At 45.1% G+C, this 57,671-nt stretch carries 59 protein-coding genes and 1 riboswitch (2 of these 60 cut by a window edge); of the genes, 45 read left to right on the forward strand and 14 right to left on the reverse strand.

What is annotated here, in order from left to right:
- The 9 genes from A28LD_RS03340 to msrB form a co-directional block, all read left to right on the forward strand.
- Positions 1-160, forward strand: the final stretch of a protein-coding gene (locus A28LD_RS03340) for an SDR family oxidoreductase (RefSeq protein ID WP_007419653.1). 605 nt of this gene lie to the left of the window's left edge; only the last 160 of its 765 coding nucleotides appear in the window; the start codon falls outside the window, past its left edge; its stop codon occupies positions 158-160.
- A complete protein-coding gene (locus A28LD_RS03345; RefSeq protein ID WP_007419654.1) occupies positions 161-1,057 on the forward strand; it encodes a mechanosensitive ion channel domain-containing protein in 897 nt (298 codons plus the stop codon).
- A gap of 10 nt (positions 1,058-1,067) precedes the next feature.
- Entirely contained in the window at positions 1,068-1,607 is a 540-nt protein-coding gene (locus A28LD_RS03350; protein WP_007419655.1) for a DUF1415 domain-containing protein, read from the forward strand.
- Between the two features lie 28 nt (positions 1,608-1,635).
- Positions 1,636-2,310, forward strand: a complete 675-nt coding sequence (locus A28LD_RS03355) for a GOLPH3/VPS74 family protein (RefSeq protein ID WP_007419656.1) — start codon at positions 1,636-1,638, stop codon at positions 2,308-2,310.
- 239 nt (positions 2,311-2,549) lie between these two features.
- A complete protein-coding gene (locus tag A28LD_RS03360; protein WP_007419657.1) occupies positions 2,550-3,455 on the forward strand; it encodes a transcriptional regulator GcvA in 906 nt (301 codons plus the stop codon).
- Entirely contained in the window at positions 3,455-4,051 is a 597-nt protein-coding gene (locus A28LD_RS03365) for an alpha/beta family hydrolase (RefSeq protein ID WP_007419658.1), read from the forward strand. Before A28LD_RS03360 ends, A28LD_RS03365 begins: the two co-directional genes overlap by 1 nt.
- Positions 4,052-4,078: 27 nt before the next feature.
- A complete protein-coding gene (gene rlmM, locus A28LD_RS03370) occupies positions 4,079-5,149 on the forward strand; it encodes a 23S rRNA (cytidine(2498)-2'-O)-methyltransferase RlmM (protein WP_007419659.1) in 1,071 nt (356 codons plus the stop codon).
- 70 nt (positions 5,150-5,219) lie between these two features.
- Positions 5,220-5,507: a hypothetical protein gene (locus A28LD_RS03375; RefSeq protein ID WP_007419660.1), complete on the forward strand. Its 288-nt coding sequence runs from the start codon at positions 5,220-5,222 to the stop codon at positions 5,505-5,507.
- A 208-nt stretch (positions 5,508-5,715) separates the two neighbouring features.
- The gene (gene msrB, locus A28LD_RS03380; RefSeq protein WP_007419661.1) at positions 5,716-6,246 is read left to right on the forward strand and encodes a peptide-methionine (R)-S-oxide reductase MsrB; all 531 of its coding nucleotides are present in this window, start codon (positions 5,716-5,718) and stop codon (positions 6,244-6,246) included.
- Between the two features lie 3 nt (positions 6,247-6,249).
- On the opposite strand, the gene A28LD_RS03385 is transcribed toward msrB, so the two are convergent.
- Positions 6,250-6,939 carry a tRNA (adenine(22)-N(1))-methyltransferase gene (locus A28LD_RS03385; RefSeq protein ID WP_007419662.1) on the reverse strand — a complete coding sequence of 230 codons (690 nt, stop codon included), beginning with the start codon at positions 6,937-6,939 and terminating at the stop codon, positions 6,250-6,252.
- Between the two features lie 29 nt (positions 6,940-6,968).
- On the opposite strand from A28LD_RS03385, the gene murI reads away from it, so the two are divergent.
- Both murI and A28LD_RS03395 read left to right on the forward strand, forming a co-directional pair.
- Positions 6,969-7,757, forward strand: a complete 789-nt coding sequence (gene murI / locus A28LD_RS03390) for a glutamate racemase (RefSeq protein WP_007419663.1) — start codon at positions 6,969-6,971, stop codon at positions 7,755-7,757.
- 114 nt (positions 7,758-7,871) lie between these two features.
- Positions 7,872-9,647, forward strand: a complete 1,776-nt coding sequence (locus tag A28LD_RS03395) for an acyl-CoA dehydrogenase (protein ID WP_007419664.1) — start codon at positions 7,872-7,874, stop codon at positions 9,645-9,647.
- Positions 9,648-9,732: 85 nt separating this feature from the next.
- On the opposite strand, the gene A28LD_RS03400 is transcribed toward A28LD_RS03395, so the two are convergent.
- From A28LD_RS03400 to queF, 4 genes are all read right to left on the reverse strand, one after another.
- On the reverse strand, positions 9,733-10,737 hold the full coding sequence (locus A28LD_RS03400) for an isocitrate dehydrogenase (RefSeq protein WP_007419665.1): 1,005 nt from the start codon (positions 10,735-10,737) through the stop codon (positions 9,733-9,735).
- A 147-nt stretch (positions 10,738-10,884) separates the two neighbouring features.
- Complete coding sequence (locus tag A28LD_RS03405; protein ID WP_007419666.1) at positions 10,885-11,259, reverse strand: DUF3192 domain-containing protein; 375 nt, start codon at positions 11,257-11,259, stop codon at positions 10,885-10,887.
- Between the two features lie 4 nt (positions 11,260-11,263).
- Positions 11,264-12,622, reverse strand: a complete 1,359-nt coding sequence (gene ppnN, locus A28LD_RS03410; protein WP_040486985.1) for a nucleotide 5'-monophosphate nucleosidase PpnN — start codon at positions 12,620-12,622, stop codon at positions 11,264-11,266.
- 134 nt (positions 12,623-12,756) lie between these two features.
- Complete coding sequence (gene queF / locus A28LD_RS03415) at positions 12,757-13,614, reverse strand: NADPH-dependent 7-cyano-7-deazaguanine reductase QueF (protein ID WP_007419668.1); 858 nt, start codon at positions 13,612-13,614, stop codon at positions 12,757-12,759.
- Between the two features lie 59 nt (positions 13,615-13,673).
- Between queF and syd the strand changes: the two genes are divergently transcribed.
- From syd to lysC, 3 genes are all read left to right on the forward strand, one after another.
- Positions 13,674-14,237 (forward strand): SecY-interacting protein, encoded by a 564-nt coding sequence (gene syd / locus A28LD_RS03420; RefSeq protein ID WP_007419669.1) that lies wholly within the window; start codon positions 13,674-13,676, stop codon positions 14,235-14,237.
- Positions 14,238-14,457: 220 nt separating this feature from the next.
- Positions 14,458-15,135: a GNAT family N-acetyltransferase gene (locus tag A28LD_RS03425; protein WP_007419670.1), complete on the forward strand. Its 678-nt coding sequence runs from the start codon at positions 14,458-14,460 to the stop codon at positions 15,133-15,135.
- Positions 15,136-15,197: 62 nt separating this feature from the next.
- Positions 15,198-15,369, forward strand: a riboswitch (Lysine riboswitch).
- A gap of 60 nt (positions 15,370-15,429) precedes the next feature.
- Positions 15,430-16,803 carry a lysine-sensitive aspartokinase 3 gene (gene lysC, locus A28LD_RS03430; RefSeq protein WP_007419671.1) on the forward strand — a complete coding sequence of 458 codons (1,374 nt, stop codon included), beginning with the start codon at positions 15,430-15,432 and terminating at the stop codon, positions 16,801-16,803.
- Here lysC and A28LD_RS11850 read toward each other — a convergent pair.
- Both A28LD_RS11850 and A28LD_RS03440 read right to left on the reverse strand, forming a co-directional pair.
- The gene (locus tag A28LD_RS11850; RefSeq protein ID WP_007419672.1) at positions 16,800-17,462 is read right to left on the reverse strand and encodes a DUF3301 domain-containing protein; all 663 of its coding nucleotides are present in this window, start codon (positions 17,460-17,462) and stop codon (positions 16,800-16,802) included. The genes lysC and A28LD_RS11850 overlap by 4 nt on opposite strands.
- Entirely contained in the window at positions 17,459-18,526 is a 1,068-nt protein-coding gene (locus tag A28LD_RS03440) for a DUF3549 family protein (RefSeq protein ID WP_007419673.1), read from the reverse strand. Before A28LD_RS03440 ends, A28LD_RS11850 begins: the two co-directional genes overlap by 4 nt.
- Before the next feature lie 61 nt (positions 18,527-18,587).
- Between A28LD_RS03440 and A28LD_RS03445 the strand changes: the two genes are divergently transcribed.
- Both A28LD_RS03445 and truC read left to right on the forward strand, forming a co-directional pair.
- Complete coding sequence (locus tag A28LD_RS03445) at positions 18,588-18,932, forward strand: YqcC family protein (protein ID WP_040486958.1); 345 nt, start codon at positions 18,588-18,590, stop codon at positions 18,930-18,932.
- Positions 18,933-18,996: 64 nt separating this feature from the next.
- Positions 18,997-19,758, forward strand: a complete 762-nt coding sequence (gene truC / locus A28LD_RS03450) for a tRNA pseudouridine(65) synthase TruC (RefSeq protein ID WP_139043519.1) — start codon at positions 18,997-18,999, stop codon at positions 19,756-19,758.
- Positions 19,759-19,781: 23 nt separating this feature from the next.
- On the opposite strand, the gene dapD is transcribed toward truC, so the two are convergent.
- The 3 genes from dapD to map are packed head-to-tail and all read right to left on the reverse strand — an operon-like array spanning position 19,782 to position 24,035.
- Entirely contained in the window at positions 19,782-20,606 is an 825-nt protein-coding gene (dapD, locus tag A28LD_RS03455; RefSeq protein WP_007419676.1) for a 2,3,4,5-tetrahydropyridine-2,6-dicarboxylate N-succinyltransferase, read from the reverse strand.
- A 22-nt stretch (positions 20,607-20,628) separates the two neighbouring features.
- Entirely contained in the window at positions 20,629-23,253 is a 2,625-nt protein-coding gene (glnD, locus tag A28LD_RS03460; RefSeq protein WP_007419677.1) for a [protein-PII] uridylyltransferase, read from the reverse strand.
- Positions 23,253-24,035: a type I methionyl aminopeptidase gene (map, locus tag A28LD_RS03465; protein WP_007419678.1), complete on the reverse strand. Its 783-nt coding sequence runs from the start codon at positions 24,033-24,035 to the stop codon at positions 23,253-23,255. Before map ends, glnD begins: the two co-directional genes overlap by 1 nt.
- A 323-nt stretch (positions 24,036-24,358) precedes the next feature.
- On the opposite strand from map, the gene rpsB reads away from it, so the two are divergent.
- The 20 genes from rpsB to lysS all read left to right on the forward strand — a co-directional run bounded on the left by rpsB (position 24,359) and on the right by lysS (position 46,377).
- Positions 24,359-25,102, forward strand: a complete 744-nt coding sequence (gene rpsB, locus A28LD_RS03470; protein WP_007419679.1) for a 30S ribosomal protein S2 — start codon at positions 24,359-24,361, stop codon at positions 25,100-25,102.
- A gap of 115 nt (positions 25,103-25,217) precedes the next feature.
- Positions 25,218-26,096, forward strand: coding sequence for a translation elongation factor Ts (gene tsf / locus A28LD_RS03475; RefSeq protein ID WP_007419680.1), 879 nt, complete (start codon positions 25,218-25,220; stop codon positions 26,094-26,096).
- Between the two features lie 105 nt (positions 26,097-26,201).
- Positions 26,202-26,945, forward strand: coding sequence for a UMP kinase (pyrH, locus tag A28LD_RS03480; protein WP_007419681.1), 744 nt, complete (start codon positions 26,202-26,204; stop codon positions 26,943-26,945).
- Positions 26,946-26,964: 19 nt separating this feature from the next.
- Positions 26,965-27,522, forward strand: a complete 558-nt coding sequence (frr, locus tag A28LD_RS03485; RefSeq protein ID WP_007419682.1) for a ribosome recycling factor — start codon at positions 26,965-26,967, stop codon at positions 27,520-27,522.
- 78 nt (positions 27,523-27,600) lie between these two features.
- Positions 27,601-28,377: a polyprenyl diphosphate synthase gene (gene uppS / locus A28LD_RS03490; RefSeq protein WP_007419683.1), complete on the forward strand. Its 777-nt coding sequence runs from the start codon at positions 27,601-27,603 to the stop codon at positions 28,375-28,377.
- 3 nt (positions 28,378-28,380) lie between these two features.
- Positions 28,381-29,244 (forward strand): phosphatidate cytidylyltransferase, encoded by an 864-nt coding sequence (locus A28LD_RS03495; RefSeq protein ID WP_007419684.1) that lies wholly within the window; start codon positions 28,381-28,383, stop codon positions 29,242-29,244.
- Entirely contained in the window at positions 29,244-30,479 is a 1,236-nt protein-coding gene (ispC, locus tag A28LD_RS03500) for a 1-deoxy-D-xylulose-5-phosphate reductoisomerase (RefSeq protein ID WP_007419685.1), read from the forward strand. Before A28LD_RS03495 ends, ispC begins: the two co-directional genes overlap by 1 nt.
- Positions 30,479-31,822 (forward strand): sigma E protease regulator RseP, encoded by a 1,344-nt coding sequence (gene rseP, locus A28LD_RS03505; protein ID WP_007419686.1) that lies wholly within the window; start codon positions 30,479-30,481, stop codon positions 31,820-31,822. Before ispC ends, rseP begins: the two co-directional genes overlap by 1 nt.
- Positions 31,823-31,851: 29 nt before the next feature.
- Positions 31,852-34,329, forward strand: a complete 2,478-nt coding sequence (gene bamA / locus A28LD_RS03510) for an outer membrane protein assembly factor BamA (protein WP_040486959.1) — start codon at positions 31,852-31,854, stop codon at positions 34,327-34,329.
- Between the two features lie 179 nt (positions 34,330-34,508).
- A complete protein-coding gene (locus A28LD_RS03515; RefSeq protein WP_007419688.1) occupies positions 34,509-35,021 on the forward strand; it encodes an OmpH family outer membrane protein in 513 nt (170 codons plus the stop codon).
- A 61-nt stretch (positions 35,022-35,082) separates the two neighbouring features.
- Positions 35,083-36,102 carry a UDP-3-O-(3-hydroxymyristoyl)glucosamine N-acyltransferase gene (gene lpxD / locus A28LD_RS03520; protein WP_007419689.1) on the forward strand — a complete coding sequence of 340 codons (1,020 nt, stop codon included), beginning with the start codon at positions 35,083-35,085 and terminating at the stop codon, positions 36,100-36,102.
- A gap of 45 nt (positions 36,103-36,147) precedes the next feature.
- Complete coding sequence (gene fabZ, locus A28LD_RS03525; protein WP_040486992.1) at positions 36,148-36,591, forward strand: 3-hydroxyacyl-ACP dehydratase FabZ; 444 nt, start codon at positions 36,148-36,150, stop codon at positions 36,589-36,591.
- Complete coding sequence (gene lpxA / locus A28LD_RS03530) at positions 36,592-37,359, forward strand: acyl-ACP--UDP-N-acetylglucosamine O-acyltransferase (RefSeq protein WP_007419691.1); 768 nt, start codon at positions 36,592-36,594, stop codon at positions 37,357-37,359.
- A 59-nt stretch (positions 37,360-37,418) separates the two neighbouring features.
- Positions 37,419-38,627, forward strand: a complete 1,209-nt coding sequence (lpxB, locus tag A28LD_RS03535; protein ID WP_040486993.1) for a lipid-A-disaccharide synthase — start codon at positions 37,419-37,421, stop codon at positions 38,625-38,627.
- 250 nt (positions 38,628-38,877) lie between these two features.
- Positions 38,878-39,858 (forward strand): glutathione S-transferase family protein, encoded by a 981-nt coding sequence (locus A28LD_RS03540; RefSeq protein WP_007419693.1) that lies wholly within the window; start codon positions 38,878-38,880, stop codon positions 39,856-39,858.
- A 24-nt stretch (positions 39,859-39,882) separates the two neighbouring features.
- On the forward strand, positions 39,883-40,713 hold the full coding sequence (locus tag A28LD_RS03545; RefSeq protein WP_007419694.1) for a pirin family protein: 831 nt from the start codon (positions 39,883-39,885) through the stop codon (positions 40,711-40,713).
- 98 nt (positions 40,714-40,811) lie between these two features.
- Entirely contained in the window at positions 40,812-41,690 is an 879-nt protein-coding gene (gene xerD, locus A28LD_RS03550; protein ID WP_007419695.1) for a site-specific tyrosine recombinase XerD, read from the forward strand.
- 61 nt (positions 41,691-41,751) lie between these two features.
- Positions 41,752-43,476, forward strand: a complete 1,725-nt coding sequence (gene recJ / locus A28LD_RS03555) for a single-stranded-DNA-specific exonuclease RecJ (protein WP_007419696.1) — start codon at positions 41,752-41,754, stop codon at positions 43,474-43,476.
- A gap of 171 nt (positions 43,477-43,647) precedes the next feature.
- Positions 43,648-44,746, forward strand: a protein-coding gene (prfB, locus tag A28LD_RS03560; protein WP_192807014.1) for a peptide chain release factor 2 whose coding sequence is annotated in 2 segments (ribosomal slippage) — positions 43,648-43,722 and positions 43,724-44,746 — 1,098 coding nt in all. Because the reading frame shifts where the segments join, the coding sequence is not laid out codon by codon here.
- A 104-nt stretch (positions 44,747-44,850) separates the two neighbouring features.
- A complete protein-coding gene (gene lysS, locus A28LD_RS03565; RefSeq protein ID WP_007419698.1) occupies positions 44,851-46,377 on the forward strand; it encodes a lysine--tRNA ligase in 1,527 nt (508 codons plus the stop codon).
- A gap of 60 nt (positions 46,378-46,437) precedes the next feature.
- On the opposite strand, the gene A28LD_RS03570 is transcribed toward lysS, so the two are convergent.
- The 3 genes from A28LD_RS03570 to ygfZ form a co-directional block, all read right to left on the reverse strand.
- Complete coding sequence (locus A28LD_RS03570; protein ID WP_007419699.1) at positions 46,438-47,232, reverse strand: EAL domain-containing protein; 795 nt, start codon at positions 47,230-47,232, stop codon at positions 46,438-46,440.
- Between the two features lie 200 nt (positions 47,233-47,432).
- Positions 47,433-47,921 carry an FKBP-type peptidyl-prolyl cis-trans isomerase gene (locus tag A28LD_RS03575; protein ID WP_007419700.1) on the reverse strand — a complete coding sequence of 163 codons (489 nt, stop codon included), beginning with the start codon at positions 47,919-47,921 and terminating at the stop codon, positions 47,433-47,435.
- Complete coding sequence (gene ygfZ, locus A28LD_RS03580; RefSeq protein ID WP_007419701.1) at positions 47,914-48,861, reverse strand: tRNA-modifying protein YgfZ; 948 nt, start codon at positions 48,859-48,861, stop codon at positions 47,914-47,916. Before ygfZ ends, A28LD_RS03575 begins: the two co-directional genes overlap by 8 nt.
- Before the next feature lie 234 nt (positions 48,862-49,095).
- Here ygfZ and A28LD_RS03585 point away from each other — a divergent pair, with 234 nt between their 5' ends.
- On the forward strand, positions 49,096-49,368 hold the full coding sequence (locus A28LD_RS03585; RefSeq protein ID WP_007419702.1) for an FAD assembly factor SdhE: 273 nt from the start codon (positions 49,096-49,098) through the stop codon (positions 49,366-49,368).
- Between the two features lie 51 nt (positions 49,369-49,419).
- Positions 49,420-49,857: a protein YgfX gene (locus A28LD_RS03590; RefSeq protein WP_007419703.1), complete on the forward strand. Its 438-nt coding sequence runs from the start codon at positions 49,420-49,422 to the stop codon at positions 49,855-49,857.
- Here A28LD_RS03590 and nadB read toward each other — a convergent pair.
- Entirely contained in the window at positions 49,831-51,438 is a 1,608-nt protein-coding gene (gene nadB, locus A28LD_RS03595; RefSeq protein ID WP_040486995.1) for an L-aspartate oxidase, read from the reverse strand. The two genes, A28LD_RS03590 and nadB, sit on opposite strands and share 27 nt — an antisense overlap.
- A gap of 169 nt (positions 51,439-51,607) precedes the next feature.
- Between nadB and rpoE the strand changes: the two genes are divergently transcribed.
- The 7 genes from rpoE to rnc all read left to right on the forward strand — a co-directional run.
- Positions 51,608-52,189, forward strand: coding sequence for an RNA polymerase sigma factor RpoE (gene rpoE, locus A28LD_RS03600; protein ID WP_007419705.1), 582 nt, complete (start codon positions 51,608-51,610; stop codon positions 52,187-52,189).
- A 21-nt stretch (positions 52,190-52,210) separates the two neighbouring features.
- On the forward strand, positions 52,211-52,825 hold the full coding sequence (locus tag A28LD_RS11855) for a sigma-E factor negative regulatory protein (protein ID WP_007419706.1): 615 nt from the start codon (positions 52,211-52,213) through the stop codon (positions 52,823-52,825).
- A 54-nt stretch (positions 52,826-52,879) separates the two neighbouring features.
- A complete protein-coding gene (locus A28LD_RS03610; RefSeq protein WP_158091781.1) occupies positions 52,880-53,836 on the forward strand; it encodes a MucB/RseB C-terminal domain-containing protein in 957 nt (318 codons plus the stop codon).
- Positions 53,833-54,276 carry a SoxR reducing system RseC family protein gene (locus tag A28LD_RS03615; protein ID WP_007419708.1) on the forward strand — a complete coding sequence of 148 codons (444 nt, stop codon included), beginning with the start codon at positions 53,833-53,835 and terminating at the stop codon, positions 54,274-54,276. Before A28LD_RS03610 ends, A28LD_RS03615 begins: the two co-directional genes overlap by 4 nt.
- Positions 54,277-54,367: 91 nt before the next feature.
- A complete protein-coding gene (gene lepA / locus A28LD_RS03620; RefSeq protein ID WP_007419709.1) occupies positions 54,368-56,185 on the forward strand; it encodes a translation elongation factor 4 in 1,818 nt (605 codons plus the stop codon).
- A 32-nt stretch (positions 56,186-56,217) separates the two neighbouring features.
- A complete protein-coding gene (gene lepB, locus A28LD_RS03625; RefSeq protein ID WP_007419710.1) occupies positions 56,218-57,111 on the forward strand; it encodes a signal peptidase I in 894 nt (297 codons plus the stop codon).
- Positions 57,108-57,671 carry the 5' portion of a ribonuclease III gene (gene rnc / locus A28LD_RS03630; protein WP_007419711.1) on the forward strand. 144 nt of this gene lie beyond the right edge of the window, so the window shows 564 of its 708 coding nt (coding positions 1-564); it begins with the start codon at positions 57,108-57,110; its stop codon lies beyond the right edge, outside the window. The genes lepB and rnc overlap by 4 nt, the downstream gene beginning before the upstream one ends.

A 57,671-nucleotide genomic window follows, 5' to 3' on the forward strand; every position in this document is an offset into this window, starting at 1 on the left:
GGGGCAAATGAAGCCTGAGGCAGTAGAACGCGCATTAGCTATGGTGCCATTGCGCCGTTGGGGCCAGCCTGCTGAGATAGCCCATTCAGCTCGCTATATTATTGAAAATGATTTCTTTAGCGGCCGTGTTATCGAAATCGATGGTGGCGTGCGTTTATAAATGTTTGAATTCTGGCCTGATTTAGTTAATAGCATTCCAATTTCGGGCTCAATGAGCCGCCTTTTGGCGAGCTCATTGTTGCTGGTTATTGGTGTGTTAGCACTACGCGCAGTATTGGGGCGATTCATTCGAAAAACGGTGAATTCGAATGAGTTGCGCCGGCGTTGGTTTGTGCAGAGCCGCAACGGCTTGCTGTTGTTGCTAGTGCTAGGCTTGATTATGATTTGGGCCTCTGAATTACGCACGTTGGCGCTTTCTATTGTTGCCATTGCCGTTGCTTTTGTAGTGGCAACAAAAGAACTGATTATGTGTGTTACTGGTTCTATGGTGAAATCAGCTGGCCGCAGTTTTAATCTTGGCGATCGTATTCAAATTAAAGATTTTCGTGGTGATGTTATTGATCAAAACCTTTTAACAACCACGATATTGGAAGTGGGGCCGGGTAAGCTTACTCACCAACGCACTGGCCGTATGACAGTGCTCCCGAATTCCCTGTTTGTTTCTGAAGCCGTGATTAACGAGAGCTACACGCATGATTGGGTTTTGCATGTATTTGTGGTTCCGTTTAAACGTGAAGAAAATTGGAAACATGCTAAAACCGCATTTCTGGAAGCGGTACAAGAGCATACGGCTCCTTATTTAGATGATGTACGCCGATACATGAAACGAATGAGCGATAACCGTGGTTTAGATATACCCACGGTAGAGCCTCGAGTTTCGTTGCAAGTGCCTGCCGCTGGTGAAATTCATTTGGTGGTACGGTTTCCGGTGAAAGCTTCAGAACGCAGCTTTACGGAGCAAGCTATTTTATCGGATGTTTTTAGTAACAACGATTTTTCTAAAGAGAAAGCTAGCGCTCAGGCCGAAGCGCCGGAGCAAAATAACCAGCCAGAATAGGCGGCAACGAATGACCGATTCCACAGTAGTAATAGCGAAAAGCAAAGCTTGGGTTGAACAACTTATTGTTAAATTCAATATTTGCCCCTTTGCGCGCAAGGAAGTAGAGCGCAGCTCTATTCGCTACGTAGTTGCCGATAATCGTAAAGCTTCTGAGGTTCTAGAAGTATTGGTGAAGGAATGTGAGTTTCTTGATCAAAATATCGATACAGAAACCACCTTATTAATGCTACCTGCAGGTTTTGAAGGCTTTTACGCGTATCTTGATTTGTTAGATAACGCCAATGAGTTGCTGGCTATGCAGGGCTACGAGGGCACCTATCAACTCGCGAGTTTTCACCCTGATTATTGTTTTGAGGGCGAAAAGCAAGATGCGGCATCGAATTATACCAACCGCGCGCCTTACCCAACGTTACATATATTGCGTGAAGAAAGTATAGAGAAAGCGCTAAGCAGTTATGATGATCCTGAATCAATCCCAGATCGGAATATGGCGTTTGCTGAGAAGAAGGGCGCGGATTTCTTCGCAAAGATTTTAGCGAACCTTTAGGCTGTTAACTGTTTAGTAGGGTGCTTTTATGGGTAATCTAAGAATATATGAAGAATTGATATTGCTTGCTCTGTGTGAAGAAAAGGGCACTATGGGAACATCGTTTTTGCAGTACGCCGTGAGCGGGGCGCTATTATCTGAATTGATGTTCATGAAGCGCTTGCAGATTGAAGAGAATAAGAAAAAGTTGGTAAACATCGTTGATGCTTCGCCCACGGGGGATGCTTTACTTGATGAATGTTTAGAAAAGATAGCAAGTGCTAAACGCCGTGCGAATATGAAGGCATGGGTACAGCGCCTAGCCAGTATTAAAGATCTCCGCCATAAGGTGGCACATTCGTTGGTGCAACACCGCATCGTTGAAGCTAGCGAAGATAAAATATTATGGTTGTTCACCCGCAAAGTTTACCCAGAAGTGAACCCAATCCCAGAAAAAGAGATACGTAATCGCATGCGAAATGCGGTGCTTTCAGCGGAAGCAAAAGTAGATCCACGGACAACTGTTTTAATCGCGTTAGCCAAGAGCGCCGCCTTGTTGCCGCAGGTGTTTTCCAAGGAAGAGCTGAAGCAATATAAAAAACGCATTGAGCAAATTGTAGCCGGCGATCTCATGGGCGATGTTACTAAGGAAGTAATAGCAGCGTGCCAAGCAGCGGTTATGGTAGCGGTAATGATTCCAGCGATAACAGTAGCAACTACCTAATTCTTTGAGTTTCTTTAGTGTTGAAATAGCATTTGCAACGCCTTACTTAAAATCACTTATCTGCAGGCATGTTAGAGCGCTGCAGGAGTTTTCGGAACAGGCTGATTTGCTGGGAAATTAAACAAAATTGGGGTAAGATTCGTAATATCACAGATTAATATAGCTAATCTGAAGCGCTTAAATTAACGCGTTAGTTTAAGCGTTAATTTAAGGTGTTAATCTGAAGCAAAGGAACAGCGATGCGAAAACTACCCCCGTTAAATGCCCTGCGCTCTTTTGAAGCGGCGGCCAGGCATTTGAGTTTCACCAAAGCCGCCGAGGAACTATTTGTAACTCAAGCGGCCGTAAGCCATCAAGTAAAAGCCCTAGAAGATTTTCTTGGTGTTGCGCTATTTTTGCGCAGAAACCGGGCGCTATTGTTAACAGAAGCTGGGCAGAACTACTATCTTGATATTCGGCAAATGTTTGAAACCTTAACGTTAGCCACCTCGAAAGTAATGCTGGCAAGTGAACAAGGCTCGCTAACTGTCTGTGTACCGCCAGGCTTTGCCATTTTATGGTTAGTTCCGCGTTTGAGCCGCTTTCATGAAGCGCACCCAGAGATTGATGTGCGTTTAAAAGCTGTAGATGAAATTAGTGGCTCGCTTACCGATTACGTTGATGTGGCTATTTATTACGGAAGTGGCTCATGGCCAGGGGTAAAATCATTTCGGCTGCATAAAGAGTATTTGATTCCTGTTTGTTCTCCTTTATTGCTGCAAGGCGCCAAGCCCTTGCAAAAACCAAGTGATTTGCATGAGCACACGTTGCTTCATGAGGAAACGCGTAATGCGTGGCGCGAGTGGTTTGCGATGGTGGGGGAAGAGCCACCAGTGCGCAAAAGTGGCCCCGTATTCTCACATTTAGCATTAGCTTTGAAAGCCGCGGTGCACGGGCAAGGTGTTACTTTAGCAAACAGTGTGTTGGCAAAGCCAGAAATTGATTCAGGCCACTTGGTGCAGGTATTCCCGCAAACACTGCCTACCACTGAAGCTTTTTATATGGTGTGCCGTGAATCGCAAGCTGATGTGGGTAAAGTAGCAAAATTCCGCGATTGGATTTTATCTGAAGTTAAACGCGATGAAGATGAAGGGCAGGCAACATAATGGCGATATTTGTTTTTGCACATGGCGCTGGGGCTGGCCCTGAAAGTGAATTCATGCAAGCGATTTCGGCAAATCTAGAACAAAAAGGCCATAAAGTTCATCGGTTTGCCTTTCCGTACTGGCAAATAATTGAACAGAGTGGTAAAAAGCGCCCCCCAGATAAGCAAAATGTGCTGGACGCTGCTTTTATTGATGAAGTGGCCAAGGTGCGTAAAGGCAGTGAAGATATCCCTTTAGTAGTGATGGGGAAATCGATGGGGGCACGAGTGGCATTTCGTTGTGCTGATAGCGTAAATGCAGTTGCTGCAATAGGTTTAGGCTTTCCATTTCACCCACCGGGAAAACAAGAAAAGCATCGTTTAGCGGAGCTTGAAAATAGCCGTAAACGAAATTTTGTTGTGCATGGAACCAGCGATCCTTTTGGTAAACCCGAATGGTTGGCAGAGCAAACACTACCGAAAAATTTAAAAATGCATTGGGTTGAGGGTGGTAACCATGATTTATCGCGCCCGAAACGTAGTGGTTTAACGAATACCGAGAGTTGGCAGTTGGTTTCACGCGAAATCGATGCCTTTGTAACGAAGTTAATTAAGTAATAGAAGAATTTAAGGGATAAGAGTTATATGGCTGTTTTGTTATATTGCCGCGCCGGTTTTGAAGGCGAGTGTGCTGCTGAAATTCAGGAGCGCGCAGCTGCTCTGGGCGTGTTTGGTTATTGCAAAACACAACCGAATAGTGCGTTGGTTACTTTTGAATGTAAACCTGAAGAAGCCGACCATTTGGCACGGAAGTTAGCGGTTCATTCTTTAATTTTTTCCCGTCAATTATTCGTGCGCCTGGCCGATTTAAACCAACTTGATTTGGCTGATCGGGTAACGCCTTTAGTGGCTGCGCTACCGGAAATGCAGTTATGTGGCCGGTTGTGGATAGAAACTACAGATACCAACGATGGCCGTTCTTTATCAGCACTTTGCCGGAAGATAACGAAACCGTTAAGCATGGCGTTGCAAGAAAAGGGCGTGTTAACCGAGAAAGAAGTAACAAATCGCCCAGCCATGCACGTGTTGTTTCGCAGCACGCACTCGGTAGTAGTGGGTTATTCTTATAGTTACAACCACTCACCTTACTTGATGGGTATTCCGCGGGTGCGCACACCAAAAGCGGCACCGAGCCGCTCGGCAGCCAAATTAGCTGAAGCGTTTAAAGTAATGATTCCTGAACATGAGCTAGAGCGCCGTGTTGAACCGGGCATGAAAGCGGTTGATTTAGGCGCCAGCCCAGGCGGCTGGACATCGGTGTTAGTTTTCCACGATATGATGGTTTCGGCGGTGGATAACGGCCCGATGGACGAGCATTTAATGGAAACTGGCCAAGTTCGGCACTTTCAGGAAGATGGCTTTCATTTCTTACCGAAACGTAAAAATATTAGTTGGCTAGTGTGCGATATGGTAGAAAAGCCAGTTCGTGTAGCGCATTTAATGGCTGATTGGTATATTGGCGAGTGGTGCCACGATGCTATTTTTAACTTGAAGCTACCCATGAAAACTCGCTATGCAGCGGTTAAACAGTATCTTGAAGCGATTCGTGAGCGTTTGAATGAAGCTGAAGTTTGGGGATATGAATTAAGCGCTAAGCATCTTTATCATGATCGTGAAGAAGTTACAGTGTATTTGCGCAAGAAATTTAAAACCTAAACTGGTTAATAAGTGCAGCGAATAGCCTCTGCATTGTTGAATAAAACATACTTATTCATAGGATATAGCAATGAAAGAACGTGAAGTAGTAGCCTGGGAAGAATCTAGGGCAAAGGGTTTTGGTAAGTTCGTTGTGATTCATGGTGTGCTTTCTTGGGGCTTACCGATGTTAATTATTATTGGCTATTTCAATAATATTTTAGCTGAGGGTGCTACTTTTGCATCAGTTCTAATTCACTGCATTATTTGGTTTATTGCCGGTGGCTTATTTGGTTTGGTTCTTTGGTTTGTAAATGAGCGCCGCTACAAAAAGCACCAAGAAAATCTGGCTGCGAAAACGGAATCAAAACCCGAATGATTTTTCACGCACACTTCCTGATAAACATCATTATGAGCCCTTGCTATTGAGCGTATCGATAGCAAGGGCTTTTTACTGATCCTCTTGTTCGTTGTGAAGCGTAATGATTAATAACGCTTAAAAATTGCGCTTACTAGTGATTGCACTGCGCTTTGTTAGAGACGCAACGCGGCTTACCACTGCAATACCAGTTTCAGAGGATTATATAATGAATAAATTAATTACTACCGTACTTCTACTGGCATTAATGTTTGGCATCGGCGCACATGCTAACGGCTTCGATGCGCAGCGGTTTGTGAAACCTAGCGACGCTGAACTACGTGAAATGCTAACGCCCCTGCAGTATCGTGTAACCCAGCAAGACCATACTGAACGGCCGTTTGATAATCGTTACTGGGATAACCATGCTGTGGGGATTTATGTGGATATCGTATCGGGTGAACCGCTATTTTCTTCTGCCGATAAGTATGAATCGGGCTCAGGTTGGCCTAGTTTTATTCGGCCTATTCACCGCAGTGTTGTTACCGAGCATCGAGATCGTTCTTGGTTTGTAGTTCGTACCGAAATACGCAGCCGAGTAGCTGATTCTCATCTTGGCCATGTATTCGATGATGGCCCGCGGCCAACAGGTTTGCGTTATTGTATGAACTCTGCCGCCATGCGTTTTATACCAGTGGAGCGAATGCAGGAAGAGGGTTACGGTGAGTATATTGATAGAGTGGGCCCGCCGATAAGCTAGTTCTTAAAAAAGAACGCTTTGGTATGCAGCGAGCGCTTTTTTAGCGGCTGCATTATTGCGAGTTTGCCGCTGGTAATGCTGAATTCTAGTTTTCAGATATTGTTGGCGAATAGCTATGGCATCTTCGCACTTAGCTTGCCAAAGTAAACTGCCAACAGGGTGAATAGGTTTGCTCGCAGCATGTTTGCTTGTAGATACAAAAAGTATTTCGTAAATTCGTTGGTTTTCTTTTACGAGAGTTTCGTTGATAAGGGAGCAGTTCATTTGAATCAATTGTTGGCGCAGGGAATATTCGTGGTGCACCGGGCAAATTAAAAAATCGATTTCGATAGCCGAATGGTTTTGCAAGATACTTGTTATTATCTGTTGGGTTAAATCGCCGCCAATACCGGCAATAATCACCAAATGTTTACCGGAATATAGATCGAGCCGCAGGGCGGCACTATCAAGGCATTGTGTATGCCAAGTAGTGGCTGAACCGGTAGGTGCTAGTTTTTCGCAAAACTTATGTAGTTTCACTTCAAGCTCCGCAATCAATTCTGGTACGATATCAACAAAATGAATATTCGGTGCAGCGTTTCTCTTCAGTAAAGCCGCCCCTAATAGACCATGATCGCAGCAAGTATCCCAAATGTGTTCGTAGCCATGAGAAATCATGGCGTTGATTTGCTGCAAACGTTTACCTAACTTCATTGTTGCTGGCCTATGTTGGAGATTTTAGAGTGAGTTCTAATGGTTCTATTGGTGTTTTTGATTCCGGTATCGGTGGTTTGGCGATAACCCGCGAAATACGAAAGCTCCTTCCGAACGACAATATTATATATGTAGCTGATAGCCGGCACGCACCTTATGGCGAAAAAACAGATGCGTATATTTTACAACGCTGCATAGCAATCACTGAATACCTTATTTCACAAGATGTGAAGGCGATAGTGGTTGCCTGTAATACGGCTACCACATCATGCATTGAAGCTTTGCGCGAACGCTACTCTATTCCCTTTATCGGAACCGAGCCCGGTATTAAGCCCGCAGTATTGAATACCAAAACCGGTATTATTGGTGTGTTGGCAACTCCTCGAACTCTAAAAACTAATTCTTTTAGCTCCTTGGCCGATCGGGTGGCGCTAAATATTCAAATTGAGCTGATGCCTTGCCCTGATTTAGTTCAGCAGGTGGAATCGTTGCAACTAGATTACGATTCAGCCTCAGAAGTGGTAAAACAATACGTGCTCCCTCTCATTGATAAGGGTGTTGATACATTAGTGTTAGGCTGCACACACTATGCGCATTTAATGCCGGTAATTAAACGCATAGCTGGGCCTGAAGTGCGCATTATTAATACCGAGGTTGCGGTGGCCAAGGAGGTACTACGGCGGCTCGATAAAACCGATTTAAACACCACAAATCAAGGCTTGGCAACAACAAAATTCATTACCAGTGGGAATCAAGCGCACTTTCAGCAACAGGTAGATGTGTTGTGGGGGGAAGGGTTTGATGTGGATGTATTCTAGGCGTTTTTTCCCTGTTTGGCCTAACTGATACCTATTCGCTTGCGGCTATATTTGTAATGCTATTTGTGGCAATATAAAAAAATAAAACAAGCGTTTAAATATAGGTGGTCAGTTATGTCGAAATTGGTACAACAACAGGATCTTGAGTTTCTTCTTAATACTGTTTTTTCCGCTGCACAGCTTACCCGTTTTGAGCGCTACGCAGATTATGATCAAGAAGCGTTCGCCAGCGTTCTTGATACAGCTCGCCGCATAGCAGAAACGCATTTTTTACCGCACAACGCCAAAGCCGATGCTAACGAGCCGCAATTCGATGGCGAGCATGTAACCACTATTCCAGAAGTTAAAGCTGCGTGGCAGCATTATGCCGAATCAGGCTTGCTTTCGGCTCGGCATAGGTATGATGATGGTGGTATGCAGTTGCCTGCACTTATCAGCATGGCGTGTAATGCTTATTTCATGGCGGCAAACCCAGCCACTGCGGCTTATCCTTTCCTTACCAGCGCGGCTGCGAATGTAATTCATGCCTTTGCGGCAGATGCGCAAAAACAAGCGTTTTTAGAACCTATGTTTAATGGCCGCTTTGCTGGCACTATGGCACTTACTGAGCCCGATGTGGGTTCATCGCTTGGTGATCTCACTACGAAAGCGATACCTCATGAAGATGGTACATACCGGCTGAAAGGCCAAAAGATGTATATTTCTGGTGGTGATCAAGATATTACCGAAAACATTGTGCATTTGGTGCTCGCCCGAATCGAGGGTGCGGCGGTGGGTGTGAAAGGTATTTCAATGTTTATTGTGCCGAAGTTTTTGGTGGATGAACAAGGTAACTGTAGTGAACGAAACGACGTAAAGCTTGCGGGCTTGCTGCATAAAATGGGCTACCGTGGAACTACTTCTACGGTGCTTTCATTTGGCGAGCAGGGCGCTTGTGTGGGCTACCTAGTGGGTGAAGCCGGGCATGGCTTGAGCTACATGTTCAAAATGATGAACGAGGCAAGGGTTGGCGTAGGCCTTGGTGCCGCAATGATTGGCTATCGAGGTTACTTAGAATCGCTTGCTTATGCTAAAGATCGGCCGCAAGGGCGCAGTGCTGCCAATCGCGATCCGGCAAGTAAACCGGTGCCTATTATCGAGCATGCCGATGTTCGGCGCATGCTTTTGCAACAAAAAGCTTATGTTGAAGGCTCGCTAGCGCTTTGTTTGTTAGCTGCCCGATTAGTCGATGAGCACGATGCGGGTGATAACGCTGAGAGCGGCATTTTGCTTGATTTACTTACTCCGGTAGTTAAATCATACCCTTCTTTTTATGGCCCACGTGCTAACGATCTAGCTATTCAAGTGCTTGGGGGGGCGGGCTACATTCGTGAATACCCAGTGGAACAGTGTTATCGGGATAATCGTTTGAACCCAATTCATGAAGGCACTCATGGTATTCAGGGGCTCGATTTACTGGGTAGAAAGCTGTGGCAACATGAAGGCAAGGGTTTAAAACTATTGCTGGAGCGTATTCAAGTAACCCTAAATGCTGCAAGTAAGTACCCAGAGTTGCACGAAGCAGTGGTGCTTTACCAAAATGCTTTGAAGCCGTTTATGGCAACTACTGTTGAACTTGGCCAGAGTTTACTCAGTGGTAACGCCGAACAAACCTTAGCGAATGCTTCGGTATATTTGGATATCATGGGTAAATACGTAGTGGGTTGGTTGTGGTTAGAAATGGCTAGCAAAGCACTTGGCGATCATGGGTTAGAACCAGATTTTGTGCAAGGAAAGTTGCAGGCAGCTCGGTATTTTATGCGCTGGGAATTGCCGGAAGCAGAACTGCATTTGCAGCGTTTGCAGGCGGCTGATGATACCTTTCTTAGCACTAAGCCGGAGTGGCTGTAAGCAGGCTTGGAAGAGCGTTGAAATGTAAAAAAGGAGCTATTCGCATAGCTCCTTTTTTATTTGGTCACGAGTAGCTATTGAATAATTATAGGCGATCAATAATAGCTTGAGTGAAATCAGTAGTGCCGTGGCTGCCACCTAAATCAGCGGTGGTGCGATCGCCGCTTTCAATTACATCGCGCAACGCATTGAGGATATTCTTTGCTTCTTTTTGCATACCCAAATGCTCAAGCATTTGAATAGCGCCTAAGATAATGGCGCTTGGGTTTGCTAAGTTCATACCCGCGATATCTGGTGCTGAACCGTGAACTGCTTCAAAAATGGCACAATCGGCACCAATATTCGCACCTGGAGCCATGCCTAAACCACCTACAAGGCCCGCGCAGAGATCTGATAAGATATCGCCGAACAAGTTAGTAGTTACGATGACATCGAAGTTCTCGGGGTTCATAACAAGCTTCATGCATGCGGCATCAACAATCATTTCTTCGAATTGAATATCTTCATATTCTTTCGCAATTTCACGTGCTACGGCTAAAAACATGCCCGAAGTTGTTTTCAAGATGTTTGCTTTGTGAACTGCGGTAACTTTTTTCCGGTTTTCGCGGCGGGCTGTTTCGAAGGCGAAGCGAACAATGCGCTCACAGCCTACACGGGTAACACGGCTCACTGCTTCCGCTTCGCTACCATCTTCTTTAGTAGTTTGGCCAATGCCTGAATACATTCCTTCGGTATTTTCACGAATGGTAATGATATCAATGTCTTCGTAGCGTGCTTTCGTGCCTTTGAAGCTTACCACTGGGCGCACGTTGGCGTATAAACCAAATTGCTTACGTAAAGTAACGTTGATTGATGTAAAACCACCACCTACTGGCGTAGTTAAAGGGCCTTTAAGAGCAATTCCATTTCGCGCAATAGCTTCTAATGTGGATGCTGGCAACAATTCACCATGTTTCTCTAGCGCTATGAGCCCGGCTTCAGCATATTCATAAGTAAACCCACACCCTGCTTTATCAAGAATGGCGGTAACTGATTCAATAATATCGGGGCCGATACCATCGCCTGGAATTACGGTAATTGTTTTGCTCATTAGAAAACCCTTCTACAACAATTAAAATACGAAGCAGGCACGTACTGAGCCAGCGAGTTTTGTGGCTGGATTATAGCGTTTTTAGGCGGTTTTAGCTAGGCGAGGGTAAGCGCATATAACCGCTATTCACCAAATGATTAGCGGTAGTTAATTGCCGAATTCAGCAGTGTAAGCTGATTCACCCCAAACATAGAGCTTGTCGTTGAAAAAGAGTAATGGCGTGGTTTCGTCTCGTGTGGTGATGCCATCAGATTTAACATGTTGAGTACGATAAAAAAGAATTAAAACGTTGCGCCCATCACTGCTGATGCGCGCCTCGCTGATATCAGGTGGGCCAAGAAGACGCAGAACTTCATCTCTGTGGGCGCCAATCTCTAGGCGGCCAATATATTTACGATTGAAGATCTCACGCTCTCGCCATGTCATGGTTTCAGGGTTTGCCGTATAGAAATGCAGCACGGCCCCCGCAAGAATTGCGTAGAGCAGAAAGCCTATGGCTGCAATGATAAACCCTTTTTTCACAAAATTACCCTTTCACAACTTGATAGCATGGTGTGTATTTTGTACCACCCGGGAGTTTCATGCGATCCTGCTCAACGAAAGATTGCAGCAGTTCGTCGAGTTCTCGCATGAATTCCGGCTCACCCGTTATTTGGTAAGGCCCATGAGCACGAATTTCTCGTAATCCTGGCGCTTTCACATTTCCGGCAACAATAGCTGAGAAAGCTCTGCGTAAATCAGCTGCCAGTTCTTCTTTCGGCTGATTTCTGTGCAGGTTAAGCTTCGCAACGTTCGCATGGGTAGGTTCAAATGGAAGCTGGAATGGCTCTTCAATATGTAGTGTCCAGTTAAAGTGGTATGCATCACCACTTTCCTGACGATACCGTTTTACCGCTGCCATACCGGTTTGAATATGTTGTGCTACCGCTACCTGATCATCGATGATGATTTTGTAGTATTGGGTGGCCTCTTGGCCCAAGGTATTAGCAATAAACTGGTCTAAATGTTCAAAATACGCGCGTGAGCTTTCTGGCCCCGTTAAGATTACTGGCAAGGCCTGCTCTTTATTATGGGGGTGCATTAAAATGCCCAATAAATAAAGAAGCTCTTCGGCTGTTCCAGCACCACCTGGGAAAATAATAATGCTGTGGGCGCAGCGCACGAACGCTTCCAAACGTTTTTCGATATCAGGCATGATAACTAGTTCGTTTACGATTGGGTTTGGTGGTTCGGCGGCAATAATACCCGGTTCAGTTAAGCCAAAGTAACGGGCATTTTTGATTCGTTGTTTGGCATGGCCGATGGTTGCGCCTTTCATTGGGCCTTTCATGGCACCTGGGCCGCAACCTGTGCATACGTTGAAACCACGCAACCCAAGCTCATAACCTACAACTTTAGTGTATTTATATTCGGTTTCTGAAATTGAATGGCCACCCCAACATACCACCATATCCGGCTCTTGAATTGGTTTAACCACCCCAGCATTACGCATAATATCAAAGGTAACATGGGTTAAATGGCGAGTGCTCATGCTTTGTAATACTTCTGCTGGGTAACGTTCACCAACGAAAAGAATATCGCGTAAAACCGCTTCTACGTGCTCACGAATACCAACGATCAGCTCGCCATCAACAAATGCAGAAGGTGGAGGGTTAATAAGCTCAAGTTTCACGCCACGTTCCCGGCGTAATACATTAACTTCAAAATCTTCAAATTGGTCAAAGATATCTGCACTGTTATCCGTGTGGCTACCCACATTCAATACGGCTAAAACGCAATTGCGAAATAGTTTATACAGAGGGCTATCCGTTGATTGTTGTAAACGGTCGATTTCAAGTTGTGATAGCAGGGCCATGCTGCCCTGAGGTGATAATGAAATTCTCATATGTATTTTATGCTCCATACAAACAGCCTCTGCCGTTTGTGTTTCCTTGTTCTTGTGTTTTTTGATGTATAAATAGTTTCGTTACACGTGTACTAAGAGTACGCATCTTCTCAGGTATTAATCAACCAAAATAACTATTGGCGAGCCAATCGGCCACGAAATAAAGTGTTATTTATTTGAGTGTTACAGCTGTGGCGAATAGGGTTGATATCTAAACCGCCTCTGCGTGTATACCGAGCTAGCACAGTAAGTGATTCACAACCGGCATACTTGATTAAATCGGTATGAATACGCTCTACACACTGTTCGTGGAATTCATTGTGATTACGGAATGAAATTAAATAACGCAATAACGCCGCGCGTTCTATTTTAGGGCCCGTATACTCAATATAAACTGAACCCCAATCAGGCTGATTGGTAATCAAGCAGTTTGATTTTAATAAATGGCTGCAAAGCTTCTCACTCACAATTTCAGCGTTGGCATTAAACGCTCCGAGTAGCGCTGGATCGTAATCATATTCGTTAATCTCAACCGCTTCGTTATCAATGCAAATGGCATCGAATTGTTTAAGGCCCGATTCTGTGTAGGCATCTAGCGAATAAATTTGAACAACCACTGGCGCGCCGGCGCAATGGCTGAGATCTTCAGTAAGTTGATTCAAAACTACTTCTTCGCTACCAAATGTACTTTGGTTATAGCCATTCAAATATAACTTAAACGATTTGGATTCGATTAAATTAGGGCTAGTTGCCGGCACTATTACTTCAGCAATTGCTACCTTTGGAACACCATTGGGCTGTAACCAAGAGAGTTCGTAACAGGTCCATAAATCTTTACCTGCAAACGGTAGGGCGTTATCAGCAACACCTATGCTGCTGCGGTTCAGTTGCCGCGGAACCGGCTGAAGTAACTTGGCATCATAATGCGCTGGGTATTCAGTGGCTTCACCAAGCTTCAAATGTGCCATCGGGTTTTCTGGGCTTACTGGCATTACATACTTCCTCTGCGTAGAATGCCCCTATTGTATGAATAATCGAGCCCGGAGGCCAGATGAACTCGGTAATTGAAAGCTTAAAGTTACTCCACGAACGCTATGCAGCGTTTTATCAAGCTGCTGGCTTAACGCCTAAAGCGGAATATATATCGAATTGGGATGCACCTTGTTACCTCGGGAAGCCAAGCGGTGGTGATATTGAATGGCAGGCTGTGCCACAAACTGAAAAATTAGATTTTAGTGGTGTTGAACATGCTTTAGAAATGCAATTAGATACTCAGGTGAAAGATTTTTTTAGCTATGTGTATGCTGGCGATCTTATGCTTGAGTTTCGCGATAATGCTCTTGAATTGTTGCAAGTTATGCACCCGGAAGATGCTGAACGCTTACAACAGAATATGATAGGCCATGTAATGATGAAGCAGCGATTAGGCCAAACCATTACGCTTTTTGTAGGTGTAACAGATGAAGACGACTTGTTGATCTCGGTTAATAATGAAACCGGTGAAGTAGGGTTAGAATATGCAGGAAAAGATCAACATGAAATACTAGCTCCAGATTTAGCCAGTTTTTTAGCGGAAGTGCAGCCGCGTTTGCCCGCAGATGAATTTGAGGCGTAATTGCGGAAAACGAAAAAAGTGCGGCGTTGATGTGAAATGTTAGTAAAGTGTTGATGACATCCGCGTCGAGCTCCATTAAAGTAGCTCCGATAAGTTGAAAATGATTTGAGCCTTACAGTTACTCAGAAGCTTATGATTATGGGTTGAGCACTTTTAAGGCTAAAACTACAGTGTAAACGGTTTGATGATGAATAATCGCCAATGGGATAGTGAGCAATAAATGACAACAAATTCAGAACTTGCATCAGCATCAGCGCCATCACTAGAGCCGAAATTAACAGGTGAACTAGTATATTTAGGGCAAGAGCACCTAGCCACAGCGGCTTCGTTGTTATTTGCAGCCTACCATGATGATCCCTTGTTTTTATCGATTTTCCAAGCTGGTAAGGATGGTTACGATCAGCGCCTGCGTGCAGCTATTCGTGAAGAATTAGCAGTTTTTCATCAGCATAATCAACCTATATTCGGGCTTTTCGACGAAGATACACTAGAGGGTGTAGTGTGCATGACGCGGCCAGGAACGAGCTTTGGGCCGGAACGCTTTTGGCACTGGCGTTTGCGTATGCTACTTACCGCGGGTTACGTAAGCACCAAGCAAATGCTGGAAAAAGAGCGCATTATTTCCGAAGCTATGCCGGTAAATCATTATCACATGCTTACCTTTATTGCGGTGCACCCGAACTATCAACAGCAAGGCCTGGGTGATTTACTGGTGCATGCTGCACGCGCTGAGCTTGCTGCTGAACCAGAATCGGCAGGTATTGGATTACTGGCAACGCGGCCAGAGTATGCAAAGTTTTTTGGCCAACGGGGTTTTCATCACTTGCGCGATATTCAAGTGGGTGATATCACCGGGCAACTTATGTTTTTAGCGCGAGATGATGAAGCGGTTGATTGACATTTACTCTGAATTCAGGTGAAATTCACGCCCTTGTTACAGCAGCGTTTATAGCTGCTGTATTTATCAGAAGAGGTGCGTTTGCCAGGCAAGCTGTAGTAGGGTGCCAAAACCCAATGAATACAGCCTAGGGGGCACAACGCCGAGATACGAACGATTTGGCGGCGTTCGTATCGGTGGTTAGGGTTGAATCTCTGCTACTGTCACCGTTTCAGGTGGAGAGCTTCTGGGGCGTTGCCTTGTTATTTCTACTCAGCGCTCCAAGCTCTTTGAACATTATATGGTTCGGAGCTAATGCAAAAAAATTTAGAATCCTCAATTATTGTCGCCAAATTCGGCGGTACTTCCGTTGCTGATTTACCAGCACTTCAACGCTGCGCAGATATTGTGCAAGCTAACCCAGCTATTCGCCTTGTTGTAGTGAGCGCTGCTGCCGGTGTTACCAATCGTTTGGTGGCGTTATCGAAAGGGGTTACTGCGGAACAAGAACGTATACAATTGCTTACTGAAGTAATGGATATTCAGCATAATATCAGTAAAGAATTATCACCTTCTCCAGAAATAAACGCGCAATTACGTGAATATCTTAGCCGCATGGCTGAACTAAGCACACACTTAGCTGATTCAGGCGTGGAAGCCAGTAAACAAGATGAGCTATTGGCTTTAGGGGAGCGCTGTTCATCAATGTTTCTTGCTGAATTGTTGCGCCAACGTGGCCTAACTTCACGTGATTTTAATGCCTGCCAAGTTATTCGAACCGACAGCCATTTTGGCAATGCCGAAGCGCGCCCTATGCGTATAGGAATGCTGGCGAAAGAGCACTTAAAGCCGTTATTAGAAAACTACTGTGTAGTAACACAAGGCTTTATTGGCGCAGATGCTGCCGATAGGGTAACAACGTTAGGGCGTGGTGGTTCAGATTTGAGCGCAGCGTTGTTTGCTGAAGGATTGCGTGCACAAGCGTTGCAAATATGGACCGACGTAGACGGCATTTATACGTGTGATCCGCGGCAAGTAGCCACAGCTCGGCCGATAAGTGAGATAACCTTTGCTGAAGCTGCGGAAATGGCTACATTTGGCGCGAAGATATTACACCCAGCAACATTACTTCCAGCTCAACGGGCGCAGGTGCCGGTATTTATTGGCTGTACTCGCGAACCGGAAAAAGCCGGCACTTGGGTTAAAAATACCACCGAGCAGCGGCCTGTATGCAGAGCGTTGAGCGCGCGAAGAGGGCAGGTTTTACTCACAGCGCGCAGCTTAAATATGTTACATGCTCGAGGTTTTCTGGCTGAATTGTTCGCTATTCTGGCTAGGCATCGTATTTCCGTAGATTTAATTACTACATCGGAAGTTTCAGTAGCCTTAACACTCGATGCCACGGGTTCTCATTCTTCTGGAAACAAGTTAATAAGCCAAGCGTTGCTCGATGAATTAGCACCACTATGCGATGTTACGGTTGAAGAAGGATTGGCGTTGGTTGCCGTTATCGGCCACCAACTTTCGAACACTCCTGAAGTAGCAAGCCGGATATTTCAAATGATAGCCAAGAAAAATATTCGTATGATTAGCCAAGGGGCAAGCCCAAATAATTTATGTATTTTGGTGCGCGAAGAGGATACAACCGATATTCTTAAAACCCTGCATCAGGGTTTTCTGGAAGCTTAACCATCGGTATTGTTGAAACCATCAATGGTAATGGGCGGTGCTTGATTAAGGTTGTTTGCACCGCCAGTTTCGGCTTTATCTTCTGGGAAGATAGCATCAATAATCGGTGGTAAACCGCCGCTATTATCGGCTTGTTCTGCGCCAGTTAAGGGTTTGCGCTCACCGTAACTCATATTAAAGGTAGTGATGGGCGCTGGAATTTGGTGCGCACCGGTTGTTGGCATTACTTGTGGCTTTGTTTCGGGCTTAGTGTTTGTTTGAGAGCCTCGAGTTCCAGAAGCTGCATTAGAGTTAGAGGTACTTGCTGTTGCACTAACGGTTTCGCCATCAATGGCATCATCATTATCAACAGCGGGGGCCTTGTGAGGCGGCATGGTGACATCGCGCAGGTGCAGGTTTAACAACACTAGCTCACCTTCATAGCGGGTTTGAATATCACTACTAAAGCCAAATTGAAAACCAGCCTCCCAGCCTGTTCGTGGTGTGAAGCGCGGCCTGCCGCGGCTTCTGGCGATATCGAGGAATTGTACATTATACTTTTTACAAATCGCTTCAGCCTGCTTTCTGGCGTGCTCTTCTTGCAAGCGCCACTGCCAAAAAAGGTAGCCACCGAGAATCAATAGCAATAATGCGAGTACATCATATAAGCTGGCGTTCATGCGGTGCCTCGAGTGCGGGTTACCAATTGCGTAAGCGCTTGTTGTAGTTGAGGGTTCAAATTGTTGCTACCAAACAACCGTAATAACAAACCACGCAATTCTGGTAACATTACTAAATCACGAAATACACTAACAAAAATATCTTCATTAGCGCTCGCGATGGCTGTCATGTAACGTTCTAAATTATTGGTATCGGTAAGAGCAGGCCAGCAACGCGCGCCTAAGCTAAAGAGCAAATCGAGTTTATCTGTTTCTTGCTGCGGTAAATCACGCAATAAACGGCCAATAGCTTTGTGCATTGCAGGCGTATGGCTTTGGCTGGCGAGGCTTCTTATGAGTATGATTTGTGCGCTTACGGCTAGGCTGCTATTTAATTGCGCAAGTAGGTTTTGTGCCATGGTAGCGGGCAATTCTTGATGCTCCATAGCTTCCATAAGCGCTTGCTGAATCGGCACAGGCCAGGTTAGTAAATTGCTCTGTATTCGCTGCTGTAATTGGCTATCACTAATATTCCTAGTTAAGGCATCGTGTATACCCTGTACACCTAAATTCTCCCAATCTTCAAAGGGCTTTTGCCCTTGCAGCCACGCTAGGGCATCCTCGTAATGAATCGAAGTGGGCTGTTCTAGATCGGCACTCACTTGCGCATGAAAAGCAGCTCGCCGAGCTTCTTCAGGAACAAAAATGTACGGATTTTGTTGTAAACGTTGCTCTTGTTCTGCAGTTGGCGTGCTGGTTGGATCTGCACCTAGGGCTTCAACAATTATACTTAGGAAATGCTGGCGCGCAGCGTGATCAAACAAGCCACGTTCATCAAGAGGTAGCTTTACGAACCAAATATACGGGTCGCTATCGCGAACACTCGACCACAATACAACGCCCAACCATGCATGTTGTTGGCGTGGTGCGGGGAATGGCCGTTCACCACGTTCAATTGCTTGAAAATCGGCGGCTAAAATAGGCTGCACGCGGCGGCTTAAATCATAAATGCGGTATTCGGTTTTAGCTTGGTGATTTGCGCCCGCAACGGCAAGAAAATCACTTAAGGTATCGATTGATTGCATGCTTTTCCGGTATAGTTAGCGAATAAATGTTCTGTTAAAAAAGGTATTAAAGCGAATCGTTATGGCGAAACAATCAGTAACTCAGGAAACCTTGGTGCTGCTCGAAGAACTAGAAACCCACCTTAAAGCTCAGAAGTTATGGGACGATAGCATGCCCGAACCTTCTCGCTTAATGAGTACTCAGCCATTTGCTAGTGATACGCTTGAATTTCATCAATGGGTTCAGTTTATCATGATCCCGAGTTTACGACAGTGTGTTGAGCAACAAAACCCGCTACCCAATAAGATAGCGGTAAGCCCAATGGCCGTAGAAATGTGGAAAGGAAGATTAAAGGAACATCGGCAAGTAATTTTGGTATTAAAAGCGATTGATGAATTACTGGATGGGCATCATGGCCGACATTGATTCTGCTAAAGCTAATATGAAAGATAGCAGCAAGGATAATGGTAATAATCAACGCGAAGGTAATATGCTGTGGGTAGCTCCTGCATTTAGTGAGGAACGCCCAGATGTTCCGATTATTTATCAAGATGAACACATAGTTGTGATTGATAAACCGGCGGGCTTATTGGTACACCGTACAGCGTTAGCTCGGGGCGAAAAATGGTTTGCTATGCAATTGCTGCGGGATAAAGTTGGCCAGCACGTGTTTCCAGTGCATCGCCTTGATCGGCCTACTTCTGGTTTATTGGCATTTGCGCTGAGTGCTGAAGTTGCGACCAAGATGAGTGAGCTATTTGCCAACCATCGGGTTCAGAAAATATACCATGCGGTAGTTCGTGGATACGTAAATGAATACGGCCGTATAGATTATCCACTCAAAGAAGAGTTGGATGCAATTGCCGATAAAATGGCGAATCAAGATAAAGATGCGCAAAGTGCCGTAACCGATTTTTTGTGTTTAGAGCAGATTGAGCTGCCATTTAAGGTAAGCACTAAGCATGAAACGAGCCGATATTCGCTGGTAAAACTGGCGCCAAAAACAGGTAGAAAACATCAGCTGCGGCGGCATATGGCCCATATTCGCCACCCAATAGTGGGCGATACGAATCATGGTGATGGCCGCCACAATAAGTTCTTTCGGGAACATTTCAACATTAAGAGATTACTTCTAGCGGCTACTAACCTTAGCTTTCCACATCCAGTTACCCAGCAGCCAATGCATTTTGAAGCACAGGTACCGAAAGAATTTTATGTGCCGTTTTTAGAAAGCACCGACGATAACGCTTAAAGGTCGGTGCTTTCTGCTCTTGGTTATTCTACGCCGCGTAATAGCTCGTTAATGCCAACTTTTGCGCGTGTTTTCGCATCTACTTTTTTCACAATAATAGCTGCGTAAAGTGAATGGGAACCATCTTTGGCAGGCAATGAGCCAGATACTACAACAGAGCCCGCGGGAATACGGCCATAGCTGATTTCACCGGTTTCACGGTCATAAATGCGGGTGCTTTGGCTGATATAAACGCCCATAGAAATTACTGAGCCTTCTTCAACAATTACGCCTTCTACAACCTCTGAACGCGCACCAATAAAGCAGTTATCTTCAATGATGGTTGGGTTTGCTTGCAAAGGTTCAAGCACGCCACCAATGCCAACTCCGCCCGATAAATGCACGTTTTTACCGATTTGTGCGCAAGAACCCACAGTTGCCCAAGTATCAACCATAGTGCCGCTATCAACATAGGCACCAATATTCACATACGAGGGCATCACTACAACGTTTTTGCCTACATAAGCACCACGGCGAACCATTGCCGGAGGAACGATACGCACGCCATCGGCAGCAAATTCGGCAGCCGTATAATCAGCATATTTGCTTGGTACTTTATCGTAGAATTTGGTTTCGCCACCATCCATGAGTTGGTTATCGTTTAAACGAAATGAGAGCAATACTGCTTTTTTAACCCATTCATTAACAACCCATTCACCATCGATTTTTTCCGCAACACGCAAGCTGCCGTTATCAAGGCCAGCTAATACGTGGTTTACGGCTTCACGCACATCTGCAGGGGTAGATGTAGGGCTAAAATCAGCTCGGTTTTCGAATGCGTTTTCAATCAGAGTTTGTAAATTGCTCATGGATATACCTTCTTAATTCAATTTATTCATCGGTTAGGGCGCTAATAATAGCGTTTTTTAATGCCTCGCGCTCACTTTCTGTCAGCGCTTCTTGGCTGTTCGACGCAACAATAAACAGATCTTCTGCTTGTTCACCAACCGTGGTTATTTTTGCTGCCATAAGGTTGATATCGAGCTGCTGGAAAACAGCCGCAAGGCGGGCGATTAGCCCAGGCCTATCAAGTGTTATTAATTCAAACGTAGTTCGCCGTGCATTTTTTAAGTTTATAAACTTAACCCGCGTGCGCACCTTAAAGTTGCGCAGCCGGCGTGATATAGAACGCTGGCTGCTAGGAACTGGCCGGCGCTTTCTTAGAACATCATGTAAATGCTGGTGAACTTCTTCTATGCGCTGAGCATCGGCAAGAGGTAAGCCATCTTGCTGCAGCACGATAAAAGTATCCATAACATAACCATCGCGGGTGTTAAGGATTTGCGCATCGTGAATGCTCAATTGCTCACTATCAAGAACAGCGGCTACCTTGGCGAATAAATGGCTTTCTTCATGATGATAGATAAACAGTTCAGTAGTGCCGTTATTGTTCTCATCGCCAATCAAAACAAGCGGCAATTGATGTTCCTGCACATGCATAATGTTTTGTGAATGCCACGCAATTTGTTCTGGGGTATGGCGGAAGAAGTAATCAGCTGTAAAACGGCCCCAAAGCTGATTAATTTGTTCAACTTCAAAGCCAGCACTTAACAAATAACCCATAGCAAGCTGCCGATTGTTTTGCACCCGTTCGCGAACATCAAAGGTTTTCTTATCGTGTTGCTGTAGTGATTCATAGGTGGCTCGATACAACTCTTCAAGCAAGGTAGCTTTCCAGTTATTCCAAAGGTTTGAGTTAGTAGCTCGAATATCGGCAACCGTTAAACAATATAGATAGTTAAGCCGTTGGATAGTGCCACACTCATTGGCAAATTTGCCGATTACTTCAGGATCGTAAATATCGCGCTTTTGCGCGGTTACCGACATTAATAAGTGCTTTTCTACCAGCCAAGCAATCAGCTCCGCGCCTTCTGCTGGCAGTTCATGCAGGGCCGCAAATTCGCGCGCATCAGCCGCACCGAGTTCGGAATGATCACCACCGCGCCCTTTGGCAATATCGTGGAAAATCCCCGCCAAGAATAACCATTCAGGCGCTTGCATGTTTTGCACAATTTCACTGGCTAGTGGGTAATGCTCAGATTCTTCAGGAAGTGTGAACTGGTACAAATTACATAGCAAACGGTAGGTGTGCTCATCTACGGTGTAGGCATGAAATAGATCGAATTGCATTTGCCCAACGATATGATCCCAAGCTGGCAAATAGCGAGCCATAATGCCGAATCGGTGCATGAGTTCGAAAGCCAGCCCAAAGCATCGTGGGTGCCGAATGATAGCCAAAAAACAGTTGCGGCAGGCGGTATCATTAATTAAAGGCTCTTTGAGCTCACGCCGGGCATTGCGCAATAGGCGAATTGTGTGCGAATGAACTCCTTCAACTTCAGGATTATCAGCGATAAGCCAGAAGAAACGCATGATGCATATAGGGTTGGTAAAAGCGGAATCACTACGGGCCATAATTTGGTTGCCGATTAGGGCGAAATCATCATCGAGAGGTTGTGGTTCAAGCAACTTCATGGGGCCTAAGATGGCTTGTTCAAAAAATTGAAGTAGCATGCGGTTGAGCTCGCCCACGCGTAACACAACTTTGAAATAATCCTTCATCATGTGCTCAACGGCCACTTTACTATTTTCATTATTGTAACCGAGCAGCTTAGCCACATCGGGTTGGTAATCGAAAAGTAGGCGATCTTCGGCTTTTTGAGCGGTTAGGTGCAGGGCAAAACGAATACGCCATAAAAAGCTAGTGCACTCTTTAAGCTCAACAAACTCATCGGCAGTGATGTAATTATATTCAACAAGGCTTTCATCGCTGCGAGCATGGAAATGTTGTTTCGCAATCCAACTAATGGTTTGAATATCGCGTAAGCCACCCGGTGATGATTTTATATTGGGTTCAAGATTATAGGCGGTTCCGTGATATTGCCGATGGCGGGCTATTTGTTCATTTTTTTTTGCTTGATAAAAAGCTCGGCTCGACCACGGAAAGTGAAAGTTAATTTGTTGCTCAAGTGCCTCGGTAAGCGATTCGCTTCCTGCAATCAAACGATGTTCAATAAGGCTAGTAGCTACGGTGATATCACTTTCGGCTTGTTGCATACACTCAGAAACAGTGCGAACTGAGTGCCCTACTTGTAAGCGTAGATCCCAAAGTAGGGTAATAAACTGGCTAATACGTTCTTGTTGCCGAGTAGGCAACGCACCTTCAACTAGAAATAATAAATCGATATCTGATTCCGGGTGCAATGCTCCGCGTCCATAGCCACCAACAGCTAGTAATGCATAGTTTTCAGAGGGGAATTTAAACTGTAACCAGAGTTGTTGTAGCAAAGTATCGAAAAAATCAGCGCGGTTGGCAACTAGGGTATCAATATCAGCGCTGATAAACTGGTTTGCCGACCATTCGTTATAGCATTGGACCTGCTGCCGCCAAGCGGAAACAGGTTCAATTTGTTCAGGCCAATTCGCTTGGTAAAGCATGTGTGGCGTGCACAGCATTAATGTTCAATAACTCGCGGAAGTTCTTCTTCACCCCGCAAGGTAAGTACTTCAACGCCGTTTTCGGTAACTAATAAAGTGTGTTCCCATTGTGCACTCAAGCTGCGATCTTTGGTTAACACTGTCCAGCCATCGGCCAAAATTTTCGTATTACGTTTGCCGGCATTAATCATCGGTTCGATGGTGAGGCACATGCCAGCCTGCAAAGTTTCGCCGGTTCCTGCTTTGCCGTAATGCAATACTTGTGGTTCTTCATGGAATTCATCACCGATACCGTGGCCACAGAATTCACGTACAATCGAATAGCCAAAACCCTCGCCATATTTTTGAATTTCAGCACCGATATCACCCAGGCGTACGCCGGGCTTAACCATTTTAATAGCGCGATACAATGCTTCTTGGGTTACGCCCACAAGGCGGTTGGCTAAAATAGAGCCTTCACCAACAATAAACATTTTACTGGTATCGCCGTGATAGCCATTTTTAAGAACAGTTACATCGATATTCACAATATCGCCATCTTTTAACGGCTTATCGTTTGGAATTCCGTGGCATACACAGTGGTTTACCGAAGTGCAAATTGATTTCGGAAAACCATGGTAATCGAGAGGAGCCGGATAAGCATCGTTAGCAACGATATAATCGTGGCAAATGGTATTGAGCTCATCGGTTGTTATCCCAGCTTTCACGTGCGGGGTTATCATCTCCAAAACGCTAGCGGCAAGCTTGCCAGCTACACGCATCTTCTCAATTTCTTCTGCGGTTTTGATTTTAATTGCCATGGTTTCTCACTAATTTTTTAATTTAAACGCAGTTTATCCGCGATTCATTAAGTTATCGTAAATTCTACCAGAATTAGTACCTATACAGAAGATGGATTTTGGTTGTTCAAAAGGTGGTTTTATGGTATAAAATGCGCCGCTCACTTGATAGTGGGTAAAGTGTGGGTGTAGCAATGCATGCGTATTTGCTGCAACCGCAATATTAAACTCTAAATTACACACACATATCGGCACATGGTGCGGGGTGCTTGGATTGCTTAAATGCAATGCGGGTCGCAACATGGGATATGTGGAGGCATAACCCCTTACAAAGGAAAATTATCATGGCAAACGTGTCAATGCGCGACATGCTTAAAGCAGGTGTTCACTTCGGTCACCAAACTCGTTACTGGAACCCTAAGATGAAGCCTTTCATCTTCGGCGCTCGTAACAAGATTCACATCATCAACTTAGAATCTACAGTGCCTATGTTCAACAAGGCATTAGATTTTCTTCAGCACACAGCTTCTAACGGCGGCAAAGTATTGTTCGTTGGTACTAAGCGTGCAGCTGCAGAGCAAATCAAAAACGCGGCTATCGCATCGAACCAATTCTATGTAAATCACCGCTGGTTGGGTGGCATGCTGACGAACTGGAAAACTGTGCGTCAATCGATCAAACGTTTGAAAGATTTGGAAGTTCAAAGCCAAGACGGTACTTTCGAGAAGCTAACCAAGAAAGAAGCGCTAATGAACACGCGCGAAATGGAAAAGCTTGAGAAGAGCCTTGGCGGTATTAAAAACATGGGCGGCTTGCCTGATGTTATCTTCGTGATCGATGCTGACCACGAACACATTGCAATCAAAGAAGCGAACAACTTAGGTATTCCAGTTGTAGCAGTTGTTGATACGAACTCTTCTCCAGATGGCGTTGATTACGTAATTCCAGGCAACGATGATGCGATGCGTGCTATTCAGTGTTACTTAGGTGCTGCGGCAACTACGATCAATGAAGGCCGCCAGAAAAATGGTGCAGAAATCACTGCAGCTGACGATTTCGTTGAAGCTGAAGAAGATAGCGCCGAGTAAGTTAAGAAAACGGCCTGAAAACAGGCCGTTTTGCAATAATTTCGTGGGAATAGTTTCGCGGGGCCCGGTATTAAGCCCGGGCCAGACATGAATCCTGAACACAGAGGATAGTATCATGGCAATTACAGCCGCAATGGTTAAAGAACTGCGCGAGCGTACTGGCGCAGGTATGATGGATTGTAAAAAAGCACTCGAAGAAGCGAATGGCGATATCGAGCTAGCGATTGAAAACATGCGTAAGAGTGGTCAGGCTAAAGCTGCGAAAAAAGCTGGCCGTATCGCTGCTGAAGGTGTGATTTTAGTAAAAACTGAAGGTAACGTAGGTACTTTAGTTGAATTGAATTGCGAAACTGATTTCGTTGCGCGTGATGTAAGTTTCTTAGCTATGGGTGAGCAGATCGTTAACGCTGCATTCGCTAACAAAGAAACTGACGTTGAAAATCTGAAAAACACTCAGATCGATGGCGGCACCGTTGAAGAAGTTCGTAGCACTTTAGTTGCTAAGATCGGCGAGAATATGAATTTGCGTCGGGTGATTACAGCAGAAGGCGGTGATGTTGCTGCTTCTTATGTTCACGGCGGCCGGATTGGTGTGTTGGTATTGTTAACTGGCGGTAGCGAAGATCTTGGTAAAGATGTAGCGATGCACGTTGCAGCAAGCAACCCACAATTTGTTAAGCCTGAAGATGTAGCGGAAGACGTGATTGCAAAAGAACGCGAAATTCAAATTGATATCGCTATGCAATCAGGTAAGCCAAAAGAAATCGCTGAGAAGATGGTTGAAGGCCGAATGAAGAAATTCACGGGCGAAATCAGCTTAACAGGTCAGCCTTTCGTAAAAGATCCTTCTAAAACTGTTGGCGAATTGCTGAAAGAAGCAGGCGCTGATGTACTTACTTTTGTTCGTTTTGAAGTAGGTGAAGGTATTGAGAAGAAAGCAGATGATTTTGCTGCTGAAGTACAAGCTCAGGTAGCAGCGGCGCAAAAAGGTTAATTAACCGTGGCTAAAATGCCTTTGCGAAGCAATACCTAATCATAACCGCGCTTTGCTGTTGCAGCAGGCGCGGTTTTTTTTAACCTGAAAACGGAAGCCAAAGATATGAGCACAAATCCGAAACCAAGCTATCGCCGTGTTTTATTAAAATTAAGCGGCGAAGCTCTAATGGGCGCCGAACCCTTTGGTATCGACCCAAAAGTTCTTGACCGTATGGCGCAAGAAATTAAGGAAATTCTCGAACTTGGTGTTCAGGTTGGCCTTGTGATTGGCGGCGGAAACTTATTTCGCGGCGAAGGTTTGGCTAAGGCAGGCATGAACCGGGTTGTAGGCGACCACATGGGTATGCTGGCAACCGTTATGAATGGTTTAGCCATGCGTGATGCATTGCATCGCACCTATATAAATGCGCGCTTAATGTCGGCAATAGAGTTAGCTGGCGTTTGTGATAGTTACAACTGGGCAGAAGCTATTAGTTTGTTAAAATCAGGCCGTGTTGTTATTTTCTCAGCCGGTACGGGTAATCCGTTTTTTACAACCGATTCTGCGGCATGTTTGCGCGGTATTGAAATTGAAGCTGAAGTAGTTCTAAAAGCCACTAAGGTAGATGGTGTATACTCTGCCGACCCGATGAAAAATCCAGAAGCTACAAAATATGATATTTTGGATTACCAAGATGTATTGAAAAATGAATTGAAAGTTATGGATTTAGCCGCATTCACTTTAGCGCGCGATCACAGCTTACCTATTCGAGTTTTCAATATGAATAAACCGGGTGCACTGAAAGCCGTGATTATGGGTGAAGATGAAGGTACACTAATCACTCATGTAAAAGATTCAAATAAATAATTAGGAAGAGGATCCCATAGTGATCAACGAGATAATTGCCGATGCGAAAGATCGCATGAGTAAGAGTGTGGACGCACTCGCAGCACAAATGTCGAAAATTCGTACAGGGCGTGCCCATCCAAGCTTACTTGATGGCGTGATGGTGCCTTACTATGGCAGCGATACGCCATTAAAACAGTTGGCGAACATTACCATTGAAGATTCTCGCACTCTTGCTATTACCGTGTTCGATAAAAGTAGCTCAGGTGCGGTAGAAAAAGCCATTCTAACCTCTGATTTGGGTTTAAACCCAGCTGGTGCCGGGAATGTGATTCGTGTTCCACTGCCTCCACTCACTGAAGAACGCCGCCGTGATTTAGTGAAAATTGTGCGTGCTGAAGCGGAGCAGGGCCGTGTTGCCGTACGTAACATTCGCCGCGATGCCAATAGTGATATCAAAGAACTTTTGAAAGAAAAAGAAATCACAGAAGATGATGATCGTAAGGCGCAGGATAACATTCAGAAGCTTACCGATGATTTCGTGAAGAAAGTTGATGAATTATTGGCCACTAAAGAAGCTGAGTTGATGGAAGTTTAAGCACTCGCCATCTGCCTCGTTGGAGGATAACGCCGTGTCGGATATACTCACGCGGCGTTTATTTTTTGTGGGATTAGAATGACAGGGAAAAATACAACTACAGAGTCGATTCGTTTACCACGGCACGTTGCCATCATTATGGACGGTAATGGCCGTTGGGCAACATCGCAAGGAAAGCGGCGAACATCTGGGCATCGAGCGGGTGCCGAATCTGTTCGTCGGGCGATTACTTTTGCACGTCGAAATGGTATTCAAGCGCTTACTTTGTTTGCTTTCAGCAGCGAGAACTGGGGCCGGCCAGCACGTGAAGTAAACGTGCTCATGGAATTATTTATGGGCGTGCTAAAACGTGAAGTAGCTGAACTTGCGGAACACAATATTCGTTTATCTATAGTGGGCGATAAATCAGCATTTAGTGCACGTTTACAGAAACAAATTGCTACAGCGGAAGAAAAAACGGCCCATTGTACGGGAATGATGTTGAATATAGCCGCTAACTACGGTGGCCGTTGGGATATAACGCAAGCTGCTAAAAAGGTAGCTGGCCGAGTTGCTGCTGGTGAACTAACCCCTGCGGATATTACTGAAGATGATATCGCTGAGGGTATGTGTTTAGCAGGGCAGGCAAGCCCTGATTTGCTCATTCGTACGGGTGGAGATATTCGGGTTAGTAATTTTTTATTATGGCAATTGGCGTATGCAGAACTTTATTTTACTGATGTACTCTGGCCTGATTTTGATGAAATGACGTTTGCTGCCGCGATCGATTGCTTTGTTCGACGCGAGCGGCGTTTTGGACTGACCAGCGCACAAATACAAGAACTAGCTGGAACAGGGAACCTGCAAGAGGGATAATCTTTGCTTAAACAACGAATTCTAACCGCAGCGGTGCTTATACCAATAGCACTAGCAGCCATATTTTTGCTGCCTTTACCTTTATTTGGATTAGCGGTTACTGCGGTACTTGCTTTGGCTGCTTGGGAATGGTCGCCACTAATGGGCGTTTGCAATGTTGCTGGGCGCCTAGCCTACACAGCACTCAACACTATTATTTTAGGTGTCTTATATTGGTTCACACCGATTAACGGTATTTGGTCGGCCGAGGGCATGGTTGATTGGCTCTATTATATTGTATTGGTTGGCGGTATATGGTGGCTATTGGCTATTGCGTTAGTTTTTAACTTTCCCCGCAGTAAGGCGCTATGGCAGCGAAGCCGCTTATTTGTAGGTGTTTTTGGTATTCTTATTTTAGTACCAGCTTGGGTGGCATTAATGAGCTTGCGTTCATTAAATTATGATAGCAACCCAATGTTTGGTGGCTGGACAGTGCTATTCGTATTTGTTCTTGTTTGGGCCGCTGATGTAGGCGCCTATTTTGCCGGTAAGCGTTTCGGCCGCCGCAAATTGATGCCGAACGTAAGCCCGGGTAAAACTATGGAAGGCTTTATTGGCGGTTTGTTTTTAGCAATATTGGTAATGTTCCTAGTTTCCCTAGTTCTCGAATTGCCTACAGAATTGATGTTGGGCTACTACATTGTTGGAGTTGCCACCGTTTTAGTATCGGTTTTCGGCGATTTAAACGAAAGTATGTTCAAGCGTTGTGCGGGTGTGAAAGATAGCGGATCGATTTTGCCAGGGCACGGTGGTATTTTGGATCGTATCGATTCATTAACTTCGGCGTTACCTATATTTTTGCTCGGATATCTTTGGTTGATTCATTAATGTCGTTGTTTAATGTTGAGCAAGCAAGAGTGAAAACTAAGCCTTCGGTGATCACCGTTTTAGGCGCTACCGGCTCTATTGGTTTAAATACACTGGATGTTATTGCTAGGCATCCCGATGATTTTGATCTGTTTGCAGTAACGGCACACAGCCGTGTAACGGAAATGCTCGCTATCTGTAAACGATTTACTCCGCGTTATGCGGTTATGGGCTCAGCAGATGCTGCAAGCTCGTTAAAACAGCGTTTACAAGAACTAAAATCCCCCACTGAAGTTTTGTTTGGCGAGGCGGCGCTTGTAGAAGTAAGCCAAGCTAGCGAAGTGGATACGGTAATGGCTGCTATTGTTGGGGCCGCAGGGTTGTTGCCCACGTTAGCTGCGGTAAAAACGGGTAAACGAGTATTGCTTGCGAATAAAGAAGCACTGGTGATGAGTGGCCAGTTGTTTATTGATGCTGTTCGGCAATCAAATGCGCAATTATTGCCTGTTGATAGCGAACACAATGCAATATTTCAAGCCCTGCCTGCAGCCGTTCAGCACAACTCCGTATCTGCAAACTTCGCTGAACATGGCATTAGTAAAATATTATTAACCGGCTCGGGCGGCCCATTCCGGGAAACGCCTTTAGATCAACTTGCCACGCAAACTCCAGAAGCGGCGTGTGCCCACCCTAATTGGGATATGGGGCAGAAAATCTCAGTAGATTCAGCCACGATGCTGAACAAAGGCTTAGAATATATTGAAGCGCGTTGGTTGTTTAACTGCCAGCGAGAACAAATAGAAGTTGTTTTACATCCGCAAAGCGTAATTCATTCAATGGTGCAATATGTTGATGGCTCAGTAATTGCCCAACTTGGTGAACCGGATATGCGTACGCCGATAGCCTATTGTTTGGGGTATCCTGAGCGCTTAGCTAGCGGAGTGAGAAATTTAGATTTTACTACCTTAGGTGCGCTTACTTTTGGGCAAGCTGAGGCGGCTCGTTACCCATGTTTACAACTTGCGATTGATGCTTGTTGGCAAGGGCAAGCGGCCACAACCACATTAAATGCAGCAAATGAAGTAGCGGTAGCGGCCTTTTTACAAGGGCGTATTCCGTTTGGTGGTATTGCTAAGCTATGTGAAAAAGTATTAACTTCGGCAGAGCTGCCAGCGATAACCAGTATTGATGCAGTGCTTGATTGCGATGCAAACGCACGTCGAGTAGCGCAAACGCTAATTGCGAGGGGGCAATAGTGGAACAGGTATTATGGTCGATTGGGGCATTTATCGTTGCCTTAGGCCTTGTGGTTACCTTTCACGAGTTTGGCCACTTTTGGGTAGCCCGCCGATGCGGCGTGAAAGTGCTTACGTTTTCGATTGGTTTTGGTAAACCGCTTTTGCGTTGGAAAGGAAAAGATGGCACTCAATACCAAATAGCTGCTGTTCCGTTAGGTGGTTATGTGCGCATGCTAGATCATGAAGTTGATGCGGTTAGTGATCATGAAGTTGCTGGCAGTTTTCGGGCTAAATCTGTAGGCCAGCGTTTTGCGGTAGTAGTTGCTGGGCCGATGGCGAACTTCATTTTCTCGATTGCCGCACTCTGGCTTATGTTAATGATTGGTATGCCAGCGTTAAAGCCAATTATTGGTGAGGTTGCCGAAGGCAGTATTGCAGAGCGTGCTGGCTTGGTTCGTGGCGCAGAAATTACGGCTATCGATAGCCGTAATGTTCAAGATTGGCAAGATGTAAACATGGCGCTTGTTCGCCGTATTGGTGATGCTGAAACAACCTTTAGAATTCGTGAACAGAATGGCGTTGAGCGCGATGTTCAGGTATCGTTACGGGATTGGAATTTTGATCCTGATAGCGAATCCACTCTAAACAGTTTAGGGATGGATGTTTTTCGCCCTGCGATTACCTCAACGATTGCCATGATTGCGGAAAATAGCCCAGCTAGCGCGGCTGATTTGCGTATTGGCGATAAAATTATTGGTATCGATGGAACTCAATCGCGTAATTGGGAACAAACAAGGGAGCTTATTGCGGCTAAGCCGAATACGCAGGGTTTGTTATTGATTGAGCGCGATGGCCAACAAGAACAAATTAATGTGCAATTTGGCGAGTTAGAAGGCCGCGGTTACCTCGGGATAGGAACATCTGAAGAACCTTATCCTGATGGCTACATATTTACCTTGCAGCATGGACCGGTGCAAGCATTCGCAGGAGGCGTTGAGCGAACTTGGCAACTTATGGGCTTAACCGTAGGTATGCTGAAAAAACTCGTTACTGGTGATATTGGGGTAAATAATCTCAGTGGGCCGGTAGGCATAGCGCAAGGGGCAGGAGCGCACGCCAGTTATGGTTTGGTATATTTTCTGAGCTTTTTAGCACTAATTAGTGTGAGTTTAGGCGTTTTGAATTTATTACCGATACCTATGCTTGATGGTGGGCATTTACTGTTTTATGCGATTGAATGGGTTCGTGGTAAACCTGTTTCTGAGCGAATTCAAGAACTTAGTTTTCGAGTGGGGCTGTTGGTTCTGGTAACTCTTCTAGCGGTTACGTTGTTTAATGATATTGGCAGGCTTATCTCGTAATGAAATTATCTAACAATAAGACGTGTTGCATGACATTGAAAAAGCTGTTTATTGGAGCTGTATTAGTAGGGACGGGGCTGAACGCACAAGCTTCTGATTCATTCATAGTTGATGACATTCAAGTTCGGGGTTTGCAAAGGGTAGCACTAGGTGCTGCATTAACCTATGTGCCTGTTCGTGTAGGTGATGAGGTTACGCCTGCGCGTATCCGGCAAATCATTCATGAACTCTATTCCTCATCACATTTCGATGATATTCAAGTGTTTCGGGAAGGTGATACAGTTTTAATACGTGTTACTGAACGTCCGACCATTAACGAAATTCGCTTTGAAGGAAATAAAGATCTTAAAGATGACCAGCTGCTTGATAGCTTGCAAACAAGTGGCATAGCGGTTGGTGAATCGTTAGATCGCACAGTTATTTCATCATTAGAAAAGAATCTTGAAGATTTCTATCACAGCGTTGGTAAATACAATGCCAGAGTTCGTGTGCAAATTGTGAACTTGCCACGTAACCGAGTGGAACTTCGTTTTGATTTCCAAGAAGGTCCTGCTGCGGAAATTGCGCAAATTAACGTGATTGGTAACGATTCGTTTGAACGTGACCAACTTTTAGATCTGATGGAATTACGCGATAAATTGCCGTGGTGGAACCTAATCGGTAAGCGCAACTATCAACAACAACAGTTGATGGGCGATATTGAAAATATCGAATCGTTTTATCGCAACCAAGGTTATTTGCGTTTTGAAGTAGATTCAGTGCAAGTTGCCATGACGCCTGAGCGTGAAGGGATCTATATCTCGCTGAACTTCCAAGAAGGTGAGCAATACAATATTGATGGTACAGAAGTTCTTTCTGAAATTCGTGATGATGAAGATTTCTTAACCCAATTCGTGCAAGCGCTTGATGGTCGCCGTTACAGCTTGCAAGAAATCACCAGTATTGAAGAAGCTTTAAAAAATTATTATGGCCGTTTAGGGTATGCCTACACTGAAGTGAATACGGTGCCGGAAATCAATGACGACAACAAAATGGTGAAACTCACCTTTGCTGTTAATCCAGGCCAGCGAGTTTATGTTCGCCGAATTGCGTTTGAAGGCAATGATGCAACCAAAGACGAAGTACTGCGCCGAGAAATGCGGCAAATGGAAGGTGCTTGGTTAAACGAATCACTTGTTGAAACGGGTAAAACTCGATTAGAGCGTTTAGGTTTCTTTGAGACGGTTGAATACGATACCGTTCGTGTTCCAGGCCAAGAAGACCAAGTTGATTTAGTGTTTCGAGTAAAAGAGCAGCCCTCAGGCAATATCGGTGCCGGTATTGGCTATGGTGATTACGCTGGCTTCAGCATGAACGCTTCGATAAGCCAAGAAAACTTCTTAGGCAGTGGTAACCGCGTGGCGTTTGTTGTGGATACCAACCGATACTCTAAAAACGTTCAGTTGCAGTTTGTGGATAACTATTTCACCGACGATGGTGTTAGCTTGGGTGGTTCAATTTACTACCAAGATTTCGATGCTGGCCGCGCTAATTTGCAGCAATATAACCAAACTTCATATGGTATTGCTACTGATATGGGCTTTCCGATCAACGAATACAATCGGATTAACTTGGGTTTTGGTTACAGCCGAAATGGCATTACTCAGTTGAACCCGTATGATCAGATACGCGCGTTTTATGATAAGTATCGTGATGAGAATGACAGCACCGCGGCATTGAACTTCAATAGTTATAACTTATCAGCTGCTTGGCAACGCGTAACCTTAAACCGAGGAATGTTCCCTACAGCGGGTTCAAGTAATCGTTTGAGCGGTAAAATAACAACACCAAACAGTGATTTACAGTACTTTAAAATTGATTACCGTTTCCGCCATTATCAGCCGTTAGACGATGATCATAACTGGGTGCTAATGACACGATTTAATGCCGGTTATGGTAACGGATATGGTAGTGATGGTGATTTGGATTATACTTTACCATTCTGGGAAAACTTTTATGGTGGCGGTAGCGATAACCTGCGTGGCTTTGAGCAGAACCGTGCTGGTCCGCGTGGTTTAATTCGCCGCCCGCAAACGATTCAAGGGCCGCCTGATGCAAACGGTAATCCAACGCAAATAACATTGGGCCCTGAGTTTGATCAAATTGAAGTAGCACGTTTTGCTTCTATTGGTGGTAACGCATCGCTTACCGGTGGTTTGGAATTGATAGTGCCAACACCTCTAGTGGGTGAAGAGAACAGAAATGCAGTTCGTACCAGTGTGTTTATTGATGTGGGTGCGATTTGGGATACTGAATTTAACTACAATGAATATCGAGATTTGACTATAGCTGGCGACGGAGTGCTGTGGGATTATAGCACCCCGCGGAACTATCAAGCCTCTTATGGTGTCTCCGTACAGTGGTTATCACCTATGGGTGTATTAACCTTTAGTTTCGGTATTCCAATTAAATCATTGGATACATCAGCAGAAGATAGATTCACCTTTAATATTGGTGCATCTTTCTAACAGCTGAATTGTATCGGTATGTGTTCTGGGCTTGCATTCATTGAGGCTCAGATATACCGTAGTACGATTGAAAGTTAGCAATACATAGTTTGGCATTTAAAAAGACAGTATTTAATAAATACAATTTAGTTGTTAAATAAATACTGAACACACTTTAATGAAAACGAGAGGAAAGAACTTTGAAAGCAGTAGCTATTACCTTTGCAGCCCTAATCGCTTTAGTTGCCACTATGGTGCCAGCGCAAGCGCAAGATTCATCACCTAAACTTGCCGTGATTGATGTTGCTCGCGTGTTTGCTGAAATGCCTGAGCGCGATGATATCTCTGATAAGTTGGAAGCTGAATTTGCTGAACCTATGGCACAGCTACAGCAGCTCGAGCAAGAGTTTGAAGCATTACGTGAACGTTTAGAGCGTGACGAAGCTATCATGACTGACGAAGAAAAAGTAGCAGCTCAGAATGAGTTGCGTCAGCGTGCTGCAGGCCTTCAACGTGGTGGTGAACAACTTAACCAATACATGCAGCAGCGCGAAAACGAAGAGCGCAACGTGCTTTTAGAGAAAATGTTTGTAGTGGTTGATGCGTATGCAGAAGAACAAGGTTTTGATCTAATCATGGATAAAGGCCGGATGTTATACAGCGCACCTGCTTTAGATATCTCTGATGCGATCATTGAGCGTCTGGTTCAATAAATATTGTGCGATAAGCATTGCGCAATAGCATTGCGCAATAGTAAATACACAAGGAAATGCAATGACGCTGAATGAGTTAGCAGCGAAGATTGGTGCAACGGTTCGTGGAAATGGCGAACTTTCTGTTACCGGTCTTGCCACACTCGCGAATGCCGGCCCATCCCAGGTCGGCTTTCTTGCGAATGAAAAGTACAAAATACATATAGCTAAAACTAAAGCTGTAGCGGTTATTATTCACCCCGATCATGACGATCCAACATTACTAGCCAATGCCTTAATTTCGGAAAATCCATATCTTTCGTATGCTTATGCTGCACAAGTATTTGATGATGCGCCAAAGGCTCCACCTGTTATCGATGATCGAGCAAGCGTAGCTGATTCGGCGCGGTTAGGTAACAACGTGAGTATTGGGCCCTTTGCAGTAGTTTCTGCCGGAGCAACGATTGGCGACAACGTTGTTATCGGTGCCAATTGCTTTGTTGGCGAAAAAGCACAAGTAGGTGCTGGCACGCGGCTATGGCAGGGCGTAACGCTATATCACAAGGTAGTGTTAGGGAAGCGCTGCACAGTGCATTCTGGTGCGGTTATTGGTGCTGATGGTTTTGGTTGGGCCAGTGAACGTGGAAAATGGGTTAAAATCCCCCAGCTTGGAAGCGTTGTGATTGGTAACGATGTAGAAATCGGTGCCAATACCACGATCGACCGAGGTGCACTCGACGACACGGTGATTAGTGATAATTGTATTATTGATAATTTGGTGATGGTTGCGCACAACGTACACATTGGTGAAGGTACTGCTATTGCAGGCCAAACAGGTATAGCCGGTAGTGCATCTATCGGGAAAAACTGTTTAATTGGTGGCCAAACTGGTATCAATGGCCATATTCAAATAGCCGATGGTGTGCAAATTCATGGTATGACGATGGTAACGAAGAGCCTTGAAAAAGGCGTTTACGCATCATCATTACCGGTAGTTGACCAATCAACTTGGGCAAAATCAGGGGCGCGTGTTCGCCAATTGCCAGAATTATTTCTCCGTGTCAGAGCAATAGAAAAAAAATTAGAAAACCCGAAAGGGTGAGCTGAGGAGATTACTTTGACTAACACTACAAACGAAACAGAATCAATGCCTGGGTTTGATATTGATGAAATTCAAAAGATTTTGCCACATCGCTACCCTTTTGCATTGATCGATCGGGTTATTTCGTATGTTCCGAATAAATCGCTCCACGCCATTAAAAATGTAACCATGAATGAACCTGTATTTATGGGGCATTTTCCTGGAATGCCTATTTTCCCGGGAGTTTTACTATTAGAGGCAATGGCTCAAGCAACAGGGCTTCTTGGCTTTAAAATGATGGAAAGTAATGTAGGTTCAAACGAAATTTACTTGTTTGCCGGGGTGGATAATGCTCGCTTCAAGCGGCAGGTTACCCCCGGTGATCGAGTTGATTTTCACGTTGAATTTGTAAAAGAAAAGCGCGGTATTTGGAAATTTACTGGGCGTGCATTGGTTGATGGTGAGGTAGCTTGCGTTGCCGATATTATGTGTGCCAGAAGGAATACCTAATTGATTCATGAAACAGCAATTATCGATAAAAGTGCACGAATCGGCGCCAACGTTAGTATTGGCGCCTACAGTGTAGTGGGCCCCGATGTGGATATTGGTGATGATTGCATTATCCACTCTCATGTAGTTTTAAAAGGCCCAACGCGTATTGGCCGTGGCAATCATATATTCCAGTTTTGCTCGATCGGGGAAGATTGCCAGGATAAAAAATTTAAAGGCGAGCCAACTGAGTTAGTTATCGGTGATCGGAATGTATTTCGCGAGGCTTGCACTATTCATCGTGGAACTATTCAAGATAATAGCTTAACCCAAATTGGCAGTGATAATCTGTTCATGGCCTATGTGCATGTGGCTCACGATTGTATGATTGGCAGCAATAATATTCTCGCGAATAACACTACACTAGCTGGCCACGTTCACCTTGGCGATTATGTTATTTTGGGTGGTTTTACCGGTGTTCATCAGTTTTGTAAAATTGGCTCACACTCTTTCGCCGCGGTGAGTTCAGTGGTGGTGCAAGATATTCCTCCTTTTGTAATGGCGCAGGGGCACAACGCGCGGCCACGCACCATTAATAGCGAAGGCTTACGCCGCAGAGGCTTTACAGCTGAGCAAATTCAGAATATTAAACGGGCGTATAAATTATTATATCGCAGCGCATTAACAATTGAAGAGGCAGCCTCTGCAATTAATGCGTTAGATGAACCGCTATTAGATGATTTTGTGCAGTTTTTTAGTGATTCCGAACGAGGCATTATTCGGCCGTGAGCGCATTACAGCAAGGCACATCAGAACTATTACTAGGCGCTGAAGAGCGCCTTTTATCTATTTCCACTGGCAACATTCGAATTGGTATCGTGGCGGGTGAAGCGTCGGGTGATATTTTGGGTGCCAGTTTGATGTTTGGTTTGCGACAACAATACCCTAATGCAGAGTTTATTGGGGTAGGTGGGAAGCAAATGCAGGAACAAGGTTTAAACTCGCTGTTTCCAATGGAAACGCTATCAGTGATGGGCTTTATCGATGTTCTTAAGCAACTGCCTGGCTTGCTCCGTGCTCGTCGCTTGGTTATAAAAACAATGTTAGCTCAAAAACCGGATGTATTTGTTGGCATCGATGCGCCAGATTTCAATCTGCCCATAGAAAACAAGCTTAAAAAGCAAGGGATACCAACAGTTCATTATGTATCGCCTTCGGTTTGGGCGTGGCGGCCGAAACGAATTTTCGGCATCGCCAAAGCAACTAATATGGTGTTAGGCATTCTTCCGTTTGAGGCTGAATTCTATGCGAAATATAATGTTCCTTTTACTTATGTAGGCCACCCTTTAGCCGATAGCTTCCCGGCTGATTCACCGAAAGAAGAGGCGCAAAAAAAGCTGAAACTTCCATTCGAGAAACGATATGTAGGTTTGCTTCCAGGTAGCCGTGGCAGTGAAGTAGGGTATTTATCTGCGCCGTTTATTGAAGCTGCTGCGATTTTGCAGGAGAAAAATCCGGATTTACAGTTCTTAATTCCTTTCGTGAATGATAAACGTAAGGAGCAATTTTTAAATGCTTTAGAAGCCTCCGGCCATAAATTGAACTTACATATTTTCGCCGGGCAAAGCCACGATGTGATAGCTGCTAGCGATGCCACAATTCTAGCCTCAGGAACCGTTGCACTAGAAGCCATGTTAATTAAACGGCCTATGGTGGTTTGTTATCGTTTTGGTTGGTTGAACTTTCAAATTGTGAAGCGATTTGTGCGCTTGCGTTATTTTTCGTTACCTAATTTACTGCAGGCTAGCGCACTGGGTGTGGCATTGTTTGCTGATAACGCCTCAGGAAAACAACGGGCAGAAGAAAATGTGTTAGTAAAAGAATTACTGCAAGACGAAGTTTCTGGTGTGGAAATTGCTGCCGCAATAGAGCCATTACTAACTTCTGATAACACCGCGCTATATGCTCGATACCATGAATTGCACGAACAACTTAAACAAAATGCTGGAATGCTTTCTGCAGATGCAGTGTTGGCAGTAGCACTAAAGAGCAAATAGCAATTGCTGCACAACCTTGCCTATTTCTAGCATAGAAATTCGAACCGGAAACGTGGATACAGGCATTTTCGTTCATAGTTCAGTAACGCTGTAATCAACAACCCCACTCAGCACTTCTTATCTTCAATATGCAGTTTACGAATAAAGTACGGGCTCGCTATGCGTTTCGCGCATACAGGGTTTTCGGTTTTCGGTTTGTACCTCATTTTTAAGCACCCTATACTACAAACTCACTGAATTGGAGGATGTAATGGGTTTATTAGTTGATGGCCAATGGCAAGACAAGTGGTATGACACTAGCAAATCGGGTGGGCGTTTCGAACGCTCAGAATCGCAATTCCGTAACTGGGTTACTAGCGATGGCAGCGCCGGTTTAACCGGTAAAGGCGGCTTCAAAGCTGAAGCTGGCCGCTATCATCTATACGTTTCGTTTGCTTGCCCGTGGGCACACCGCACATTGATCTTTCGTAAGCTGAAAGGCTTAGAAGATATTATTACGGTTTCTGCGGTAGCACCCGAGATGCTGAGTAACGGCTGGGAATTCCGCTCTGGCACCGATCTTGCTGATCCGTTATTTGATTCCAAGTTCATGCATGAAATTTATACCCGAGCAGATGAAAGCTACAGCGGCCGTGTAACGGTTCCTGTGCTTTGGGATAAACAGAATAATACAGTGGTGAGTAATGAATCAGCCGATATTATTCGTATGTTGAATAGCGCTTTTAATGAGATTACAGGCAACACCGATGATTATTATCCACAAGAACTGCAAGCTGCTATTGATGAAGTAAATGGTTTCGTTTACGACAACATTAATAATGGCGTATACAAAAGTGGTTTCGCAACCACTCAAGATGCCTACGAGGAAGCGTTTGATGAGCTTTTCGCTGCCCTTGATCAGATTGAACAGCAACTTGCTGGAAGCCGTTACTTGGCCGGTTCGGTGCTTACTGAGGCTGATTGGCGTTTGTTTACAACGTTAGTGCGTTTCGATGCGGTATATGTAGGGCATTTCAAGTGTAACAAGCAGCGCATCGTAGATTATCCGAATATTTGGAATTATGTGCGTGATTTGTATCAAATTCCGGGTGTTCCTGAAACAGTGCGTATGGACCACATAAAAACGCATTATTATGTGAGCCACGATATGATTAATCCTACTGGCGTAGTGCCGAAAGGCCCGAAAATAGATTTTACCGCACCGCATGATCGCGCTAAATTTGGCGGTTAAGTTAGAGTTTATAGGAGTTTGCAAATGGCAAGTTCAATAGTAAAGCACCGTGTTCGCGGAATGCCAGCCCAAGACGGCGCGGGTGTTAAGTTAAAGCGAGTTATCAATCAGCCATCGTTCCGGCATCGCGATCCAATTCTTATGTTAGATGAATTTAAATCCGATGATCCAAATGATTATATTGCAGGCTTCCCACCGCACCCTCATCGTGGTTTTTGTACGTTAACGTATATGTTAGCGGGCAATATGGCCCATGAAGATTCAAACGGCAACAGCGGTGAGATTAGTACCGGCGGATTACAATGGATGAAAGCAGCACGCGGCATGATTCACTCGGAAATGCCGAAACAAAAAAACGGCTTAATGTGGGGCTTTCAACTTTGGTTAAACCTGCCGGCGGCAGAGAAGATGAGCGACCCGGATTACGCCGATATCCCAGGTGATTCAGTTCCAGAGGTTCCGTTAGAAGGGGGCACGGTGCGTGTATTATCAGGTGAATTTAACGGGCAAGTTGGGCCGGTAAATGCACCGGGCCGAGAATTTCTCTATTTAGATTATCGTTTACCGGGTGGCGTAAATGTAACCCTTCCGCAACAGCACCAGCAAACGCGCTTGTTGTATGTTTATCAAGGTTCGATTACCGTAGATGGTATAACTGCTAACGAAGGTGAGCTATTGGAGCTTGATGCTGAAGCGGAAGTTCCACTAACAACCGGCAATGAAGGGAATTTCTTGCTTATGGCTGCGAAGCCCATTGGAGAACCAATAGCCCAATACGGCCCGTTTGTAATGAATACCGAAGCTGAATTACGCCAAGCTTTTGCGGATTACCAAAGCGGTAAACTTACGGCTTAGGAATTTAACTATCGAAAACTTAGGCGTTGGGGTTTACTATCGCCTAATAAATTTCAACCAACTCATGGTGAACCAAGCTGAGGAGCTTATCGATAAGTATGGCCGACATTGCGGTATTTCTTGATAAGCTTTGGCTTCAACAAGGGGTGAGCCAACACACCCTATCGGCTTACCGTAGCGATTTGGTTCATTTTCAAGAGTGGCTAGAGCCACGCGGAACCAGCTTGGTAGCAGCCTCTCGGCAAGATCTTGAAAATTATCTTGCTCACCTTACTAAATCAGGTTTGCACCCACGCAGCCAATCGCGTTTTTTGAGCGCAGTGCGCAAATATTTTCGTTTTGTATTGCAGCAAGGTATTCGTACCGACGATCCCTGCGCTCATTTACACAGCCCAAAACAACCCGCATCTATTCCAAAATCACTTTCTGAAGAGGCCGTATCAGCATTGTTGGCGGCTCCTAACGTGAGCGATACGCTAGGCTTGCGCGATAAAGCAATGCTCGAGGTATTGTATGCCACGGGTTTGCGAGTATCTGAGTTAGTGCAATTGCAAATGAGCGAAATAAGTGTTCGGCAGGGGCTAGTAAGAGTTGTTGGTAAGGGTAATAAAGAGCGTTTAGTTCCCCTTGGTGAAGAAGCGCTACATTGGTTGGCTGAATATTTACGTGTTGCTCGGCCGGAATTGATGAAACAGAATCGCGATGTGGTTTTCTTTTCTTTGCGCGGCCAGCAAATGGCTAGGCAAACGTTTTGGCACCGAATTCGCCATTATGCAGTAATCGCCGGTTTACCTGAAGGTATATCACCACACCGTTTGCGCCATGCTTTCGCCACCCATTTACTTAACCACGGTGCCGATTTACGGGCGTTGCAAATGCTGCTTGGGCATTCTGATATAGCCACCACGCAAATCTATACCGAAGTAGCGAAAGCGCGTTTAAAGCAGTTACACGAACAGCATCACCCGCGCGGCTAGTGTTCGGCAATGGGGCAATGTTAGAATACGGGCACACACCGCTCGTTAGGTAGTTTATTTCGTGAATAATTTGATTGAAGTTCGCCGCAGAACCGCGCAATCAGCGCCCATTTTTCCTGAGGAAATGCCAAGCATACTGCAACGTGTGTATGCGAACCGCGGTATCGGCCACATTGACGAACTGGATTTATCGGTGAAGGGCTTGCTGCACTTTAATCAATTAACAGATTGCGAAAAGGCTGCGGAACGCATTGGCCAAGCTATTCTAGCGGGTGAAAGCATTTGTATCTGCGGTGATTTTGATGCTGATGGCGCTACCAGTGTTGCGTTGTTGATGTCGTTTTTTCGAACAATTAACCACGGAAAAGCTTTTTACCTAGTGCCGAATCGATTTTCTGATGGTTATGGCTTATCGCCAACGCTAGCGCAATACGCTCATGACGAAGGCGCAAACTTATTAATTACGGTAGATAACGGCATTAGCAGCCACGCGGGCGTAAGCAAAGCGAACGCGTTGGGTATGCAAGTAATCATAACCGATCATCATCTACCAAGTTCTGAGCTTCCCGATGCATATGGAATTGTAAACCCGAACCGCCGCGATTGTGCGTTTGCCAGTAAGCAATTAGCCGGAGTGGGCGTAGCGTTTTATTTGCTGCTTGCATTACGTGCTTGGTTTAAAGAGCAGCAACCAAACCATGCTGCCGCATCTATAAAAATTGCAGAATATCTTGATCTAGTAGCTTTAGGTACGGTGGCTGATGTGGTTCCTTTGGATTACAACAATCGTATTCTTGTGCGGCAAGGATTAGCAAGAATTCGTGGAGGTGTTTGCCGACCTGGAATCAGCGCACTTCTTGCTGTAGCGGGAAGAGATGCGAGTAAGATTACCGCGTTAGATTTAGGTTTTTCCGTGGGTCCACGGATAAACGCAGCAGGGCGGCTCGACGATATTCAACAAGGCATTGAGTGCCTGTTAGCGCAAGATTTACCCAGTGCGCAAATACTGGCACTTCGCTTAGATGAACTTAACCAACAGCGCAGAAAGATTGAAACGACTATGCAAGAGGAAGCACAAGCGTGCTTGGCTCGTTTAAAGGTTGATGAAGCTGAATTACCTCTCGTGCTCACAATATATGATGAGCAGTTTCATCAAGGCGTAATTGGAATTGTGGCCGGGCGCTTAAAAGAACAATTCTATCGGCCAGTAATGGTTTTTGCTGAGGCAGAAGATGGCACGTTAAAAGGTTCATGCCGTTCTGTGATGGGAGTTCATATTCGCGATTTGCTAGAGCAAGTAGCTAGCGAATTCCCCGATGTGATTACGAAGTTCGGTGGCCATGCAATGGCGGCTGGTTTGAGTGTACCAAAGGCACAATGGGCTGAATTTAATATTGCTGTACAACACGTTGCTAAACGCTGGGTTGATTCAGAAGCTTTAGCTCGAGTTCTGTGGAGTGATGGCGAGTTGCAGCCGCACGAGTTTAACCTTGATGTAGCCGGTGCGCTTCAGCACGCCGGGCCGTGGGGCCAGAGTTTTCCGCAACCGATGTTTGATGGCCAATTTCGAATTATTCAAGAACGCTGGTTGAAGGATGTTCATTTAAAGTTGGTAGTGCAGCCGATGGGCAGCAAACAAATGTTCGATGCCATTGCCTTTAATGTTCCGCGTGCCAATTGGCAGTGGAATTCGCCTGCCGAGGCGAATCTGGTTTTCAAACTCGATGTAAACGAATTTCGTGGCCAACGTAACGTGCAGCTATTGATTGAGCACGTTCAGGCCTAAACGCTGTTGTTTTTTATCGCGATCCGCTAGAATATGCGGCCAGAATTGGGTTGAGAATTCGCTAATGCTCAGATGCAAGAGTGAAACTGAGATGCAATCGATATTTTACAAGATAAGCGTTTTAAAACTTCTCAAAACTTATACTTAAATAGATTATTTCAGGAATTATTGATGCTGGAAAGCAACGCCATAGCTAATCAAATCACCGACCTTAAGCAGCGAGCAGAGCAGCTTAGGGGGTATCTTTGACTTAGAGGTAAAAGCAGAACGCCTCGAAGAAGTTGAAAGAGAATTAGAAGACCCGGCAGTTTGGAATGACCCGGAAAAAGCACAAGCACTTGGTAAAGAACGTGCGGCGCTGGAAGCTGTAGTTGATATTTTGAAGGGTATTGACCAAGGCCTTGATGATGCGCAAGGGTTTCTAGATCTTGCTGCTGAAGAAGATGATGAAGAAATGCTGGGCGAGGCTTCTGCGGAAGTAGAACGCTGGACTAAGGAATTAGAAAAGTTAGAGTTCCGGCGTATGTTTTCAGGGCCTAATGATCAAGCAGATTGCTATGTTGATTTGCAATCAGGCTCCGGCGGCACGGAAGCGCAAGATTGGTGCAACATTTTGTTGCGCATGTATTTGCGTTGGGGCGAAGCAAATGGCATGAAAACTGAAATAACCGAGCTTTCTGAAGGTGAGGTAGCGGGCATAAAATCAGCTACTATTCGCTTCACTGGCGAATATGCTTTTGGTTGGTTGCGAACCGAAACGGGCGTTCATCGCTTAGTGCGTAAATCACCTTTTGATTCCGGTAACCGCAGGCATACATCGTTTGCATCGGCTTTCGTTTATCCAGAAATAGATGATGATATTGAAATTGATATCAATCCAGCTGATTTACGTGTGGATACTTATCGTGCCTCGGGCGCTGGTGGTCAGCACGTAAACAGAACCGATTCTGCAATTCGGATCACCCACGAACCAAGCGGAATTGTGGTGCAGTGCCAAAGCGATCGTTCACAACATAAAAACCGTGATTCGGCGATGAAACAGCTACGAGCCAAACTCTATGAAATGGAGCTGCAAAAGCAGAATGAGGCGAAGCAGGTGATGGAAGATTCTAAATCAGATATCGGCTGGGGTAGCCAAATTCGTTCATACGTTTTGGATGATTCGCGAATTAAAGATTTACGTACCGGCGTTGAAACAAGAAATACCCAAGCTGTTTTAGACGGCGATTTAAATCGCTTCTTACAGGCGAGTTTGAAATCAGGCTTATAACAGCCGATCAGCATTTTGTAGGGGTAGCAGGAACGAATAGTGCTACGCCATTAGATTTGAAAGTGCGGTACTTCCCGCAAATATGAATACTTTGAGGAACCAATATGACGGATAAGCAGCAGCCAGAAGCCCAGGATTTGAATCAACAAATTCGCGAGCGTAAGCAAAAACTGCAACAACTGCGTGAAGCTGGGAATCCGTTTCCAAATGATTTTCGCCGCGATAGCTTAGCGGCTGATTTGCATGCTGCGCACGGTGAGAAAGAAGGCGAACCTCTTCTTGCTGAAGGTGTGCGGGTGAGCATTGCCGGCCGTATGGTATTGCGCAGAATTATGGGCAAAGCGAGTTTTGCTACCTTGCAAGATATGAGTGGCCAGATTCAGATATATGTTGCTCGCGATAATCTGCCAGAAGGCACTTATAACGATGGCTTTAAGAAGTGGGATTTGGGCGATATCGTTGGTGCGAGTGGTGTGTTATTCAAAACTCGAACCGGTGAACTTACCGTGCAAGTGGATGAAATTAAACTACTTACTAAAGCCTTGCGGCCGTTACCGGATAAGTTCCACGGCTTAGCAGACCAAGAAACACGGTATCGCCAGCGTTATTTAGATTTGATCGTGAATCAGCAATCGCGTGAAACATTCATTATGCGTAGCAAAGCGATTGAATATATTCGCCAGTTTTTGAACACTCGTGCGTTTTTAGAAGTAGAAACGCCGATGATGCAAACTATTCCTGGTGGCGCTTCAGCGCGGCCGTTTGTTACTCATCACAATGCGCTAGATATGGATCTTTATCTACGTATCGCACCGGAATTGTACTTAAAGCGCCTGGTTGTTGGTGGTTTTGAAAAAGTATTTGAGATCAACCGTAACTTCCGTAATGAAGGATTATCAACTCGGCATAACCCAGAATTTACAATGCTTGAATTCTACTGGGGTTACGCGGATTACCATGATTTGATGGACCTTACTGAAGAAATGGTACGGGGTTTGTGTAACGAGTTGCTGGGAACTACAGAAGTAACTTATCAAGGTGAGCAGTTTGATTTTGGTAAACCGTTTGTACGATTAAGTGTGGTGGATGCGATTTTAAAATATAACGCTGAGCTTACTGAAGCTGATGTAAATGATTTAGCAAAAGCTTCTGCGTATGCCGAAAAAATTGGCGTTAAAGTACAGAAGAGTTGGGGCCTCGGCAAAATTCAAATCGAAATCTTTGAAGAAACAGCTGAGCATGAATTGGCGCAACCTACCTTCATAACGGCTTACCCAGCTGAAGTATCGCCTTTAGCACGCCGTAACGACGATAACCCGTTTGTTACTGATCGTTTTGAATTTTTTGTTGGTGGCCGTGAAATTGCTAATGGTTTTTCGGAGCTAAATGATGCCGAAGACCAAGCTGAGCGCTTCCAGGCTCAAGTAGAACAAAAAGAAGCCGGTGATTCTGAGGCTATGTTCTACGATGCTGATTACGTTGCTGCATTGGAGTATGGGCTACCTCCTACTGCGGGTGAGGGTATCGGTATCGACCGATTGGTTATGCTATTAACCGATTCGCCATCTATTCGTGATGTGCTGTTGTTCCCGCATATGCGAAACCAGAAGCAAGATAATGAAGTGAAGTAAGAATAAGTAAGTTTCAGTAAAGAGCCTCAAAGCAGTTTTGTTTTTGGGGCTTTTTTGTTGTTAATTTTGGTTTTTGAGCCAAGCGTTTAATTCGTCAATGAACATAGGTTTACTTATTTGGAAACCTTGCACAATATCGAAGCCCATTTCAGCAACAACATCCAGTGTTTCCTCATTTTCCACACCTTCTGCGGTAGTTAAGGCCCCAGTTTGCTGCGCCAAGCGAATCGCTGCTTTGGCTAAAAACTCTGATTCTTTGGAAAGCGTGAGCTGCTGAGTAACTGAAATATCAACTTTTATTTCATGTAAACGCAAGCGCTCAATTATTACCGACGTGGCGTTGCCAGTGCCGAAATCGTCGAGTGCTAATTTAAAACCAGCATTTCGAAACTGTTTAATGAGTTCTACAAACACTTCGATATTGTCGCTAACAACATATTCAGGGAAATCTAAAATGATCTGAGCAGGTTGTATTTGATAGTCTTCACAAATATAAATCATTGAATCTAAAAAATTGGAGTGCTGAAAAGATTTCGGGCTGATATTTATTGATAAGGTAAGATCGGGACGTTTTACTAGTAAACGTTTGAACTCCGGTAAGGCTTGATGCAATATTTGTAGCGTTAACTGATCAATTACATCTCGCTTTTCAGCAATATGAATAAAATCTGAAGGCGGAATAAAGCCATACTTTGGATGTTGCCAGCGGGCAAAGATTTCCAGCCCCACAATTCTGCGTGAAGTTGTGAGCTGTCTTGGCTGATAAGCTACAGAAAATTGCTCCTGTAACAACTCAGCAGACAAATGCTTTTTAGCTATCGGCATTGTTAATATTTTAGTTTGTTCCAAAGTCATGTATTTTTCCGTTGCTACATCAAGCTTCATTGCAGATGCGCTGCCGTCCTTGATTGGTTACATTTTGGTCGAAAATACATAAATACGCAATACAGGCTAGGCTTTGAATAACGCGTGTTTACAGCGCTAATTAACGGAGTAGGTAAAAAAAATGGCTCCGAGAGGAGCCATTCTGTTAAAAATCAGTTGGTTACTGATAGTTATTCGTGTTCAACGCCACCCGGGCCATGAACGTGACCGTGTGATAATTCTTCAGCGCTTGCTTCACGAACATCAACAACTTTCACTTCGAAGTTAAGATCAACACCCGCTAATGGATGATTTCCATCTACGGTAACTTCGGTATCATTCACTTCAACAACCATTACTGATTGTTCGCCATGGTCAGTAGTTGCACGGAACTGCATGCCAGGGTTTACATCCTGGTCACCGAAAAGATTCCGAGGAACAGTTTGGATAAGACCATCATGACGCTCACCGTATGCATCGGCAGCAGAAATATCCGCGTTGAGCTCTTCACCGGCAGTTTTGCCTTCGAGTACTTTTTCAAGCCCAGGGATTAACATGCCACGACCAAAAATAAAGGCCAACGGGCGCTCTTCTGCAGATTGATCCAAAGTTACACCTTCACCATTTTTTACGGTGTAGTGGATGGTTACTGCTTTATCTTGACTGATGGTTTCACTCATTGATTGATTCCGTTTCGTCTGATTCTAGGCAGGGGGTGAATTTGCTGTCATCCTGCCCTTTAATGCGCAATTTCGCCTGTGCTTCAAGATCACTTGGTAGCACGGCTTGAATTGCAATGACATCGTTATCATAACGCACTGCGCTGATAACTGCACCTGCGCGGCGCCAGTTTTCACCTAACTGAATTTCGAGTTGGTCTGCTGGTGCCGGCGTAGATTTCGCTTCGCCAATTAAACGGATTAATCGGCGTTTGTTTTGGCCTTTATAATGGGTTCTAGCAATCGTTTCTTGGCCTATGTAGCAGCCTTTTTTGAAGCTTATACCCGCAAGAGTATCTAAATTAAGCATTTGCGGGATAAATGTTTCTTGCTGAATACTTTCGAAATTCGGCCAACCTTGTTCTATCTGCATGGCGTGCCAATAGGTTTCTGGTGCTAATTCATTATTGATTTCAAAATCACTCGGCACAACACATAAGTAGGCCCAAGGCATTAATCGTAAAGCATGAATACTATCGTTACTAAGATGAGTGTTATTCGGGGTAACGCCGGTGAGGGTGGCTACCTCGGCAGCGGCTTCTTTGCCAGCTACCATAAAGAAACGGTGTTGCTCGCTTGTATCGTTCAGTTCAATTTTGTTGAAAACTGAGAACTTTCTCAGCTCGCTCAAGCTTTTCTCGATAGTAGATTTATTTTGAATCAACGAGATACCTTCACCAAAGCGAATAGCGCGGAAAATACTCCAAAGCTTGCCTTTGGCATCGCAGTGGCTACCTAGTAACCAGTTGTGCGGCTGCAGTTGCTTTAGATCACACGTAAGCTGGCCCTGCAGAAAGCTCTGAGTATCTGGGCCTGTTGCGCTTATTAACCCTAGATTAGGTAGATCAATGAAGATCGCGGGATGAGCTTGGGCTAAATTTTCAGGGAGTAATCCAGACACATCCGCTCCTTATGATTTGTAGTTGAAACTCGCTTATTTCAACAAACTAAAACAAGATATTTTTACAATGAAAACTAGGTGGGGGTTCACTAAACTAAATTCAAGGGCAATAGTAAAATTGTATGCATTAACGGAATTATCTGTGCTTATAGCATACTGGGAGTAGGGGAATAGCGCTGTTGCTGCTAGAATAATTGCATTCAGATGGTTTGTTTTATTGTTTATGGAGTAATCATGGCTTTTCCTCGACAATCAGAAGAGATTTTAAAAGACAAACGGCGCATGCGGTGGGCTTGTCGGCGTGGGATGTTAGAACTCGATGTTCTTTTTGCGCCCTTTGTAGACGAAGCTTACGATGAACTAGATGCGCAACAGCAAAGTGTGTTCCGCCGGTTGCTAACCTGCGATGATCCCGATTTGTTTTCTTGGTTTATGGGGCATGCAAAATGTCCAGATCCTGAACTTGCTGAGATGGTGGCACTAATGCTTCGTCGCGTTAAAGTATAACGCGCTTATTCGGGTAAATTTATAGTAACAGCTTGTTGTAAGGAGCTATGGATGGCTCAGTATCATTTCGCGGTTGTTCCTTCGCGAATAGTAAATGCCCTCATTTTGCTGGGGTATATTGGCACCTTAGTTTTAGCCGCTGCCAGCATTTATTATGAACCTTGGTTGATAGTAAGTGCATTGGTGTTGTTTTCTATGAGTTTCGATGCAGAGCGGCGAGATAGCGAACGGATTACCGCTTGTAATGAGAATGGTAGTGCCTTGAACGATGCAGGGCATGCTATTCAGTTATGCCCACCGATGATTATTTCACCATGGTTGATTATGGTTCGTGTGAGAATGGTGCGGGTAAACAGCATAGAACTAACAAAACAAAAAACGGCACCAGCAAGGTGGTGCCGGATCTGGCGAGATCAATTAGCGATTAACGATTGGGCGAGAATTCGGCGAATTGGTATTACCTTAAATGCGCCTTTGCGGCGGCGTTAGAATGGTAGCACCGGAATCCTCTGCTAGCTTAGGGTAATCAAGCGTATAGTGTAACCCTCGGCTTTCTTTACGCAGCATAGCGCTTTCGATAATAAGCTGGGCTACTTGAGCTAAGTTTCGTAATTCAAGTAAATTGTTACTCACTCGGAAATTAGCATAATAATCATGAATTTCATGTTGCAACATTTCTACGCGGCGTAAAGCTCTCTCGAGGCGTTTATCTGTGCGCACGATACCCACGTAATCCCACATAAATAGGCGTAGCTCGTGCCAATTGTGCTGAATGATTACCTCTTCATCTGAATTGGTAACTTTACTCTCATCCCACCCAGCTATTTCTCGTTCTAGTAGTGTGTGGTCCATTTTTGCTCTGATATCAGCCGCGGCGGCACGGGCAAAAACAACGCATTCAAGCAACGAGTTGCTCGCCATACGGTTAGCGCCATGCAAACCTGTGTAGGCAACTTCACCGATAGCGTAAAGATTCTCAACATCGGTTTGGGCATTGAGATCGGTAACCACACCACCACAAGTGTAATGTGCAGCTGGAACTATTGGCATAGGTTCAGCGGTGATATCGATACCCAAACTCATACATTTTTCGTAAATTGTTGGGAAGTGCTGACGAATAAATTCAGCTGATTTGTGGGAAATATCTAAATACATACAATCGGCACCGAGGCGCTTCATTTCATAATCGATAGCACGAGCCACTACATCGCGCGGTGCTAATTCACCTAATTCATGAAAATCAGGCATGAAACGGCTACCATCAGGCCGTTTAAGTAATGCACCCTCACCACGAAGTGCTTCCGTAAGCAGGAAGTTACGGGCGTTGGGGTGAAATAGGCAGGTAGGGTGAAATTGGTTAAATTCCATATTGCCCACACGGCAACCCGCACGCCATGCCATAGCGATACCATCGCCGCTGGCAATATCTGGGTTCGAGGTATATTGATAAACTTTACTGGCACCGCCAGTGCAAAGCGCGGTGAATTTTGCTGCAATAGTAATGACTGTTTCTTCATTGCGGTTCCACACGTAGGCGCCTATGCAGCGATTCTGTTTGGAAGTTTTCGAAGTAATGAGATCTATGGCATTACAATTCTCGAGCACGCGAATACTTGGGTGGCTCAGAGCTTGGCTGGTTAGCGTGCTTTGAACCGCGCGGCCAGTAGCATCTGCAGAATGTAAAATACGGCGATGGCTATGGCCTCCTTCGCGGGTTAAATGAAAACGAGGTTCGCCGTTCACATCGGGTTCACGATCAAAATCAACACCGAGCTGTATAAGCCAATTTAGGCTTTCTTTTGCTCTTTCAGCGGTATAACGAACTACAGCTGAATCACAAATACCGGCTCCTGCTACCAACGTATCGTTAATATGTGATTCAATACTATCATTGGCATCAAAAACTGCCGCTATACCGCCCTGGGCATAATACGTAGAGCCCTCGGCTAGCGGGCCTTTACTTAATACTATGACCTGATATTCTTTGGCGAGTTGTAAAGCTAGCGAGAGCCCCGCAGCGCCGCTACCAACAATTAATACATCACAGGTTATTGTGGCGTCTAAGTTCATCATGATTTATCGTAGTTAAGAATTATTTTTAGATTTTACCTTTGTTATCACTATTTTTGCGAACTTTTTAAGAATAGCTTGGTCTAGTTTATTACTGAAGATGCGAGCCCAGTTAAAAATACGCGGCAATAATACGCGGTAACAAGAGTTAATAAGAGAGTGGGCTCGAATGAGCGAACAGGAAATTGATCAACAGCTGGTAGAACGAGTGCAGCGTGGTGATCAACGAGCTTTTGATGTGTTGGTAAAGAAATACCAGCATAAAATCATTAGCTTAGTATCACGTTACGTTAAGCATCCGGGTGATGTTCCGGATGTAGCACAAGAAGCTTTTATTAAAGCTTATCGTGCAATACCGAACTTTCGTGGTGAAAGTGCGTTCTATACATGGCTGTACCGAATCGCCGTAAATACGGCGAAAAATTATTTGGTAGCACGGGGGCGAAAGCCGCCGTCGTCAGATATTGATGCGCAAGATGCAGAATTTTTAGATGCTGGACATGGTTTGCGAGATATCGCTTCTCCAGAGCGAATGTTGTTATCTGACGAACTAAAACGCACGGTGATGGCGGCTATTGATGCTTTGCCTGATGATTTGAAGCAAGCTATTACCCTCCGCGAGTTAGATGGTATGGGGTATGAGGAAATTGCCATAACAATGGATTGTCCGATAGGAACAGTACGTTCAAGGATATTTAGAGCACGAGAAGCGATTGATAAGGCTATAGAACCTTTGCTCGATGCGAATTAAGCCAACTGAGGATTAACACGAATGACAGAACACCAGAAAGAACAACTTTCAGCACTGCTAGATGGCCATTTTGATGGCGATGAAGCAATGCATGAGCTGGTGGAAAATGCGAGCCAGCGAGAGCGATGGTTTCGTTATCAGCTAACCGGCGCGGTAATTCGTGGAGAAGCCACAAGTGGGCAGCCATTCGATATCTCTGCTGCGGTTGCTGCGCAAATAGCAGCTGAACCTAAGCATGCGGTGGTACCGAAAAGTAGCTGGCAAGCCTTGCAACAGTGGTTGCAGCGCGGTTGGTTCCGGCCTGCTGCTAATGTTGCCGTTGCTGCCGGTGTGGCGATAGTAACCATTGTGGGAATTCAAAGTTATCAGCCTGTTACTGATGGAATTGTGGCACCAGAAACAGCTTCAGCAGGAGCTGTCAACACAGGGTTTGAAACTCGGCCGCTTGGTGGTGTTATTAATCCGGTAAGCTTTAATATGACCAACTCACCGGTTGTTGATGAGCAAGATGTTGATCAAGAGCGCCGCTTATTACAATCGTTTTTCTTTGATCACCAACAGCAATTGCAGTTGAGTGAGCAAGAACAGGCGGAAGCGGTTAACAACCCTGAGTTGCTAGAACAGGAAATTGATTAAAAATTTATGCATGGTTACCGGTTTTTGCTGGCGTGCGCGGTAGTCGCCAGTAGTTTGATATGCAATACAGTACATGCTGCTGTGCCGCAAGACGAATTGGGTGCAACCGAGTTGCGAGCCGGTGAACAGCGTGCATTGCAAGAAGGTGAGCGTTGGTTCAATCTGATGCAACAAGCGTTAACCGAATATAACTTTAGTGCCTCACTAGTTCACGTTCAAGGCCAGCGCATAGAAATGTTTCGTTGGTTACACGGGCATACTAGCGATAACGAACAACTTGAATTGCTCCATAGTTTAAATGGCCCGGAAATTCACATTATTCGTCGTGGCCAAACTGTTTCTTATTTCCACTCAATGAGCTCTCCTTACAGTATTCGTGCAAACACAATGTTTGGCCCGATACCCACTGCGTTTTTCCGCGATTTTTCCAACATAGCCGATGCCTACAATGCCGTGCCAATGGGCGGCGCTCGAATCATGGATAGAACCACGGTGCACGTGCGTTTGATTCCAAAAGATCAAGATCGCTATGGTTATTCGCTTTGGTTAGATAGAGAATCAGGAATGTTGTTAAGAATGCTTACGGTAAGCCAAGAAGGCGAGCCGCTCGAGCAAATACAACTCACTGCACTGGAAATTACTGCAGAGCTAAATAGTGAATTAGAGCAGGTTATTGAGCTTAATTTACCGCCGATAGTAGATGATATTCACCGTTCGGTTAATGTTCGACATGATTGGCAAACTAATTACCTTCCTCGAGGCTTTGAATTAATCCGTGGGAATCATCATCGCTTGCCCATTACCGGTATTGCCGCCGATTATTTTTTATATTCTGATGGGCTAACTCGGGTATCAGTTTACGTGAGCGAGGATCCTGAAGCGGCAGCTAATTTACGTTACAGTGGTTTGGAATCGCTGTATTCCCACAGTTTTGCTGATTATAGTGTAACCGTTGTTGGCCGCTTGCCTATGGCAACGCTGCAACGCATTGCCATGTCGGTGCGCAGATGATTCGAGAAATTGGTGAAATTACCTCGGTAAGTGGCCAGCAGGTTACTATCACCACGGCTCTGAAACAGGGCTGTGGCGGCTGCAAACAACAAAGCCATTGTGGTGCAGGCATTTTATCGAAAGCGCTACCCAATCGGCGTGGTAGTGTTGATGTGTGGTTAGAGAATCCTCCGCAAGTGGGTACCCACGTTGAACTGTGGCTTCCTGAGAAAGCGATGCTGAAGTTCTCTGTTTTACTCTATTTATTACCTATTCTAATGCTCCTTGCCGGTGCAGTAATGGGTGAACAACTATTTCCGCAACAAGAACTGTATGGCATTGCATTTGCCGGTATCGGTTTTGCGGCCAGTTTTATTGGCTTAAAACGCTGGTTACGCCGCCGAGATCTGCAAGTTCGCGAATTAATGCAGGTTAATATCCTCCCAGCTGACCAACCTTGATTGTTTATCTGCGCCAAAGTAAGTAAAATTCGCTTCATAAATACGGTGAGGAGTCACAGCCTTTTGCTGACTGACCGGATATGAGGTGTACATGAGCCAAGTTGGCATAGCAAAAAAGAACATTCGTAATTTCTCTGTAATCGCGCACATCGATCATGGCAAATCAACGTTATCAGATCGCTTGATTCAAACCTGCGGTGGCTTAGCCCAGCGAGAAATGTCGGAGCAGGTGCTCGATTCAATGGATATCGAGCGTGAACGTGGTATTACCATCAAAGCGCAAAGCGTAACGCTTTACTATGATGCAAACGATGGCGAACGCTACCAGTTAAATTTTATCGATACGCCTGGCCACGTTGATTTCTCGTATGAGGTTTCGCGCAGCCTTGCCGGTTGTGAAGGGGCTTTGTTGGTTGTTGATGCCGCTCAGGGTGTGGAAGCGCAAACACTTGCGAACTGCTACACCGCAATTGATATGGATTTGGAAGTGGTTCCGATTCTAAACAAAATCGATTTACCATCGGCAGAGCCTGAGCGAGTTGCGCAAGAAATTGAAGATATCGTAGGTATTCAAGCAAGCGATGCGGTGCGTTGCTCGGCGAAAACAGGGATTGGTATTGATGAAGTACTTGAGCGCATTGTTAAGCAAGTGCCTTCGCCAGAGCTTGAAGCTGATGATGAAGCGCCGCTGCAAGCGCTGATTATCGATTCTTGGTTTGATAATTATCAGGGCGTTGTTTCTCTGGTGCGTATCAAGAAAGGTGTGTTACGCGCTGGCGAAAAAATGAAGGTAATGTCTACCGGGCAAGATCATATTGTCGATAAGGTAGGTATTTTTACGCCGAAGCAAACAGAAACCGGTATTCTTCGGTCTGGTGAAGTGGGCTATGTTATTGCGGGTATCAAAGAGATCCACGGTGCGCCGGTGGGCGATACGTTAACTCACGCTAAACGGCCAGCCGATAAAATGCTGCCAGGTTTTAAGAAGGTACAACCGCAAGTTTATGCGGGCATGTTCCCGATAAGCTCAGATGATTATGAAAATTTCCGGGATGCGCTCGATAAACTGAGCTTGAACGATGCTTCGTTATTCTTCGAGCCGGAAAACTCTGGCGCGCTAGGTTTTGGTTTCCGTTGTGGTTTCTTGGGCATGTTGCACATGGAAATCATTCAAGAACGGCTAGAACGTGAATATGATATTGATCTAATTACTACGGCTCCCACGGTTGTTTATAAAGTAGAAACAACCAAAGGTGAGATAAAAATGGTGGATAACCCAGCCTATTTACCTCCGGTAAATGAGATTGCGGCTATTTACGAGCCTATCGTTGAAGCGAATATTTTGGTGCCACAAGAGCACGTTGGTAATGTAATAACGCTCTGTGTAGAGCGCCGCGGTATGCAAACCAACATGGTTTATCATGGTAAGCAAGTAGCGCTTACTTATGAATTGCCGATGGCTGAAGTAGTGATGGATTTCTTCGATCGCTTGAAATCAACGAGCCGCGGTTATGCTTCTCTTGATTATCAATTTAAGCGTTTTGATGAATCGGATATGGTGCGGGTAGATATTTTAATTAATGCCGAGCGTGTTGATGCGTTAGCAATGATTCTGCACCGCAGCCAAGCGCAATATCGCGGCCGTGATGTGGTTGATAAAATGCGGGAACTGATTCCTCGACAAATGTTTGATATCGCCATACAAGCTACCATTGGTAACCATGTTATTGCTCGGAGCACGGTGAAACAATTACGTAAAAACGTAACTGCTAAATGTTATGGTGGCGATGTCAGCCGGAAGAAAAAGCTGTTGCAGAAGCAGAAAGAAGGTAAGAAACGAATGAAGCAACTGGGCAACGTGGAAGTGCCTCAGGAAGCGTTCCTTGCAGTTTTGAAAACTGGTAAGTAACGATTTAGGAACTTTAAACAGGAACGTTCAGCATGACCACATATTACTTTTCCTTGTTGTTGGTATTTGGAAGCTTGTTTACCGGCATTATTTGGGCAATTGACCACTGGGTTTGGAAGCCTAAGCGCATGGAGAAAATTCGTGCTGCTGAGGCGCAATCAGGGGTAAAGCTCAAGCCTGAGCAAGCGGAACAACTAGCGCCACAATCTGGGTTAGCTGATTTTGCACAGGCTGCGTTTCCGGTTTTGTTTGTGATTTTAATTTTACGTTCATTCTTGTATGAACCCTTTCGTATTCCATCCGGATCGATGATGCCTACCTTATTGGTAGGCGATTTTATTTTGGTTGAGAAATTTCGTTATGGGTTACGTGAGCCGATAACGCGCAAAGAATTTTTATACACTGGGCGGCCGAAGCGCGGCGATATTGCCGTGTTTAAATATCCGGTTGAACCTGATCTCGATTACATTAAGCGGGTAATTGGTATGCCCGGTGATCGAGTTACGTATACAGATAAAACCTTTTATGTGCAGCCACAATGCTTGCCAAATTGTGATGGCGTTGAACCGATTGTTTTGCAGCAAGAGTTTCAAACAGAGGGTGAATTTTATCAACAGCAAGTTCCGGTGCGCCGTTACACGGAAACATCCACTGATAAAACTTACGATGTGTTGGTAAACCCGCGGGTAAATATTCATAGCGATTCGTTTGTTTGGAATGTGCCAGAAGGGCAATATTTCTTTATCGGTGATAACCGCGATAACTCCATTGATAGCCGTTATTGGGGCTATGTAGATGAAGATTTACTGGTAGGCCGTGCAGTGTTGGTTTGGTTAAGTTTAGAGTTTGAAAGGGATCCGAATAGTTGGTTGCCAAGTTGGGTACCAACTAAAGTTCGGTTTGATCGTTTAGGGAGAATTGAGTGAGTTTAACACCTATCCAGCTCCGTGAAATTGAACGGCGGCTAGGCTATAACTTTAATAATCATGCGTTGTTGTATCAGGCTCTAACCCACAGAAGTGCGGGCGAGGGGCATTATGAGCGGCTTGAGTTTTTGGGCGATTCCATTTTAAGCGTGGTTATTGCTGAGGCGCTTTACCATCGCTTCCCTAAATCACCGGAAGGCGATTTAAGCCGGATGCGTGCAACTCTAGTATGCGGCGATATGCTAGCTAAAGTAGCGCGAGAGTTCGAGCTTGGAAAATTTTTAAATTTAGGGCCTGGGGAATTAAAAAGTGGTGGTTTTCGCCGCGATTCTATCTTGTCGGATGCAGTGGAAGCGATAATTGGTGCTATCTTTTTGGATAGTAATATCGAAAAAGTACAAGAAATCGTGCGCACTTGGTATCAGCCTTTGTTGGCAGAGATTCGCCCGGGCAACAGCCAGAAAGATTCCAAAACACGCTTGCAAGAATACTTACAGAGCCGCCAGTTTGCAGTGCCAGATTACGAAGTGAGCGCAACCGAAGGGCAAGCACACAATCAA

The organism is Idiomarina sp. A28L (assembly GCF_000218785.1).
Classification (GTDB): domain Bacteria; phylum Pseudomonadota; class Gammaproteobacteria; order Enterobacterales; family Alteromonadaceae; genus Aliidiomarina.

What these genes read in the sequence shown, in the direction of transcription:
- A28LD_RS03345 (WP_007419654.1), top strand. Translation starts at nt 161, where the DNA reads ATGTTTGAATTCTGGCCTGATTTAGTTAATAGCATTCCAATTTCGGGC.
- A28LD_RS03350 (WP_007419655.1), top strand. Translation starts at nt 1,068, where the DNA reads ATGACCGATTCCACAGTAGTAATAGCGAAAAGCAAAGCTTGGGTTGAA.
- A28LD_RS03355 (WP_007419656.1), top strand. Translation starts at nt 1,636, where the DNA reads ATGGGTAATCTAAGAATATATGAAGAATTGATATTGCTTGCTCTGTGT.
- A28LD_RS03360 (WP_007419657.1), top strand. Translation starts at nt 2,550, where the DNA reads ATGCGAAAACTACCCCCGTTAAATGCCCTGCGCTCTTTTGAAGCGGCG.
- A28LD_RS03365 (WP_007419658.1), top strand. Translation starts at nt 3,455, where the DNA reads ATGGCGATATTTGTTTTTGCACATGGCGCTGGGGCTGGCCCTGAAAGT.
- rlmM (WP_007419659.1), top strand. Translation starts at nt 4,079, where the DNA reads ATGGCTGTTTTGTTATATTGCCGCGCCGGTTTTGAAGGCGAGTGTGCT.
- A28LD_RS03375 (WP_007419660.1), top strand. Translation starts at nt 5,220, where the DNA reads ATGAAAGAACGTGAAGTAGTAGCCTGGGAAGAATCTAGGGCAAAGGGT.
- msrB (WP_007419661.1), top strand. Translation starts at nt 5,716, where the DNA reads ATGAATAAATTAATTACTACCGTACTTCTACTGGCATTAATGTTTGGC.
- A28LD_RS03385 (WP_007419662.1), bottom strand. Translation starts at nt 6,939, where the DNA reads ATGAAGTTAGGTAAACGTTTGCAGCAAATCAACGCCATGATTTCTCAT.
- A28LD_RS03395 (WP_007419664.1), top strand. Translation starts at nt 7,872, where the DNA reads ATGTCGAAATTGGTACAACAACAGGATCTTGAGTTTCTTCTTAATACT.
- A28LD_RS03400 (WP_007419665.1), bottom strand. Translation starts at nt 10,737, where the DNA reads ATGAGCAAAACAATTACCGTAATTCCAGGCGATGGTATCGGCCCCGAT.
- ppnN (WP_040486985.1), bottom strand. Translation starts at nt 12,622, where the DNA reads ATGAGAATTTCATTATCACCTCAGGGCAGCATGGCCCTGCTATCACAA.
- queF (WP_007419668.1), bottom strand. Translation starts at nt 13,614, where the DNA reads ATGCCAGTAAGCCCAGAAAACCCGATGGCACATTTGAAGCTTGGTGAA.
- syd (WP_007419669.1), top strand. Translation starts at nt 13,674, where the DNA reads ATGAACTCGGTAATTGAAAGCTTAAAGTTACTCCACGAACGCTATGCA.
- A28LD_RS03425 (WP_007419670.1), top strand. Translation starts at nt 14,458, where the DNA reads ATGACAACAAATTCAGAACTTGCATCAGCATCAGCGCCATCACTAGAG.
- lysC (WP_007419671.1), top strand. Translation starts at nt 15,430, where the DNA reads ATGCAAAAAAATTTAGAATCCTCAATTATTGTCGCCAAATTCGGCGGT.
- A28LD_RS11850 (WP_007419672.1), bottom strand. Translation starts at nt 17,462, where the DNA reads ATGAACGCCAGCTTATATGATGTACTCGCATTATTGCTATTGATTCTC.
- A28LD_RS03440 (WP_007419673.1), bottom strand. Translation starts at nt 18,526, where the DNA reads ATGCAATCAATCGATACCTTAAGTGATTTTCTTGCCGTTGCGGGCGCA.
- A28LD_RS03445 (WP_040486958.1), top strand. Translation starts at nt 18,588, where the DNA reads ATGGCGAAACAATCAGTAACTCAGGAAACCTTGGTGCTGCTCGAAGAA.
- truC (WP_139043519.1), top strand. Translation starts at nt 18,997, where the DNA reads ATGCTGTGGGTAGCTCCTGCATTTAGTGAGGAACGCCCAGATGTTCCG.
- dapD (WP_007419676.1), bottom strand. Translation starts at nt 20,606, where the DNA reads ATGAGCAATTTACAAACTCTGATTGAAAACGCATTCGAAAACCGAGCT.
- glnD (WP_007419677.1), bottom strand. Translation starts at nt 23,253, where the DNA reads ATGCTGTGCACGCCACACATGCTTTACCAAGCGAATTGGCCTGAACAA.
- map (WP_007419678.1), bottom strand. Translation starts at nt 24,035, where the DNA reads ATGGCAATTAAAATCAAAACCGCAGAAGAAATTGAGAAGATGCGTGTA.
- rpsB (WP_007419679.1), top strand. Translation starts at nt 24,359, where the DNA reads ATGGCAAACGTGTCAATGCGCGACATGCTTAAAGCAGGTGTTCACTTC.
- tsf (WP_007419680.1), top strand. Translation starts at nt 25,218, where the DNA reads ATGGCAATTACAGCCGCAATGGTTAAAGAACTGCGCGAGCGTACTGGC.
- pyrH (WP_007419681.1), top strand. Translation starts at nt 26,202, where the DNA reads ATGAGCACAAATCCGAAACCAAGCTATCGCCGTGTTTTATTAAAATTA.
- uppS (WP_007419683.1), top strand. Translation starts at nt 27,601, where the DNA reads ATGACAGGGAAAAATACAACTACAGAGTCGATTCGTTTACCACGGCAC.
- ispC (WP_007419685.1), top strand. Translation starts at nt 29,244, where the DNA reads ATGTCGTTGTTTAATGTTGAGCAAGCAAGAGTGAAAACTAAGCCTTCG.
- bamA (WP_040486959.1), top strand. Translation starts at nt 31,852, where the DNA reads ATGACATTGAAAAAGCTGTTTATTGGAGCTGTATTAGTAGGGACGGGG.
- lpxD (WP_007419689.1), top strand. Translation starts at nt 35,083, where the DNA reads ATGACGCTGAATGAGTTAGCAGCGAAGATTGGTGCAACGGTTCGTGGA.
- fabZ (WP_040486992.1), top strand. Translation starts at nt 36,148, where the DNA reads ATGCCTGGGTTTGATATTGATGAAATTCAAAAGATTTTGCCACATCGC.
- A28LD_RS03540 (WP_007419693.1), top strand. Translation starts at nt 38,878, where the DNA reads ATGGGTTTATTAGTTGATGGCCAATGGCAAGACAAGTGGTATGACACT.
- A28LD_RS03545 (WP_007419694.1), top strand. Translation starts at nt 39,883, where the DNA reads ATGGCAAGTTCAATAGTAAAGCACCGTGTTCGCGGAATGCCAGCCCAA.
- xerD (WP_007419695.1), top strand. Translation starts at nt 40,812, where the DNA reads ATGGCCGACATTGCGGTATTTCTTGATAAGCTTTGGCTTCAACAAGGG.
- lysS (WP_007419698.1), top strand. Translation starts at nt 44,851, where the DNA reads ATGACGGATAAGCAGCAGCCAGAAGCCCAGGATTTGAATCAACAAATT.
- A28LD_RS03570 (WP_007419699.1), bottom strand. Translation starts at nt 47,232, where the DNA reads ATGACTTTGGAACAAACTAAAATATTAACAATGCCGATAGCTAAAAAG.
- A28LD_RS03575 (WP_007419700.1), bottom strand. Translation starts at nt 47,921, where the DNA reads ATGAGTGAAACCATCAGTCAAGATAAAGCAGTAACCATCCACTACACC.
- A28LD_RS03585 (WP_007419702.1), top strand. Translation starts at nt 49,096, where the DNA reads ATGGCTTTTCCTCGACAATCAGAAGAGATTTTAAAAGACAAACGGCGC.
- A28LD_RS03590 (WP_007419703.1), top strand. Translation starts at nt 49,420, where the DNA reads ATGGCTCAGTATCATTTCGCGGTTGTTCCTTCGCGAATAGTAAATGCC.
- nadB (WP_040486995.1), bottom strand. Translation starts at nt 51,438, where the DNA reads ATGAACTTAGACGCCACAATAACCTGTGATGTATTAATTGTTGGTAGC.
- rpoE (WP_007419705.1), top strand. Translation starts at nt 51,608, where the DNA reads ATGAGCGAACAGGAAATTGATCAACAGCTGGTAGAACGAGTGCAGCGT.
- A28LD_RS11855 (WP_007419706.1), top strand. Translation starts at nt 52,211, where the DNA reads ATGACAGAACACCAGAAAGAACAACTTTCAGCACTGCTAGATGGCCAT.
- A28LD_RS03615 (WP_007419708.1), top strand. Translation starts at nt 53,833, where the DNA reads ATGATTCGAGAAATTGGTGAAATTACCTCGGTAAGTGGCCAGCAGGTT.
- lepA (WP_007419709.1), top strand. Translation starts at nt 54,368, where the DNA reads ATGAGCCAAGTTGGCATAGCAAAAAAGAACATTCGTAATTTCTCTGTA.
- lepB (WP_007419710.1), top strand. Translation starts at nt 56,218, where the DNA reads ATGACCACATATTACTTTTCCTTGTTGTTGGTATTTGGAAGCTTGTTT.